This window comes from Brevibacillus fulvus (assembly GCF_016908525.1).
Lineage (GTDB): Bacteria > Bacillota > Bacilli > Brevibacillales > Brevibacillaceae > Brevibacillus_G > Brevibacillus_G fulvus.
The window spans coordinates 57,672-115,342 of sequence record NZ_JAFBEB010000011.1; the positions used below are offsets into that span (position 1 = coordinate 57,672).

General features: G+C 49.0%; 53 protein-coding genes and 1 pseudogene (2 of these 54 cut by a window edge). 41 read left to right on the plus strand and 13 right to left on the minus strand.

Annotated elements, in window-relative coordinates:
- The 6 genes from arsC to JOD01_RS14740 form a co-directional block, all read left to right on the plus strand.
- Positions 1 to 398, plus strand: the 3' portion of a protein-coding gene (gene arsC / locus JOD01_RS14715) for an arsenate reductase (thioredoxin) (protein WP_204519071.1). It extends 28 nt beyond the left edge of the window; 398 of the gene's 426 nt are visible here — the last part of the coding sequence; its start codon lies beyond the left edge, outside the window; its stop codon occupies positions 396 to 398.
- 123 nt (positions 399 to 521) lie between these two features.
- Positions 522 to 1,496: an MFS transporter gene (locus JOD01_RS14720; RefSeq protein WP_338028570.1), complete on the plus strand. Its 975-nt coding sequence runs from the start codon at positions 522 to 524 to the stop codon at positions 1,494 to 1,496.
- Between the two features lie 94 nt (positions 1,497 to 1,590).
- The gene (treR, locus tag JOD01_RS14725; protein WP_204519073.1) at positions 1,591 to 2,301 is read left to right on the plus strand and encodes a trehalose operon repressor; all 711 of its coding nucleotides are present in this window, start codon (positions 1,591 to 1,593) and stop codon (positions 2,299 to 2,301) included.
- Positions 2,302 to 2,526: 225 nt separating this feature from the next.
- Positions 2,527 to 3,972 carry a PTS system trehalose-specific EIIBC component gene (gene treP, locus JOD01_RS14730; RefSeq protein ID WP_204519074.1) on the plus strand — a complete coding sequence of 482 codons (1,446 nt, stop codon included), beginning with the start codon at positions 2,527 to 2,529 and terminating at the stop codon, positions 3,970 to 3,972.
- A gap of 1 nt (position 3,973) precedes the next feature.
- Positions 3,974 to 5,662, plus strand: a complete 1,689-nt coding sequence (gene treC, locus JOD01_RS14735) for an alpha,alpha-phosphotrehalase (protein ID WP_204519075.1) — start codon at positions 3,974 to 3,976, stop codon at positions 5,660 to 5,662.
- 177 nt (positions 5,663 to 5,839) lie between these two features.
- On the plus strand, positions 5,840 to 6,772 hold the full coding sequence (locus JOD01_RS14740; RefSeq protein ID WP_204519076.1) for a DMT family transporter: 933 nt from the start codon (positions 5,840 to 5,842) through the stop codon (positions 6,770 to 6,772).
- Between the two features lie 155 nt (positions 6,773 to 6,927).
- Here JOD01_RS14740 and JOD01_RS14745 read toward each other — a convergent pair whose 3' ends face one another.
- Positions 6,928 to 8,889 carry a methyl-accepting chemotaxis protein gene (locus tag JOD01_RS14745; RefSeq protein ID WP_204519077.1) on the minus strand — a complete coding sequence of 654 codons (1,962 nt, stop codon included), beginning with the start codon at positions 8,887 to 8,889 and terminating at the stop codon, positions 6,928 to 6,930.
- A gap of 215 nt (positions 8,890 to 9,104) precedes the next feature.
- On the opposite strand from JOD01_RS14745, the gene JOD01_RS14750 reads away from it, so the two are divergent.
- The gene (locus JOD01_RS14750; RefSeq protein WP_204519078.1) at positions 9,105 to 9,407 is read left to right on the plus strand and encodes a spore coat protein; all 303 of its coding nucleotides are present in this window, start codon (positions 9,105 to 9,107) and stop codon (positions 9,405 to 9,407) included.
- A gap of 143 nt (positions 9,408 to 9,550) precedes the next feature.
- On the opposite strand, the gene JOD01_RS14755 is transcribed toward JOD01_RS14750, so the two are convergent.
- The 4 genes from JOD01_RS14755 to pepT all read right to left on the minus strand — a co-directional run bounded on the left by JOD01_RS14755 (position 9,551) and on the right by pepT (position 12,649).
- On the minus strand, positions 9,551 to 10,687 hold the full coding sequence (locus JOD01_RS14755; protein WP_204519079.1) for a zinc-dependent alcohol dehydrogenase: 1,137 nt from the start codon (positions 10,685 to 10,687) through the stop codon (positions 9,551 to 9,553).
- A gap of 24 nt (positions 10,688 to 10,711) precedes the next feature.
- Positions 10,712 to 11,074, minus strand: coding sequence for a spore coat protein (locus tag JOD01_RS14760; protein WP_204519080.1), 363 nt, complete (start codon positions 11,072 to 11,074; stop codon positions 10,712 to 10,714).
- The gene (locus JOD01_RS14765) at positions 11,064 to 11,297 is read right to left on the minus strand and encodes a spore coat protein (protein WP_204519081.1); all 234 of its coding nucleotides are present in this window, start codon (positions 11,295 to 11,297) and stop codon (positions 11,064 to 11,066) included. Before JOD01_RS14765 ends, JOD01_RS14760 begins: the two co-directional genes overlap by 11 nt.
- Positions 11,298 to 11,416: 119 nt before the next feature.
- Positions 11,417 to 12,649, minus strand: coding sequence for a peptidase T (gene pepT / locus JOD01_RS14770; RefSeq protein WP_204519082.1), 1,233 nt, complete (start codon positions 12,647 to 12,649; stop codon positions 11,417 to 11,419).
- 156 nt (positions 12,650 to 12,805) lie between these two features.
- On the opposite strand from pepT, the gene JOD01_RS14775 reads away from it, so the two are divergent.
- A complete protein-coding gene (locus JOD01_RS14775; RefSeq protein ID WP_204519083.1) occupies positions 12,806 to 14,356 on the plus strand; it encodes a multicopper oxidase family protein in 1,551 nt (516 codons plus the stop codon).
- Between the two features lie 148 nt (positions 14,357 to 14,504).
- On the plus strand, positions 14,505 to 15,479 hold the full coding sequence (locus JOD01_RS14780; protein ID WP_204519136.1) for a quinone oxidoreductase family protein: 975 nt from the start codon (positions 14,505 to 14,507) through the stop codon (positions 15,477 to 15,479).
- Positions 15,480 to 15,525: 46 nt separating this feature from the next.
- On the opposite strand, the gene JOD01_RS14785 is transcribed toward JOD01_RS14780, so the two are convergent.
- On the minus strand, positions 15,526 to 16,233 hold the full coding sequence (locus tag JOD01_RS14785; RefSeq protein ID WP_420829092.1) for a Crp/Fnr family transcriptional regulator: 708 nt from the start codon (positions 16,231 to 16,233) through the stop codon (positions 15,526 to 15,528).
- 231 nt (positions 16,234 to 16,464) lie between these two features.
- Between JOD01_RS14785 and JOD01_RS14790 the strand changes: the two genes are divergently transcribed.
- From JOD01_RS14790 to JOD01_RS14805, 4 genes are read left to right on the plus strand one after another with little or no spacing between them, the layout of a single operon-like run.
- The gene (locus JOD01_RS14790) at positions 16,465 to 16,707 is read left to right on the plus strand and encodes a hypothetical protein (protein WP_204519084.1); all 243 of its coding nucleotides are present in this window, start codon (positions 16,465 to 16,467) and stop codon (positions 16,705 to 16,707) included.
- Positions 16,704 to 16,826: a cytochrome C oxidase subunit II gene (locus JOD01_RS14795; protein WP_204519085.1), complete on the plus strand. Its 123-nt coding sequence runs from the start codon at positions 16,704 to 16,706 to the stop codon at positions 16,824 to 16,826. Before JOD01_RS14790 ends, JOD01_RS14795 begins: the two co-directional genes overlap by 4 nt.
- A gap of 19 nt (positions 16,827 to 16,845) precedes the next feature.
- Positions 16,846 to 17,331 (plus strand): cytochrome c oxidase subunit II, encoded by a 486-nt coding sequence (locus JOD01_RS14800; RefSeq protein ID WP_204519086.1) that lies wholly within the window; start codon positions 16,846 to 16,848, stop codon positions 17,329 to 17,331.
- A complete protein-coding gene (locus JOD01_RS14805) occupies positions 17,315 to 18,973 on the plus strand; it encodes a b(o/a)3-type cytochrome-c oxidase subunit 1 (protein ID WP_204519087.1) in 1,659 nt (552 codons plus the stop codon). The genes JOD01_RS14800 and JOD01_RS14805 overlap by 17 nt, the downstream gene beginning before the upstream one ends.
- 80 nt (positions 18,974 to 19,053) lie before the next feature.
- Here JOD01_RS14805 and JOD01_RS14810 read toward each other — a convergent pair whose 3' ends face one another.
- The gene (locus JOD01_RS14810) at positions 19,054 to 19,320 is read right to left on the minus strand and encodes a DUF1292 domain-containing protein (RefSeq protein WP_204519088.1); all 267 of its coding nucleotides are present in this window, start codon (positions 19,318 to 19,320) and stop codon (positions 19,054 to 19,056) included.
- 99 nt (positions 19,321 to 19,419) lie between these two features.
- Positions 19,420 to 19,764, minus strand: a complete 345-nt coding sequence (locus tag JOD01_RS14815) for a hypothetical protein (RefSeq protein ID WP_420829093.1) — start codon at positions 19,762 to 19,764, stop codon at positions 19,420 to 19,422.
- A gap of 292 nt (positions 19,765 to 20,056) precedes the next feature.
- Here JOD01_RS14815 and JOD01_RS14820 point away from each other — a divergent pair, with 292 nt between their 5' ends.
- The 8 genes from JOD01_RS14820 to JOD01_RS14855 all read left to right on the plus strand — a co-directional run bounded on the left by JOD01_RS14820 (position 20,057) and on the right by JOD01_RS14855 (position 29,163).
- Positions 20,057 to 21,010, plus strand: a complete 954-nt coding sequence (locus JOD01_RS14820) for an ABC transporter permease (protein ID WP_204519090.1) — start codon at positions 20,057 to 20,059, stop codon at positions 21,008 to 21,010.
- A complete protein-coding gene (locus JOD01_RS14825) occupies positions 21,007 to 21,951 on the plus strand; it encodes an iron chelate uptake ABC transporter family permease subunit (RefSeq protein ID WP_204519091.1) in 945 nt (314 codons plus the stop codon). The genes JOD01_RS14820 and JOD01_RS14825 overlap by 4 nt, the downstream gene beginning before the upstream one ends.
- Positions 21,945 to 22,703, plus strand: coding sequence for an ATP-binding cassette domain-containing protein (locus JOD01_RS14830; RefSeq protein ID WP_204519092.1), 759 nt, complete (start codon positions 21,945 to 21,947; stop codon positions 22,701 to 22,703). The genes JOD01_RS14825 and JOD01_RS14830 overlap by 7 nt, the downstream gene beginning before the upstream one ends.
- Positions 22,704 to 22,732: 29 nt before the next feature.
- Positions 22,733 to 23,701: a siderophore ABC transporter substrate-binding protein gene (locus tag JOD01_RS14835; RefSeq protein WP_204519093.1), complete on the plus strand. Its 969-nt coding sequence runs from the start codon at positions 22,733 to 22,735 to the stop codon at positions 23,699 to 23,701.
- 227 nt (positions 23,702 to 23,928) lie between these two features.
- Positions 23,929 to 25,344 (plus strand): PTS mannitol transporter subunit IIBC, encoded by a 1,416-nt coding sequence (locus JOD01_RS14840; protein WP_204519094.1) that lies wholly within the window; start codon positions 23,929 to 23,931, stop codon positions 25,342 to 25,344.
- A gap of 133 nt (positions 25,345 to 25,477) precedes the next feature.
- Entirely contained in the window at positions 25,478 to 27,574 is a 2,097-nt protein-coding gene (locus JOD01_RS14845; protein ID WP_204519095.1) for a BglG family transcription antiterminator, read from the plus strand.
- Between the two features lie 3 nt (positions 27,575 to 27,577).
- On the plus strand, positions 27,578 to 28,012 hold the full coding sequence (locus tag JOD01_RS14850; protein WP_204519096.1) for a PTS mannitol transporter subunit IIA: 435 nt from the start codon (positions 27,578 to 27,580) through the stop codon (positions 28,010 to 28,012).
- 2 nt (positions 28,013 to 28,014) lie between these two features.
- Positions 28,015 to 29,163, plus strand: a complete 1,149-nt coding sequence (locus JOD01_RS14855; protein WP_204519097.1) for a mannitol-1-phosphate 5-dehydrogenase — start codon at positions 28,015 to 28,017, stop codon at positions 29,161 to 29,163.
- A 163-nt stretch (positions 29,164 to 29,326) separates the two neighbouring features.
- On the opposite strand, the pseudogene JOD01_RS14860 reads toward JOD01_RS14855, so the two are convergent.
- Positions 29,327 to 30,246 (minus strand): annotated as a pseudogene (locus JOD01_RS14860) (transposase).
- 508 nt (positions 30,247 to 30,754) lie between these two features.
- Between JOD01_RS14860 and JOD01_RS14865 the strand changes: the two are divergent.
- The 4 genes from JOD01_RS14865 to JOD01_RS14880 all read left to right on the plus strand — a co-directional run bounded on the left by JOD01_RS14865 (position 30,755) and on the right by JOD01_RS14880 (position 33,230).
- The gene (locus JOD01_RS14865; RefSeq protein ID WP_204519098.1) at positions 30,755 to 31,171 is read left to right on the plus strand and encodes a BlaI/MecI/CopY family transcriptional regulator; all 417 of its coding nucleotides are present in this window, start codon (positions 30,755 to 30,757) and stop codon (positions 31,169 to 31,171) included.
- Positions 31,172 to 31,173: 2 nt separating this feature from the next.
- Positions 31,174 to 32,022, plus strand: coding sequence for a M56 family metallopeptidase (locus JOD01_RS14870; protein WP_204519099.1), 849 nt, complete (start codon positions 31,174 to 31,176; stop codon positions 32,020 to 32,022).
- Between the two features lie 66 nt (positions 32,023 to 32,088).
- Positions 32,089 to 32,775, plus strand: a complete 687-nt coding sequence (locus JOD01_RS14875; protein ID WP_204519100.1) for a DsbA family protein — start codon at positions 32,089 to 32,091, stop codon at positions 32,773 to 32,775.
- The gene (locus JOD01_RS14880; protein ID WP_204519101.1) at positions 32,772 to 33,230 is read left to right on the plus strand and encodes a disulfide oxidoreductase; all 459 of its coding nucleotides are present in this window, start codon (positions 32,772 to 32,774) and stop codon (positions 33,228 to 33,230) included. Before JOD01_RS14875 ends, JOD01_RS14880 begins: the two co-directional genes overlap by 4 nt.
- Positions 33,231 to 33,297: 67 nt before the next feature.
- On the opposite strand, the gene JOD01_RS14885 is transcribed toward JOD01_RS14880, so the two are convergent.
- On the minus strand, positions 33,298 to 33,618 hold the full coding sequence (locus JOD01_RS14885) for a winged helix-turn-helix transcriptional regulator (RefSeq protein WP_204519102.1): 321 nt from the start codon (positions 33,616 to 33,618) through the stop codon (positions 33,298 to 33,300).
- Positions 33,619 to 33,772: 154 nt separating this feature from the next.
- Between JOD01_RS14885 and JOD01_RS14890 the strand changes: the two genes are divergently transcribed.
- The 12 genes from JOD01_RS14890 to JOD01_RS14940 all read left to right on the plus strand — a co-directional run bounded on the left by JOD01_RS14890 (position 33,773) and on the right by JOD01_RS14940 (position 49,401).
- Positions 33,773 to 34,555 carry a DODA-type extradiol aromatic ring-opening family dioxygenase gene (locus JOD01_RS14890; protein ID WP_204519138.1) on the plus strand — a complete coding sequence of 261 codons (783 nt, stop codon included), beginning with the start codon at positions 33,773 to 33,775 and terminating at the stop codon, positions 34,553 to 34,555.
- Position 34,556: 1 nt separating this feature from the next.
- Positions 34,557 to 34,979: a DoxX family protein gene (locus JOD01_RS14895; protein ID WP_204519103.1), complete on the plus strand. Its 423-nt coding sequence runs from the start codon at positions 34,557 to 34,559 to the stop codon at positions 34,977 to 34,979.
- A gap of 32 nt (positions 34,980 to 35,011) precedes the next feature.
- The gene (locus tag JOD01_RS14900) at positions 35,012 to 35,209 is read left to right on the plus strand and encodes a CDGSH iron-sulfur domain-containing protein (RefSeq protein WP_204519104.1); all 198 of its coding nucleotides are present in this window, start codon (positions 35,012 to 35,014) and stop codon (positions 35,207 to 35,209) included.
- Positions 35,210 to 35,412: 203 nt separating this feature from the next.
- On the plus strand, positions 35,413 to 38,529 hold the full coding sequence (locus tag JOD01_RS14905) for a hybrid sensor histidine kinase/response regulator (RefSeq protein WP_239565476.1): 3,117 nt from the start codon (positions 35,413 to 35,415) through the stop codon (positions 38,527 to 38,529).
- Between the two features lie 33 nt (positions 38,530 to 38,562).
- Entirely contained in the window at positions 38,563 to 39,696 is a 1,134-nt protein-coding gene (locus tag JOD01_RS14910) for a response regulator (RefSeq protein WP_204519105.1), read from the plus strand.
- Positions 39,697 to 40,099: 403 nt separating this feature from the next.
- On the plus strand, positions 40,100 to 41,740 hold the full coding sequence (locus tag JOD01_RS14915) for a bifunctional diguanylate cyclase/phosphodiesterase (protein ID WP_338028566.1): 1,641 nt from the start codon (positions 40,100 to 40,102) through the stop codon (positions 41,738 to 41,740).
- On the plus strand, positions 41,721 to 42,116 hold the full coding sequence (locus tag JOD01_RS20005; protein ID WP_338028567.1) for an EAL domain-containing protein: 396 nt from the start codon (positions 41,721 to 41,723) through the stop codon (positions 42,114 to 42,116). The genes JOD01_RS14915 and JOD01_RS20005 overlap by 20 nt, the downstream gene beginning before the upstream one ends.
- 106 nt (positions 42,117 to 42,222) lie before the next feature.
- Positions 42,223 to 43,371 carry a glycosyl hydrolase family 8 gene (locus JOD01_RS14920; protein ID WP_204519106.1) on the plus strand — a complete coding sequence of 383 codons (1,149 nt, stop codon included), beginning with the start codon at positions 42,223 to 42,225 and terminating at the stop codon, positions 43,369 to 43,371.
- Entirely contained in the window at positions 43,352 to 44,206 is an 855-nt protein-coding gene (locus JOD01_RS14925) for a GGDEF domain-containing protein (RefSeq protein WP_204519107.1), read from the plus strand. Before JOD01_RS14920 ends, JOD01_RS14925 begins: the two co-directional genes overlap by 20 nt.
- Positions 44,196 to 45,890, plus strand: coding sequence for a DUF2334 domain-containing protein (locus JOD01_RS14930; protein ID WP_204519108.1), 1,695 nt, complete (start codon positions 44,196 to 44,198; stop codon positions 45,888 to 45,890). Before JOD01_RS14925 ends, JOD01_RS14930 begins: the two co-directional genes overlap by 11 nt.
- Complete coding sequence (locus JOD01_RS14935) at positions 45,883 to 47,160, plus strand: glycosyltransferase family 2 protein (RefSeq protein ID WP_204519109.1); 1,278 nt, start codon at positions 45,883 to 45,885, stop codon at positions 47,158 to 47,160. Before JOD01_RS14930 ends, JOD01_RS14935 begins: the two co-directional genes overlap by 8 nt.
- Positions 47,161 to 47,181: 21 nt before the next feature.
- Positions 47,182 to 49,401: a cellulose biosynthesis cyclic di-GMP-binding regulatory protein BcsB gene (locus JOD01_RS14940; RefSeq protein WP_204519110.1), complete on the plus strand. Its 2,220-nt coding sequence runs from the start codon at positions 47,182 to 47,184 to the stop codon at positions 49,399 to 49,401.
- A gap of 55 nt (positions 49,402 to 49,456) precedes the next feature.
- On the opposite strand, the gene JOD01_RS14945 is transcribed toward JOD01_RS14940, so the two are convergent.
- The 3 genes from JOD01_RS14945 to JOD01_RS14955 form a co-directional block, all read right to left on the minus strand.
- Positions 49,457 to 50,668 (minus strand): MFS transporter, encoded by a 1,212-nt coding sequence (locus JOD01_RS14945; RefSeq protein ID WP_204519111.1) that lies wholly within the window; start codon positions 50,666 to 50,668, stop codon positions 49,457 to 49,459.
- A 47-nt stretch (positions 50,669 to 50,715) separates the two neighbouring features.
- Positions 50,716 to 51,141, minus strand: a complete 426-nt coding sequence (locus JOD01_RS14950; RefSeq protein WP_239565477.1) for a MarR family winged helix-turn-helix transcriptional regulator — start codon at positions 51,139 to 51,141, stop codon at positions 50,716 to 50,718.
- A gap of 94 nt (positions 51,142 to 51,235) precedes the next feature.
- Entirely contained in the window at positions 51,236 to 51,583 is a 348-nt protein-coding gene (locus tag JOD01_RS14955) for a DUF2512 family protein (RefSeq protein WP_204519112.1), read from the minus strand.
- A 223-nt stretch (positions 51,584 to 51,806) separates the two neighbouring features.
- Between JOD01_RS14955 and JOD01_RS14960 the strand changes: the two genes are divergently transcribed.
- The 4 genes from JOD01_RS14960 to JOD01_RS14975 form a co-directional block, all read left to right on the plus strand.
- Positions 51,807 to 53,252 (plus strand): SulP family inorganic anion transporter, encoded by a 1,446-nt coding sequence (locus JOD01_RS14960; RefSeq protein WP_204519113.1) that lies wholly within the window; start codon positions 51,807 to 51,809, stop codon positions 53,250 to 53,252.
- Between the two features lie 287 nt (positions 53,253 to 53,539).
- Positions 53,540 to 54,664, plus strand: a complete 1,125-nt coding sequence (locus tag JOD01_RS14965; RefSeq protein WP_204519114.1) for an NADH-dependent flavin oxidoreductase — start codon at positions 53,540 to 53,542, stop codon at positions 54,662 to 54,664.
- Positions 54,665 to 54,968: 304 nt separating this feature from the next.
- Positions 54,969 to 56,438, plus strand: coding sequence for an aldehyde dehydrogenase family protein (locus JOD01_RS14970; protein WP_204519115.1), 1,470 nt, complete (start codon positions 54,969 to 54,971; stop codon positions 56,436 to 56,438).
- A gap of 228 nt (positions 56,439 to 56,666) precedes the next feature.
- A protein-coding gene (locus JOD01_RS14975) for a methyl-accepting chemotaxis protein (RefSeq protein WP_204519116.1) crosses the window boundary here: on the plus strand, positions 56,667 to 57,671 show its 5' portion. The gene runs 990 nt beyond the window's last position; the window shows 1,005 of its 1,995 coding nt (coding positions 1-1,005); it begins with the start codon at positions 56,667 to 56,669; the stop codon falls past the right edge of the window.

The window sequence follows — 57,671 nt, forward strand, 5'->3', positions numbered from 1 at the left end:
TCTGCACGGGCAATTCCTGCCGCAGCCAAATGGCGGAAGGATTTTTGCGAGCCATGGGCGGTGACCGCTATGAAGTGAAGAGCGCTGGTCTGGAAGCGCATGGTGTCAATCCGCGTGCGATGCAAGTCATGAAGGAGGCGGGGATTGATCTCGGCGGGCACAGTTCTGATGTTATTGATCCGCAGCTGCTGGAACAGGCCGACTATGTCATTACGCTTTGCGGACACGCAGACGAGCATTGTCCGGTTATACCCAATCCCGATGTGGTCAAATGGCACTGGGGTTTTGACGACCCGGCGAAAGCGACGGGAACCGAGGAAGAGATTCAAGACCGTTTTCGGCAAGTGCGCGACTCGATTCAAGCCAGGATCGAACAGTTTTTGCTAACAGGAAAATAAGTGTAATGTTTGCTCCTTCCATACAAGCATGGAGGGAGTTTTTTCTTCTATTTATTTCCAACCGCAATTATAATGGAAAAATAGCAATTTTCTAATCAAGAGAGCGGGGGATCGGCCGTTTCAATTATTGGTAAGTGTTGCTTGGTGCTGGCCCTGCTCACTGGGCAAAGCTGGCTGTTTTATCTATACAATGTTTTGTGGGCGATGTCCGTGACCTTTTTTTCCGGGGCGGAAGAAGCATTAATTTATGATTCGCTCAAGCAAAGCAACGAAGAAGGAAAAATGGACGTGGCCATGGGGAAACTGCAAACGGCTGCGCTCTTGCCGACCGCAATCACGTTTTTGCTCGGGTCATTGCTGGCCAAAGATTTAAGCAAGGAGCAGTTTCTTTTGTTGACCGGTTTAGGCTTGCTCGCTCAACTCGGGCAGCTTGCGTTTTTGTTTCGCGTCCGCAATCCGGCTTCTTTTCATAAATTTCGGGACAATCCTTTTAACCATGTCAAGCAAGGCTGGCGCCTGATTCGCCAGACGCCCGACTTGCTCAAGCTGTTTGTCAACTTTACCTTGATTTTTGTCGTCACCGTGAATATCTTTGGCGTGATGGAACAACCATTGCTGCTGGATGCCGGCTTCCCCGTCGAGTGGCTCGGCTTGCTCTATGCGGCGATTGCCCTGATCGGGGTTGCGATCTCGGAAAATATCCAATGGTTGACCAGCCGGTTTTCTCGCGTCCGTCTCTTGTATTTGACGCAAACAATGATTTTGCTGGTATTTGTCGCCGCTGCCTTGTGGATGAATCAGCTCAGTTTTGCGATTCTCGCTTTCGCCTTGATCGGACTGACCCGAATGATCCGCAATCCAATCTACTCCCATTTGCAAAATGAATATATTCCTTCCGAGAGCAGGGCCACAACGCTTTCCCTGCTTTCCATCGGCGATTCGTTCTTTGATGTCGTGCTGCTGATTTCGTTTGCCAATCTGTCGACAGCCGGAAAATTGCCGATTTTTATCGGCTGCGCCTTGGCGGTGCTGGTTGCCTTCCTGTTTCCCGTGCGTCAGGCTGCAGAAAGGTCGATGAACACGATCCAACGCTCATGAGCGTGATGAAAAAAAATAAACCGTACCCACTCCGCCAGCTGTCGCCAAAAGTTGTTGTATAATGGAAAGAAAACAGCTGACATTCGAGGATTCTATGACGAAACGATATAGGGAAATCTATGAAGATTTAAAAAACAGCATATTGGAGGGGACCGTCTCCCCAGGCGAAAAGCTGCCGTCGGAAACGGATTTGTGCAAGCGCTACGGCGCCAGCCGGGGAACGGTGCGCCGGGCTTTGGAGCTGCTGGCCAAGGAAGGGTTCGTCTACAGTTTGCACGGAAAGGGCGTTTTTGTCCTGGAGAACGATCTGATTTCCTTTTCTGTAGGCGGGCTGGTCAGTTTCAAGGAAGCGGCGCAAGCGAGCGGAAAGGCGTTTTCAACCGTTGTCTCCCGGTTTGCGGAGGTAACCATCGATGAACCGCTGCAGAAAAAAACGAATCTTCCTTTGGGGAAAACGGCTTATCAGCTGTTTCGCGTCCGTAAACTGGAAGGCGAAAATATTATTCTCGATATCAACTATTTTTTGAAGGAGCTTGTCCCTGGTTTGACGGAAGAAATAGCCGCCGCTTCCATCTATGAATATATCGAGGAAACGCTTAACCAAAAAATCGGGTTTGCCAAACGCGTCATCCAGGTGGAAAAAGCGACCCGCACTGACAAAGAGCAGTTGGATGTAAAGCAATATAACCTGATGGCGGTCGTTAAAAATTTTGTCTACTTGTATGATGGAACCCAGTTTGAATATACGGAATCCCGCCATCGCCCCGACCGGTTCATTTTTACCGATTTTGCCCGTCGCCGCTAAAGCGGTTCAGATTTGCAGACATCGTCAATCTGTGTGATAAACGACCGTTTTGCCACACAGGTGAGTCCACAAACTGCGCCGCTCGGCGGCTTTTTTATTTTGGGGAAAGTGAACGAAAAACGGTTTTTGCCGAACTTGTATAAACAAGTATTGACTTAACTTGTATAGACAAGTTAAGCTATAAACAGAAGTCTGAAAGCGGTTGCAAAAAGGAGGATGGCCAGAATGAGCGTAAAAAGGGAATCGGTTGAACAGATTGTCCGTGCGCTTGGGGGCAGTGAAAATATCACAGCGGCAACGCATTGCGTGACCCGCTTGCGCCTGGCACTGAAGGACGAAAGCAAGGTTGATAAAGCTACTCTTGAAAGCGTTGACATTGTGAAAGGCTCCTTTATGGCGAACGGACAGTTTCAAGTTGTCATTGGACCTGGACTGGTGGAAAAAGCTTATGAATATTTTCTTGACCTGACCGGTATGGAGCAGACGACCAAAGAGAAAGTGAAAAGTGCGGCGGAAGAGAAATTGAATCCGTTGCAGCGTGCCGTTAAAACGCTGGGAGACATTTTTATCCCGCTGCTGCCCGCAATCGTGACGGCCGGTTTGCTGATGGGGATTAACAACATCTTGTCGGGAAAAGGAATTTTTTATGCCGATCAAGCATTCATCGATGTTTATCCAGCCTGGAAGGATTTTGCCGGAATGATCAATCTTATTGCCAATACCTCGTTTACTTTCCTTCCGGGATTGATAGGCTGGTCGGCGGTAAAACGCTTCGGCGGCAGTGAACTGTTGGGGATCGTGCTTGGCTTGATGTTGATACACCCCGATTTGTTGAACGCATGGGGCTATGGTGAAGCGGTCGCCAAGGGAACGGTCCCATATTGGAATTTGTTTGGCTTAAGCATCGAAAAAATTGGGTATCAAGGGCAAGTGTTGCCGGTACTTGTTTCTGCATATGTGTTGAGCAAGATTGAACAGTTTTTAAACAAGCGTGTGGCCGATGGGTTCAAGCTGCTGGTGGTTGCGCCTGTCGCTTTGCTGGTTACCGGATTTCTGTCTTTTATTGTGATCGGTCCGTTGACTTTTGCGATTGGCAATGCGATTACTTCTGCATTCGTTTATGTGTTTGACACGCTGCCGGTGATTGGCGGACTGATATACGGCGGACTGTATGCCGTGTTGGTGGTTACGGGGATGCACCATACGTTCCTGGCGGTAGACCTGCAGTTGATCGCCAGTACGGGAACGACGTTTCTCTGGCCGATTCTCGCCTTGTCCAACATTTCGCAAGGTTCTGCCGCGTTGGCCATGATGCTGATCTCCAAGGATGAAAAAGTGAAAGGGATGTCGGTCACCTCCGCTGTCTCCGCCTACCTGGGGATTACCGAACCGGCGATGTTTGGGATCAATATCCGCTTCCGCTATCCGTTCTTTTCCGCGATGATCGGTTCGGCCATCGGTGCCGTGGTGATTACTTTAAGCCATGTCAAAGCGTCCTCTGTCGGGGTCGGCGGCTTGCCGGGCTTCCTGTCCATTTTGCCGCAGCAGTGGGGTGTCTTTTTCATCGGTATGATCATTGCCTTAGTTGTGCCGTTTGTGCTAACCTACTTCTTTGGAAAAATGAAAAAGCAACAACAAAGCAGCCAGATCGAAACAAAGAAGGTGTCTTAATATGAATCAGCCTTGGTGGAAAAAGGCAGTGGTGTATCAGATCTATCTCAAAAGTTTTAAAGATACAGATGGCGATGGCATCGGCGATTTGCAGGGGGTCATCGAGAAGCTGGATTATCTGAAGGAATTGGGCGTCGATGTGATTTGGCTGACGCCGATTTACGAATCGCCGCAAAATGACAATGGCTATGATATTAGCGATTATTACCGCATCTATCACCAATACGGAACGATGGAGACGTTCGACAGCCTGCTGGAGACAGCTCATCAAAAAGGAATTAAAGTGATGCTAGACATTGTTGTCAACCATACTTCGACGGAGCATCCATGGTTTCAGGAAGCCGCCCGCGACCAAGCCAGCCCGTACCGCAACTTTTATATCTGGAGGAACGGAAAGGACGGAGGACCGCCAAACAACTGGCGGTCCAAGTTTGGCGGAAGCGCCTGGCAGTACGATGAACAAACCGGGCAATACTACTTGCACCTGTACGATGTGACTCAGGCCGATCTCAATTGGGAGAATCCGGTCTTGCGTGAAAAAATTTATGAAATGATGAATTTTTGGCTGAACAAGGGCGTGGATGGTTTCCGTCTCGATGTGATCAATGTGATCTCGAAGGACCAAAGCTTTCCCGATGACACGCTTGCTTCGCCGACCGCGGACGGCCGCAAGTATTATACCGACGGCCCGCGTATCCACGAGTACCTCAAGGAAATGAACCAGCACGTATTTTCCCGCAACGATCAGTTTTTGACCGTCGGCGAAATGTCTTCGACGTCAATTGAAAACTGTATCAAGTACAGCAATCCTGCGGAGAACGAACTCAGCATGACGTTTAACTTTCATCATTTGAAAGTAGACTATCCGAACGGAGAGAAATGGATCAAAGCGGACTTTGACTTCCTGCAGCTCAAGAAAATCTTGGGGGAATGGCAAACCGGCATGCAGCAAGGCGGCGGCTGGAACGCCCTGTTTTGGTGCAATCACGATCAGCCGCGCGCCATCTCCCGCTTCGGCGACGATCAGAGCTATTGGCAGGAATCAGCCAAAATGCTGGCGACGGCCTTACATTTGATGCAGGGAACCCCTTACATTTACCAGGGAGAAGAAATCGGCATGACCAATCCCCGGTTTGCCGACATTGCCGACTATCGCGATGTGGAATCGGTCAACGCGTATCATTTGCTGCAAGCCCAGGGGATACCGCGGGAGGAAGTCATGGCGATTTTGCAGCAGAAGTCGCGGGATAATTCGCGTACGCCGATGCAATGGAACGGGGACAAGCATGCCGGCTTTACGGACGGCACCCCTTGGATCAAGGTGGCGGACAACTTTGGGAAAATCAATGTGGAGCAAGCGCTGCAGGACAAACGATCAATCTTTTATCATTATCAAAAACTGATTCGCTTGCGAAAGCAGTATGACGTCATTGCCTATGGCGAGTTTGAATTGATTCTTGCCGACGATCCGCAAATTTTCGCCTATGTACGCCGCTACGCAAAGGAAGCCTTGCTGGTTGTGAACAATTTCTATGGTCAGCCGGCCGTATTTACCTTGCCCCAAGGGATCGGCCTGACGGGAAAAGCGGAAATTCTCATCAGCAATTTTGCCGATACGCCCAATCATTTTGAGCGGCTGGAACTGCGCCCTTACGAATCGGCCGCTTTTCATTTTCAATTTCAAGGCTGAAGACGGTTGTGGCAAAGAGCTGGCGCCTGACAGAAACGGGCGTCAGCTTTTTTATGTCGGCTTTACGGCAGATGTGATAAAACGGAAATTGACAAAATAGTCGGTACATAATAAGATACTTGCATTCATGGTTGGCATAGCCCCCGCTGCGAGCGGGAAAATGAGCGAGGAGAAAGTATGGATACTGTAAAAAGCGTTACGTCCTATCCGAGAATGAGCGGGATTGTTCTGGTCCTGACTGCCGCTGTGTTGTGGGGAGTATCCGGCACGGTCGCCCAATATTTGTTTCAGCAGCACGGATTTAGCCCCGAGTGGCTGGTGGTCATTCGGTTATTGTTTTCTGGTCTCCTCTTATTGGGAATTGCTTATCGGAAAGAAAGACAGCGGATTTGGCAAATTTGGAAGGTGAAACATAACTGGACACATCTGTTGCTGTTCAGTTTTTTGGGAATGCTGGCTGTGCAGTATACATTTTTCAACGCGATTCATTATGGAAATGCAGCCACAGCGACGATTTTGCAATATTTGGCACCGGTGCTGATCACCTGTTTTATCGCGGTGCGCGCTAAACGGCTTCCCACTGCTAAGGAAGTGCTGGCCGTCGGTTTAGCTCTGGTCGGCACCTTTTTGCTGGTCACGCAGGGGAGCTTTCACAGCCTTTCGATTTCTGGCGGAGCCTTGGTGTGGGGACTGAGCTCTGCTGTTGCCCTGGCTTTTTATACGATCCATCCCCGCAGTCTGCTGGCGGAGTGGGGATCGACAATCGTCGTCGGATGGGGGATGTTCATCGGCGGGGTCGGTTTCAGCTTGATTCATCCCCCTTGGGAGTTTGCCGGTCAGTGGTCGGTCTCGTCATTTTCTGCCGTTGTTTTCGTTGTTATCTTTGGAACACTGGTCGCCTTTTACTGTTATATGGAAAGTCTTCGTTATTTGAGTGCATCGGAGACGAGCTTGCTCGCCTGTGTGGAACCATTGTCGGCGGCCATTTTGACCGTCATTTGGCTGCAAGTGCCCTTTGGCTTGGCGGAATGGCTCGGGACGGCATGTATTTTGAGCACCATTATCATCCTAACCGTCGTCAAAGAGAAGGATCAATCGGCAGATGGATGAGCATGCTTGCAGCAACAAGACTTTCATTTCAACAACGCAGCGTCTGGTTAAACGTAGCGGACGATTACGCAAAACGCAGCGAACCTTTTTCCGGGCTCGCTGCGCAGTTATAGAGAAGCGGTTTTCCTGGCGGGCACCTTTGCTCGCTTTTTGTTTTATGATAGTCGAAATTTGCTGAGCATCCGCTGCAGATCTTCGGCCATTTTCGCAAGCGCCTGCGAGGAAGCGGAGACTTCCTCCATGGACGCCAGTTGTTCTTCCGTAGAGGCAGACATGTTTTGCATTCCTTGGGAGATCTCGTCGGCAATCGAGGAGAGCTGTTGCATGATCTGCAACAATTGTTCAGCCCCGTCCGTTACTTCGGTAACCGCATCGGAGACATCGTTCACTTTTCCGCCCACGTCGTCAACAGATTGTTGAATGTGGGCAAACAACGCTCCGGCATCGGTTACGAGTTCCATCCCGGTTGAAACTTCGTCGGTCGTGGAGCGCATGGAAACGACCGCCTCGGATGTATCCGCTTGAATCACCGCGATCAGATGAGCGATTTGCTGGGCAGATTGGGAGGATTGTTCTGCCAGTTTGCGCACTTCGTCAGCGACGACGGCAAAGCCCTTGCCGTGTTCACCCGCTCGCGCTGCTTCAATCGCGGCGTTGAGCGCCAACAAATTGGTTTGTTCGGCAATCCCAGTAATCACCTGGATGATGTTGCCGATTTGCTGGGAGTGGTCACCAAGACTTTTCACGGCGTGCGCAGAAGCTTCCACTGTCGTTTTGATCCGATTCATTTGTGCCACGACACTTTGGATCGAATCGTTTCCTTGCGTTGCTTTTTGCGAAGCTTCCCGCGAAGTGGCGGCGACCAAATCGGCATTTGCGCCAATTTGTCCAATCCGATTCACCACGGCATCGACTAAAGATGAAGCTGATCGTATGCTCCTCGCTTGCTGATCGGTTCCGGCGGCAATCTGTTGGATCGTGCCGACAATCGCTTCTGTTGCTTTTCCGGTTTGTTCTGCACTGGCAAAAAGTTCTTCAGCAGAGGAGGCCACCTCTTCGGAATTTCCGCGCACGTGGAGGATCATGGAGCGCAGCTTTTCGATCATGCGCTGGAAGTTGCCGGCCAAGTCGCCAATTTCATCGTTTTGTGAAAAATTGATTTGTTCCCGCAGATCGCCTTCACTGATTTTGCCTGTCGAGACCATCAAGGTGCGAAGCGGGATTAAAATGGAACGCAAAACCAGGAAAATAGCGGTGGCGGCAACTGCTAATGAGATGACGACCACCCAGACGGTGCTAAGGAAAATACCGTGCGTTGCCTCGTCCACTTCGCTGAGAAACAGAGTGCCGGCTACTTTCCAGCCCGTCAGTTCGTTGGTCAGAAAAATCATTTCTTTTTCTTTCCCTTGATACTCATAGACAAATTGTCCGCTCGGCTGCTGATACAAAGAATCATAAAAGGACTCTTTCGCCTCTGTTCCCAAATTTTGTTCGGGGTGGGCCAAAAAGAGTCGATTTTGATCCAGCACCAGCGGGTATCCTTGCTTGCCGACTTTGGTGTCAGCTGCCATGTTGCTGATGCTTTCCAATGTGATGGTATAGCTGAATACGCCCGAACCATCGGGTAAAGCTTTGGCAATCCCGGCGACCAGTTTGCCGTTGCTGGAAGAGACATATGGGTCGAGGATGACTGTTTTGCCTTTCTGCTCCATCGCTTTTTTATACCAGTCACGTTGGCGAGGATCATAGCCGTCCGGTTGTTCCGCCCGCGGTTCCTGAATCATCAGACCGTCCGTTGTCCCTACGAAGACGGTATCCGTTCCCGGATGCAAATGTAAATATTGGACGAGCTTGGCTCGCAGCAGAGGACTGTCAGCGCCGTCGATCAACGATCGGTCGATCGTCTCGGCCAGATAGTCGGCGTCTGCCACCTTGCTGGAAAAGAAATCTTGCAATTGGAAGTCGATTTGCTTGATGCTGGATTGCGCGCTGAGCAGCAGCTGGTTTTCTACTTCCTGCTTGGCCTTGTTGTATGAAACAAAGCCGACGACCAGACAGGGAAGCAAAACAAAAATGCCACAAAGCAGGATGAGGCGCTGTTTGATACTGAATCGCAAATGATTCACCCCTATTTACATGGTTACTTCATACCGTCGCGTAATCCGGATAGACAGTAATGAGAAGTCCGCCTTTTCCTTACCTATTCCTTTTTTGGCGGCGCGATAAACGTCCTTTTTCTGAAGGCCAACTGATCCGGCGGGTTTTCGGTCTGTTGACTGGCTGGATGGATTGGCCGGAAGGGGGAAAACTATGCGGGAGGGGGTGAACGGTAATGAACAGTATTCTGGAGAATATAACCGGACTGAATGTGATGAGTGACCAGGTTATCTCGATGGATTTGTTAAACTCGGTCAAGGCTGATATTCGCAATTATGCGGTGGCGATCACGGAAACAGCCACACCCGAACTGAAAACGGTTCTTCGTCAGCATCTGCGAGAAGGGATCGCCTTACATAGAGAACTGACCGCTTACCTGATGGATAAAGGCTGGTATCAGCCTTATGATCCGGCCGAACAAATCCAGTTGGTGCTCAAGTCGGGGCGTACAGCGATCGAGACAGCGCAAAATGGCTAACGGAGGCGGGGAGTTGGCAGATGGAACCACGATCGCTGGGTGGGCTGCGCTAACCGCTTGTTTGGGTGAAACCGCTATTTTGCCGAACAAATAGGTTGGTCGACACACGGAAACCCTCTAAAATTAGAGGGTTTCTTTGCGCCTCAAGGCTTGAGAATGACTTTAATGCAATTGTCTGTTTTGGTGTCGAAAATCTCATAGCCGTGTTTCGCTTGGTCCAAGGGGATCACATGGGTTATGATATCGCCGGGATCAACCTTGCCTTCGGAGATGAGCTTGTAAAGATGCGGCATGTAATGAATTACCGGGGCTTGGCCGGTTTTAATCGTAATGTTTCGATTGAACAAATCTCCGAGCGGGAAGGCATTGTAGCGCATACCGTAAGCGCCGGTGATTTGGATCGTTCCGCCTTTTCTTACCGCCTGGGAAGCCGTGACAATCGCTCCCATCGCGCCGCCTTGGAGCTTTAAACCGGTAGCCAAAAACTCCATGGGGGTCATCTTGCCATCCATGCCGACACAATCAATGACGACGTCAGCGCCGCCTTTCGTGATCTCCTTCAGGTGATTGCCGATGTTTTGTTCCTGCTCAAAATTGATAATTTCCACCTGATTATGCTGCTTGGCATGTTGCAGGCGGTAGTCCACATAGTCGACGGCAATCACTCGGCTGGCTCCCTTCAGCCAGGCGAATTTTTGCGCCAGCAGCCCGATCGGTCCGCAACCGAGAATAATTACGGTGTCTCCTTCTTTCACACCGGCGTTGTCAACACTCCAGTAAGCAGTCGACATCGCGTCGGCCAATAACACCAGCTTCTCATCCTCAACCTCGCAGTCATCAGGAAGCCGAAACGAAGTGAAATTGGCAAAGGGAACCCGCAAATATTCAGCCTGTCCGCCGGCATAACCGCCGGCCGTTTCGGAATAGCCGAAATATCCGCCCATGTCCCCGTGTGGGTTGGAATTATCGCATTGGCTTTCCAAATGATTTTTGCAGTAAAAGCATTCGCCGCAGCTGACGGTAAACGGGATAATGACCCGGTCTCCTTTTTTCAGTTTGGTTACCTCGGGTCCGACTTCCTCGACAATCCCTATCGGTTCATGGCCGATAATATAGTCTTCCGGGAAATTGGGCACCATTCCGTGAATGAGGTGGAGATCGGAACCGCAGATCGCCGTGCTGGTAATCCGGACAATCATGTCATCGGCTTTTTCGATCTTCGGATCAAGCACCTCTTTGACCTGAACGTTCTTGATCCCTTGATAGGTAACAGCTTTCATACAAATGTCGGCCTCCTGCCTGGTTTATTGGTTAGGGGTGGCAAACGTTCCCCGTCGGTCAGTGTCCGCAGGAAAGAGCGGCCAGCCGGCAATTTTGGCTGCCGTCTGTGCAGAGGTAAAATCCAGCGTAAACTGTTTGCTCAAATCGATCGGATGCAGCCATCCTTTGTTAATCATCAGCTGGGTCAATTCATCATGCAGATCGATCGCTTTTTCCAGCTGCGCTTCCAGTACGGTTCTGACTTCGGCGGTTGCGGTCTCTGTCAAGGCAAACGCACAGGTTCTCACGCTGTTTTTGACCGCCAGCAAGAAATCAAGGGCAACGGCGGAATCGATCAACTTCGGCATGCCGATTGCATTGGAGACGTCCAAATAGTCATTGTTCATTCATTTCCGCCCCTTCTTTATCGGTTCGCGTGCTGGCTAACAGACGCTGCAAATCCTGAATATCGATCAGCGATTGCTGCACATCTTTTTCCAATAACTGTTTCAAATCTTGATCAAAAACGACGCCTTGCATCAATTTCGACTTGAGCAGATTGACAGTTTTCAGATTAAGCAGCTCATGGGTTTCCATCGTTTCGTGCAGGGCAAACCTTTGCATAGTCATGTCGGGCACCTCCGCTGGTAGTTTCCCCCTGACAAAATGGCACTATGCAGGCAGGCGAAGGGAACCGGACATAAAAAAACCCTTCTCCCGTATAGAGAGAAGGGCGCATGAAAAGGGGCTCATGCTCGTTGCTCATACAGCTTGACAATCTCAATGATGACCTCGGTCGCCTTGAGCATGGTGTCGGCAGAAACAAATTCATATTTTCCGTGAAAATTTTCCCCGCCAGCGAAAATATTGGGAGTCGGCAAACCCATGTAGGAAAGCTGCGAACCGTCCGTTCCGCCGCGAATCGGAGAAATTTTTGGCTGAATGCCCAAATTGATCATCGCTTGATAGGCGATATCAACCACTTCTTTGACCGGCTCGATTTTTTCCCGCATGTTGTAATATTGATCTTTCAGTTCGAGAGCGATTGCTTCCTTGCCGTATTTTTGCTGCAACTCTTCGACAATGCGGGTGATCGTCGCTTTTCTTGCTTCAAATTGGCTTCGGTCAAAGTCGCGGATAATGTAGCTGAGCGACGTCTGCTCAACATTACCGGTGAAGGACAGAAGATGATAAAATCCTTCGTATCCCTCGGTCAATTCGGGCGTTTCCGCAGCGGGAAGCTTTCCGTGCAGCTCCATGCCAATTTTCATGGAGTTGATCATTTTGCCTTTTGCCGAGCCCGGATGAATGTTGTTGCCTTTGATTGTAATTTTTGCGGAAGCGGCGTTAAAGCTTTCGTATTCCAGCTCGCCGAGCGGTCCGCCGTCCATCGTATAGGCATATTTGGCGTTAAAGGCCGCCACATCAAAGCGGTGCGGTCCGCGGCCGATCTCTTCATCAGGAGTAAAAGCCACCCGTACCTTTCCGTGCTTGATTTCCGGATGGGCAATCAGGTAGGCCATTGCTGTCATAATTTCGGCAACACCGGCCTTGTCGTCGGCGCCAAGCAAGGTGGTGCCGTCCGTTGTGATCATGGTTTGCCCTTTGTATTGAGCCAGTTGGGGGAAATCTTTTGGCGACAAGACGATCTGTAAAGATTCGTTCAGGACAATGTCGCCACCGTCGTATTGCTCAATCACTTGCGGCTTGACGTTCGTTCCGCTGAATTCCGGAGCTGTATCGACATGGGCCAAAAAGCCGATCGTCGGCACGTCTTTGTCCGTATTGGCGGGCAGCGTCGCCATCACATAGCCGTTTTCGTCAAGGGTTACTTCCTGCATCCCGATCCGCTGCAACTCGTCGACGAGCATGCGCGCCAACGTCCATTGCCCGGATGTAGAAGGACATGTCTCGCTCTCTTCACTGGACTGCGTGTCCACTTTCACATAGGAGACAAATCTCTCAATCAGTTCCTCTTTCAATTGCTTCCATCTCCTTTACGAGTAGTCTGATATTTATATTATCATCCCGGATCACATAGCACACTTTTTTCCTTCTCTGTCCGGTGTAGCAAAACAACCTCCAGTCACATCTACTGGTAGAAAGTAGGCTACAGCCGATTACAGAAAGGTGAGAGCATGAAAAGCAATCTCCCGAAATCAAAGCTCAAGCTGAATAAATTTGCCGATCCTCTGCCGATCCCGCCCCTTCTCCAACCTGTCAGCAAGACAAGAAAAAGCACCTATTATGAAGTGACCATGCGAGCGTTTAAACAAAAGCTGCACCGCGATCTTCCGCCTACGCGCCTTTGGGGCTACGAAGGAATGTTCCCGGGTCCGACGATTGAGGCGAGAAGAGGGGAGCTGGTGCGGGTCAAATGGAGCAATCAGTTGCCGACGAAACATTTCCTGCCTGTCGATTCGAGCATTCACGGTGTGGCCCATTATCCGGAGGTAAGAACGGTTGTACATTTGCACGGGGTTAACAGTCGGCCGGATAGTGACGGTTATCCGGAAGCGTGGTACACCCAAGATTTTACGGAAGTCGGGCCGCTGTTTAGCCGGGAAGTGTACGAATACGACAATCAGTTGAATGCGGCAGCGTTCTGGTATCACGATCACGCCTTGGGGATTACCCGCCTGAATGTGTACGCCGGTCTGGCCGGATTTTACTTATTGCGCGACCAGCACGAAGCTTCGCTGAACTTGCCCAAAGGAAAGTATGAAATTCCGCTAATGATTCAAGACCGCTCCTTTAAGCCGGATGGCTCTTTGGCCTACCCGGAAACCCCTGATCCGCAGGATAAAACATTGCCCAAACCGTCGATTGTCCCCGGCTTCTGTGGGGAGACGATCCTGGTCAACGGCAAAGTGTGGCCTTTCCTGGAGGTGGAACCGCGCAAATACAGATTTCGGATTCTCAATGCTTCCAACACACGATCGTATACGCTTTTTCTCGATAATCAAATGCCGATCACGCAAATTGGCACAGACAGCGGTTTTTTGCGCAATCCGGTTTCCGTCTCGGAATTGACGCTTGCTCCCGCGGAACGGGTGGATATTATTCTCGACTTCAGTCAACATGCCAATGAAAAAATAGCGCTCAAGAACAGCAGTCCATGCGGGGGTGAGGCGCCCAATCCCAAAACAACCGCTTACGTCATGCAATTTCGGGTCAGTCTGCCGCTTGCCGATAAAGATACAAGCGAGATTCCCCGCGTTTTGGCAAGGCAAACGGCGCCCAATCCTTTGAAAGCAGAGCGAACACGGAATTTGACCCTGTCCGGAAGCGCCGATCATTATGGCCGGCCCTTGTTGTTATTAGACAACAAATCGTGGATGAACCGCATATCGGAAACGCCGGGCGTCGGCGATACGGAAGTCTGGCAGTTGATCAATTTGACAGCGAATATGCATCCCATCCATATCCACTTGATTCATTTCTATGTGCTGGAGCGCATTCCGTTTGATGTGGACTTGTATAACCGGACCGGAGAGCTGGTGTTTACCGGACCGCCGCGGCAACCTGAGCCCTATGAACGCGGACCCAAAGATACCGTGCAGGCTACCCCCGGTGAAGTGACGCGGATTGTCATGCAGTTCGGCCCCCATACCGGACGTTATGTGTGGCACTGTCATATTTTGGAACACGAAGATCATGACATGATGCGGCCGTTTGAAGTCCGCTGATTGAAAAATGGCTTCCAGCAATCAAGCTGCGAAGCTGTTTTTTGTGCGATGGAAGAGCAACTGGCAAAGGAAAAGAGCGAGGCGAGAGCGAATCGTTTCAATTGAAATTAAATCAAGCACGAACAGGCGGGAGGGAATAAGGATGAAAATGAAGGCAGTATTGGTAACCGAACTTGGCGGAACGGAGGGGATGATCTACACCGATGTTGATCTGCCGAGCATCAATGCCAATGAAGTATTGATTCGTGTGGAAAAGACGAGCGTTAATTTTGCGGATATCAAAGCGAGATACGGAAATAAAGGAACCAAGCTGCCGTTTATTCCCGGATTGGATGCGATGGGGATCATTGAGCAGGTCGGTTCGGCGGTGCGGGATTTGCAGGCTGGCCAGCGCGTGATTGCCTTTCCGGCGGGCGGTTCCTATGCGGAGTATGCAGTTGCCAGCGAACAGCTGACGTTCCCGCTGCCTGACGGCATTGACCAGATGACGGCGGCAGCCTGTCCCATCGTTGCGTTTACCGCTTACAAGCTGTTGGCTGATGTCGCCAGACTGCAAGCGGGCGAGACGGTGTTGATCCATGCCGCCGCCGGAGGAGTAGGGACAACAGCGATTCAGTTGGCAAAACTGCTGGGAGCCAGTCAGGTGATCGGAACGGTGGGCAGCAAGCAGAAGGTGGATTCTGCGCTTGAAGCAGGAGCCGATCAGGTCGTTGTCTATACAGAGGGCGATTTTGCGCAATCTGTCAACGACTGGACAAGCGGTGCGGGAGTGGATGTCATTCTCGATTCGATTGCCGGGGCCGTCACCCAAAAGAGTCTGGAATGTCTCGCCTACTACGGACGGTTGGTTCAGTTTGGCAATTCCAGCGGAGCAAGCGGAACGGTTCAAACTGCCGACCTGCATTCCAGCTGCCGCTCGGTGCTGGGGTTTAGTCTGGGAACGACTCGCGCGCGGCGTCCGGAACTTTTGCGGGAGACGGCGAGTAAAGTGTTTTCCTATCTGGCTGCGGGGCAATTGCAAATCAAGATCGGCAGAGAATTTTCTTTGTCCGAAGCAGCCCAAGCGCATCAATGGGTGGAAAGCCGGCAAAGCACGGGAAAAGTGATGCTGCATGTCAAGTAGCAAAGCAGCCCGCTCGCCGCAGGAAAGCCGCAACGGCTGGCAGCAGTTACAGTTGGCAGATCTCCGGCTGACATTGATCACAGTGAATCGTTTCTTTTAAATAAGCCAAATCTTTGACCAGAATGTAACCCTGCGGCAGCAGGTCGATCACATTCTGGTTTTTTAATTCCGCCAGCATCCGATTGACGCTTTCGCGGGTCAGGCCAATAAATTGCGCCAATTCCCGGTTGGTCATCGGCAAGTTGATGCAGATGCCGTCTTCATTCGGTACTCCATACGTGTTGCACATCCGAATCAAGGTGGAGTACAGCGCCCCTTGCTTGCCGTGCAACAGCAGATCGCGAAATTTTGACTGCATTCTCCGATTCATCATGCCCATCCACCGCAAAAACTCGGCCAAAAACAAGCTGTTTTGCAGCAGAAACTTCTCCAGATTGTCGCGGGCAATGACAAATACCGGGCCGGAAGAGAGCATGACCGCTGTGGATGTGTAATGCAGTTCCGGTTCAAACAATCCGCAGACCCCGACCAAATCGCCTTCTCCGCAAACCTCCAAAGTCAATTCTTTTCCATCCAAAGTGGTTTTGGTCAGCTTGACCCGGCTCTCCGCCAACAAATAAATGTATCTGGCTGTGTCTCCGTCGAGAAAGAGCACATCATGTTTGCAGTACGTCACATTGGTGCCGAGTGCATGAAGCTCTTGCAAAAAGACGGGGGAAATTTGCCGGGCAAAAGTGGCAGCTTTTTCAATCACAGATCTCAGCTCCTCAGGCAGCTCGTTTGTACGGCTATCCGTGTTCAGTTTCACTGTAAAAGCTCGGTTTCGCCAAGTAAAGTGACAGTTCTCGGAAACTTGCCTTTTTCCATCCGGAACCGTCCGTTTGTTCACGAAATGGCAAAAAAAATTGTGAGGAACATCACAGGGGCGTTTTGTAAACTGCGTTATTCTACGAACGAGGTGAAAACAAACCGAGGTGAGGTTCTGATGGTAATCGAAGGTCTTTTGCTCGCTTGCTCAGCACTGATATTCATTTGGTTTTTTTACGCGATTGGCAAGCCGTTTACAATCTTGCGCTTGGCGCTTGTTTTAGCTGCCTTAGGCTGGATTCCCAGTCTCATTTATTCCAGCATGCTGATCCACTACGCGGGGTACTTCCTGCTGCCGGCGCTGGTCGGCTGGATCGCAGCGGAAATCCTCAAGCGGGAACGGAGGGAGAGTTCGCAATGAAACAAAGCAAAAAGGATGGGAGCAATCTGAAAGGGACGTTGGTATCCGTCTTTGCCCTCGGGCTGTTGATTGTCGCGAGCTGGTTGGCCATGTTCGCCCTTTATTGGTCCAGACAATAGAGAGAAAGGAAGCTGAGTCATGCATATTCACCGCTATGAAAAATATTGGCTGGGATTTGGATTTTGTGCACTTGTCGCATTTATCATTTTTATGTTCATCACCGCTTTTGTGAACGGACATCATCCTTCCGGCGGCAGCGAAGTGATTGATCCGACCCATGTAGAGAAGACACCGCCTTTTGACAACCCGGGGTTGCACCAAACCGGCGAGAATGAGTACGAGGCCGACATCGTCGCGATGGCGTTCGGTTACAAACCGAACAAACTGGAAATTCCGCTGGGAGCGAAAGTGAAGTTTGTGATTACCAGCCAGGATGTCGTCCACAGCTTTACCATCCCCCAAACAACGGTCAATATGGAGCTTGTTCCCGGGCATATCGGCACGAAGGAATATACATTCAAGAAACCGGGCCATTATCTGGTCCTGTGCAATGAATACTGCGGGGCCGGACATCAGATGATGAAAATGGAAATCGAGGTGCTGGATCATGCTAGCAAAAAGTAAAGATAACAGGCTCGCCTTCGCGTTTATTGCCACAGCCTTTCTCTTTTTCTTCATTGGGACGATTTGCGGGTTGTTGCAGGGCCTGGTTCGCGGCGGAGTGATCAAGCAGCTGCCTTACTGGCTTGATTATTATAAAGTGTTGACCACACACGGTGTTTCGCTTGCGCTGTTGTTTACGACCAATTTTATTTACGGGTTCTTTTTTGCCGGTGTGCACAAGACGATGGGCAATTTGTCCGCGAAAGTGCGGGCGGCAGGCTGGGGCGGCTTTTGGCTGATGATCATCGGTACGATCATGGCAGTCGTCACCGTTCTTGCCGGCGATGCTTCGGTTCTGTATACATTCTACGCGCCGTTGAAAGCTTCTCCTTTCTTTTATATCGGGCTGGCGCTATGGGTGATCGGCTCCTGGGTGAGCGGGATCGCCATGATGGCACATTATTTCCAATGGAAAAAACAGCACCCGCAAGAAACGACGCCGCTGTTCGGCTATATGGTCGTCGGCACCAATTTGCTGTGGATCACCGCTTGTTTGGGAGTCGCGGCGACCGTCGTGCTGCAGATGATCCCATGGTCTTTGGGCATGACGGATAAAATCAACATTTTGCTTAGCCGCACATTATTCTGGTATTTTGGTCATCCATTAGTTTACTTTTGGCTTTTGCCTGCGTACGCTTACTGGTATGTGTCCATTCCCAAGTTGATCGGCGGGAAAATTTTCAGCGACAGCCTGGCTCGCCTCTCATTTATCTTGTTTTTGATTTTCTCCATCCCGGTCGGCTTTCACCATCAATTGATGGAGCCGGGGATCGGCGAAGGCTGGAAGTTTATCCAGGTTTCGCTAACGTTGATGGTCGTCATACCGTCGTTGATGACTGCTTTTTCCATGTTTGCTTCGTTTGAATCGGCCGGCAGACGAAAAGGGGCAACGGGATTATTCGGCTGGTGGAAAAAGCTGCCGTATGGAGATGTTCGCTTCCTGTCGCCGTTCCTCGGGATGCTGTTCTTTATTCCGGCAGGGATTGGCGGGATTATTAATACGAGCTATCAGTTGGATGAAATTGTCCATAACACGCTGTGGGTCGTCGGCCATTTCCATATTACGGTCGGGGCAGCCGTGGTCATGAGCTTTTTCGGCATCACTTATTGGCTCGTCCCGCATCTGACCGGAAGAACGTTCAGCAAAAGCATGAATCGTCTGGGGATTTTGCAAGTCGTCTTGTGGGCTGTCGGGATGTTCATCATGTCTACGGCGATGCACGTTCTCGGCTTGTACGGGGCACCGAGAAGAACCGCGTACAGTACGTATGGCAACGATCCGGTAGCGCTTGACTGGTTCCACGGGCTAGTGGCCAATCAACTTTACTTGCCGATTGGCGCCTTCCTGCTGTTCCTTTCTTCGATGCTGATGGTATATCTGTTTATTCATCTCGCCTTTTTGGCGCCGAAAGCGACCGCGGACGAACGAGTGGACTTTCCGATCTCCGAGGCGGAACATCCGGAGGAAAAACCGCCGGTTATTTTGGACAAGTGGAAGCTGTGGGTAGGAATATGCGTCGTTTTGATTTTGTTGGCTTATTCTGTCCCGGTCATGGATATGCTCCATCATTCGCCTGCTTCGCCTGGATACAGAACATGGTAATCTGAAAAAATCGTACAGGATGCCGCTTATACCGGCAGCCAATTTTTAAAGGAGCAGGGAATCCTGCTCCTTTTCGGTGATCAGCCGTTATGATCGTGCGGAGGTTCTGCTTCCACAGCCAGTTCATAGGCATCGAGAATGGCAGCGGCTTCATCGGGATCTTCGATACCTTCCAAATACTGCTCGTCTCCATCATTGACGACACGCATCAAAATCATGTCATCCTCGGAACGAAGCAGCGCGTACCAATGCTCATTCATATCGAAGAGCGCTTCCACTTCGTAATCCCTGGCTTGTCCATGCTCGTCGTGAACCGTAATCTGTTCCGTTGCCTGAATGTTGTCCATGTTTACTGACGCCCCCTTTACGGCTCATCGACTGTTAGTATCTCCAAACAGTTCGCCTGCCCGCCTGTCATTTTCCGGATATGGCGTACCATCTTCCACTTAGCGCTGGATGTATTCCGCCTGGTAAGAGTTGGCGCCGGCGTGTACGGAGAGCAGCGTGTCCGCGTAGCCGACCAGACGGTTGACCAGTTCCTCGGAAATTTCGTAAACGAGCGGATGCAGTTCAGGAGCAAACAGGGCGGGGTCATCGTAAATAATCGTTGTGTTGATGAACACGTCGCGATTGCCGTATAAGTCGTAGTGAATGATCGCTTTCCCGGCCGCCCCTTTTGTTTGCGGGTCGCGAAAGCCGGGTAAAAATACATACCATTCTTCGGCCGTCGCCGAGCGGAAGTTTTTGGTGAAACTCAGACCGCTCAGTTCCCGTTGGATCTTTTCCTTCATGCTGGGAGAAAGAATTTCTGTTACTTTTGCCATAGCATCCCTCGAGACAAAGCTTACTTTACCGATAGTATACCTGTCCAACTGCCCCTGTACTCGTTTGCATCTTCCTGTAAAAAAAATTCGATATACATTAAAAACAGAACCGGTTTTACAGGTAAAGCAGATTGACAAATCAGTATAAAACGGTATAATCATAACTGTCAAATTAATTGATAATGAATATCATTATTGCTCAATTCACTCCAATAATACATATTTCGCACTGCTGCAGTGCCGGGTGAAAGGAGGACATATGAAAATAAGATATTTGCTTCCAGCATTGATCGTACTCGCATTTGCCTCCTTGTTTATTGGAGTAAAAGATATATCGCCATTGGATTTGTTCGATTTGTCCGATGACAAAGCGCGGGTCTTGCTGATCAGCCGGGTGCCGCGTTTGATCAGTATCCTCATAGCAGGGATCAGCATGAGCATTATCGGCCTGATCATGCAGCAGCTGAGCAGAAACAAATTCGTGTCGCCGACCACCGCTGGGACAATGGATTCGGCCCGTTTTGGCGTATTGGTATCGCTGATGGTGTTTACGAATGCCTCGCCGTTGGAAAAAATGCTGGTCGCTTTTGTATTTTCTCTGTTGGGCACCTTGATCTTTATGAAAATTTTGGACAAAGTGAAGTATAAAGATACGGTGTTTATTCCTTTGGTCGGATTGATGTTTGGCAATATTGTCAGTTCGATTACCACTTTCTTTGCCTATAAGTACGATCTGATTCAAAATGTGTCTTCCTGGCTGCATGGCGATTTTTCGATGATCATCAAAGGCCAGTACGAACTTCTCTATATCAGCATTCCGTTGGTGTTGATCGCTTATCTGTTTGCCAACAAGTTTACGATCGCCGGGATGGGTGAGGAATTTTCCGTGAACCTCGGCTTGAATTACAAGCGTATCGTCAATCTTGGTTTGATCATTGTAGCCTTGATCTCATCTGTCGTCATTCTCACGGTCGGAACAATCCCGTTTTTGGGCTTGATCATTCCCAATATCGTCAGCCTGTATCACGGCGACAACTTGAAAAAAATCTTGCCTCACACCGCTTTGCTGGGTGCGGTTTTTGTCCTGTTTTGCGACATACTTGGCCGCGTCATCATTTATCCATATGAGATCTCCATCGGTCTGACGGTTGGAGTCATCGGAAGTGGCATTTTTCTGTATTTACTATTAAGAAGAAAGGCATATGGGTTATGAAAGCCAAGTTTACTGTGCTGATCGTATTGGCGATCGTGTTGATTCTGGCATTTTTATTTGTTGATGCGGGCGGAAATTGGGATTATATCATACCGCGAAGGCTGAAAAAGATATTGGCCATCGTGTTGACCGGTGGTGCGATTGCTTATTCGACCATGGTGTTTCAAACGATCACCAACAACCGCATTTTAACGCCGAGCATATTGGGGCTCGATTCCCTCTATATGTTCATCCAAACTTTGGTCATTTTTTTCTTTGGTTCGACCAATTTGACGATGGCCAACAAAAATATCAATTTTTTGATCTCGGTTGGCTTGATGGTCGTTTTTTCCGCGATTCTTTACAAGCTGCTGTTTAAGCGGGAAGGGCAAAACATTTATTTCCTGCTGTTAATTGGCCTGATCTTTGGTACGTTGTTTCAAAGCATGTCCTCCTTTATGGAGGTGTTGATCGATCCGAATGAGTTCCTGACGATCCAAGACCGGATGTTTGCCAGCTTTAACAATGTCAATTCAGAGATTTTGCTGATTTCTGTCATTGCCATGCTGATTTTGGCGTTGTATTCCGCGAGATTCGCCAAATATTTGGACGTCTTGTCGTTGGGCAAAGATCATGCGGTCAATCTTGGCCTTGATTATGACTATGTGGTGAAAAGGATGCTGGTTGTCGTCGCCATCCTCGTCTCCATCGCCACCGCGTTGGTTGGCCCGATTACGTTCCTTGGGTTGCTGGTGGCCAATGTTACGCAGCAAATGTTTAAAACGTATTCGCATAAAGTGTTGCTGAGCGGCTCGATCTTGATCAGTATTGTGGCCTTGATCGGGGGACAACTGGTTGTCGAACGAGTGTTTACCTTCTCCACCACGATCAGCGTGATCATCAATTTCATCGGTGGAGTGTACTTCATCTACCTTCTGTTAAAGGAGAATAAGTCGTGGTAGAAGTAAAAAATGTCTCCAAGAAATACGGAAACAAACACGTTGTCGAGAACGTTTCGATTCAGATCGCCAAGGGAAAAATCACTTCTTTTATCGGGCCGAACGGAGCGGGCAAAAGCACGCTGCTGTCGATGATCAGCCGCTTGATTTCCAAGGATAGCGGCCAGATTGTGATCGATGGCCACGATATCACACAGACGAAAAGCAATGATTTGGCGAAAAAAATATCGATTCTGAAGCAGTCCAATGACATCAGCGTGCGTTTGACGATTCGCGAGTTGGTCTCGTTTGGCCGGTTTCCGTATTCCCAGGGACGGTTGACCAAGGAAGACTGGAAGTATGTCGATGAAGCGATCGCCTATATGAGATTGGAGGATATCCAGGACAAATATTTGGACCAGCTGAGCGGCGGACAGCGGCAGCGGGCGTACATCGCCATGGTTTTGGCGCAGGATACGGAATACATCCTGCTGGATGAGCCGTTGAACAATCTCGATATGAAACATTCGGTGCAAATTATGAAAGTGCTGCGGAAAATGGTCGATGAGTTGGGCAAAACGATCATTATCGTCATCCACGATATCAATTTTGCCTCTTGCTACTCCGACTTTATCGTTGCCTTGAAAGACGGCAAGGTCGTGAAGGAAGGGACGATTGACGAGATTATCAATACGCCCACCCTGCAAGAGATTTACGATATGGAAATTCAGGTTGAGACCATCAATCAAAACAAGATTTGCATTTATTTCAACTAGCAAAAAAATACAGCACAAAGGTGGTTCCTATGAAAAAATGGCTTTTGCTCTTGTTTACTGCGATGCTGGCAATTTTTACGGCAGCGTGCGGCTCCAACGGTTCAGCTCCTGCGGCGGCGACAGCGGAAACGCAAACTACTCAGGCAAGCACGGAAGAAGTAACAATCAAGCATCAACTGGGTGAAACCAAAGTGAAGAAAAATCCGCAAAAAGTGGTCGTTTTTGACTTTGGCGTTTTGGATACGCTGGACAAATTAGGGGTGGAAGTGGCCGGCGTGCCGCAGAATAACCTGCCTTCTTACCTGTCCAAATATAAAGACAGCAAATATGCAAACATCGGCGGAGTGAAGGAACCGGATTTTGAAAAAGTCAATGAAATCGCTCCGGACCTGATTATCATTTCCGGCAGACAGCAGGATTCGTATGAAGAGTTCAGCAAGATTGCCCCGACTTTGTATATGGAAGTTGATACAAGCAAATATATCGAGTCATTTACCAGCAACATGAAGACATTGGGCGAAATTTTTGGCAAAGAGTCGGCGATCGAGGAAGAGCTGGCGAAATTGAACGAAACGATCAAAGCGGTCCACGAGAAAGTTACCGCCAGCGGCAAAAATGCGCTGATTGTTCTCGCCAATGAAGGCAAAGTGAGCGCTTATGGAGCCGGTTCGCGCTTTGGGCTGATCCACGATGTGCTTGGCTTTACCCCGGCAGACCCGAATATTGAGGCTTCGACACACGGCCAAAGCATTTCCTTTGAGTATATCGCGGAAAAAGATCCGGACTATCTGTTTGTGATCGACAGGGGAGCCGTCGTTACAACCGGTAACGGAGGATCTTCAGCCAAACAGGTGATCGAAAACGACCTGGTGAAACAGACAAAAGCCTATAAAAACGGAAATATCGTTTACCTGGATCCGAACTACTGGTATTTGGCCGGCGGCGGATTGGTCTCCGTGCAAGGCATGATTGATGAAGTGGCCAAGAGCGTAAAATAACAGATGCAGAAAAAGCGACCCTCTCAGGACGGTCGCTTTTTTGTTTTTCAATCACCATGTATATAACAAACCGGATGCAAGCCATTCTATTAAATGATGGCAACATCTGTTGCGACGAAATCCGATTTTCAATTTATTGAAACAATAATGTAAACGCTTTATATTTGTAGCTAGAAAAGCAAAATAAAACTTTGGCAACAAATCACACAGAATAGGGGGGAAATATTATGGCAAATGCCGTCAATCAAGCGGAATCCGCTGGGGCGCGCGTCCGAATTCAGAAGTTCGGAAGATTTCTTAGCGGAATGGTGATGCCCAACATTGGGGCGTTTATTGCTTGGGGCTTTATTACTGCATTATTTATTCCTACCGGTTGGATACCGAATGAACATCTGGCCAAGCTGGTTGACCCGATGATCAAATACCTCCTCCCGCTGCTGATTGGTTATACAGGCGGGAAGATGGTCCACGATACGAGAGGCGGAGTTGTCGGGGCTGTTGCGACGATGGGGATTGTTGTCGGTTCCGATATTCCTATGTTCCTCGGAGCCATGTTAATGGGGCCGCTCGGCGGCTGGGTGATGAAGAAGGTAGACAAGCTGTTTGAAGGAAAAATCAAATCCGGATTCGAGATGTTGGTCAACAACTTCTCCGCTGGTATCGTGGCAGCGATTTTGGCACTGATCGCCTATAATGCCATTGGTCCGGTAGTGGCTGGTCTCAGCCAAGCACTTGCTGCGGGAGTAGGCGTGATCGTAAATGCAGGTTTGTTGCCGTTGGCCAATATTTTCATTGAACCGGCTAAAGTGCTCTTCCTGAACAATGCGATCAACCACGGAATTTTAAGTCCGATCGGATTGGATGAAGCAGCAAAAACAGGGCAATCCGTTTTCTTCCTGCTTGAACCAAATCCGGGTCCTGGTTTGGGTATTCTGTTGGCCTACTGGCTGGTTGGCCGCGGCAGTGCCAAACAATCTGCACCCGGTGCAGCGATTATCCACTTCCTCGGAGGGATTCACGAGATTTACTTCCCTTACATCCTGATGAACCCACGGCTGATTTTGGCGGTAATCGGCGGCGGCGTGACCGGGACGTTAACCTTCCAGCTCCTTCACGCCGGATTGGTTGCCGTACCTTCGCCGGGCAGTATTTTTGCCTTGATGGCCATGGCGCCAAAAGGCGGGCTGCTTCCGGTATTGGCTGGTGTAGCGGTGGCAACGATCGTATCGTTTTTGATCGCTTCCGCCTTGCTGAAATTGAGCAATAAGAACGAGGAAGAAGAGGACTTGCAAAAAGCCACAGAGAAAATGCAACAATTGAAAGGGAAACCGGCAGCTGTTCAAACAGCAGCGCCTGCGGCTGCCAAAGCAGTCAACAAAGTTGTCTTTGCTTGTGATGCCGGTATGGGTTCCAGTGCAATGGGCGCCTCGATTCTGCGGAAAAAATTCAAGGATGCCGGACTCGATCGGATTACGGTGACTAACACCGCGATCAATGAACTCCCGGCTGATGCAGATATCGTCATTACGCAGCGGACGTTGACCGAGCGGGCACAAGCCAAACTGCCGGAAGCCGAGCATATTTCCATTGAGAACTTCCTGAGCAGCCCAGAGTATGATCAATTGGTTGAACGTTTAAAATAACGAAGGTCACGCTAGTTATGGCTATGCCGACTAGCGTGAACTCTTTTTTCATTTTCGGGGCCGAAAAGCCAGGGCAAGCTCTCCGGGCTTCCCGATTCGTTTGCTGCCCAGGACGGGGTAAAGGGGGATGAAAATGACGGTTACCTCCAGACAGCGTTTGATTTTAAATGTATTGTTAGCAGAACCGCAGGGCGTCACTGTTCGGGAGATCGCCGAGCAGGTGGAAGTCAGCACCCGGACGGTTCATCGGGAACTTGGCGAGCTGGAACATCTGCTGGCCGACTATGACTTGCGTTTAACAAAAAAAGCGGGCATCGGCATTTTTCTGGAAGGTGACCTGGAGAAAAAAGAACAACTGCAGGCTTCCTTATACAACCAAACCAGCATCGAGTATACGCCGGAGGAGCGAAAGCTGCTGATCCGCTGCCAACTGTTGGAAGCGACCGAACCCGTTAAACTGGTTGCCTTGTCCTACGATTTGAAAGTGACCACGGCTACGATCAGTTATGATTTGGACGAACTGGAAGACTGGTTTGCGAAATATGAACTGACTTTGATTCGCAGAAGAGGCTATGGCGTCGAGCTGCACGGAGCGGAATCGGCCAAACGCAAGGCAATGAGCGACTTGATTGCCGAGCATCTGGATGAGTTTGAACTGTTGGGCGTTTTGAAAGAGAATATTCAGTCCAAATCGTTTCGACATATTAACACGGTCTCCGAGCGCCTGCTGGGATTGATTGAAAAAGAGAAGCTGTTCGTCATTGAAGATACATTAAACAAAATGGCTGGCGAACTGCCTTATCCGTTGGCCGACAGCTCGTTTATCGGCTTGGTCATTCACCTGGCGCTGGCGATCGAACGAATCGAGAAAGGCGTACAAATCAATTTTGATGAAGAAGCGCTCGCCGAATTGCGAAATACGCCAGAGTACGGAATAGCCGAACAAATCATTCACCATTTGCGCAATGTGTTTCAACTGGACATCCCCGAAGCGGAAATCGGCTACATTACCATGCATTTGCGCGGTGCCAAATTGCGCAGTACATATGAGCAGCATGCGGAGCATCGGAACATGGAACTGGCGGCAAAAGTGGCGCAACTGATCCATCATTGTGAACAAAAGCTGGGTGTGTCGTTCCACGAGGATCGAACGTTGCTGGAAGGGTTGCTCATCCATCTGGAACCGGCCATTTATCGGGTGCAAAAAAATATGAAGATAAGAAACCCGCTGCTGGGAGAAATTAAAGACAGGTACAGCGAGTTGTTTCGGGTCGTGAAAGAAGCAGTTGCGCTTGTGTTTTCGGAATGGACGGTTCCCGATGAGGAAATCGGCTATCTGGTGATGCATTTCGGCTCTTCGCTGGAACGGATGGCGCAGTCCGGCCAGCGCCATCGCGCCTTGATCGTCTGTTCGAGCGGAATCGGTTCCTCCAAGATTTTGGCAAGCCGCATCCGGAAGGAATTGCCGCATATCCAGCCGATCCAAAATGTTTCCTTGTTTGAAATCGATCGGGTGCCGACCAGCCAATACGATTTCATCATTTCGACGATTCCTTTGCCAAAAGACAAAGCAGACTACATATTAGTGAGTCCTTTGCTGACAAAAGAGGATATTCAAAATATCGATCAGTTTCTTCGGCAAAAAAGTTATCGTCCCGTTCACAATGGATTGTCGATGATCGAAGAAGAGCAGCAGTTGCTGGCAGAACTGAAAGAGTGGCGGGATTCGCTGCATTATGCGATTGAAATCATCGAGAGCATTCGCTGTGAAGAACTGGGCAACGCCGGGCTGGCTTTAAACCAGGTGGTTGCGGAGATCTGCGAACGGCTGGAAGCGCAGCAAGTGCTGACCGATCAGGAAGCAGTCGCCCGCAAGTTGTTGGAACGAGAAAAGCTGGGCGGATTGGGCATCCCCGGGCCAAAACTGGCGCTGTTTCACAGCCGCAGTGCAGAGATTGCCAAACCATCTTTGACGCTCTATTATTTATCACATCCTTTGACACTCCAGTCCATGGAAGAAAAGAAGATGGAAGTCGATAAACTGCTCTTTTTGCTGGGCCCGCAGAGCATGCCAAGGGAAGGATTGGAGATTTTGAGCGAGATCAGCGCGCTGTTGATTGAAGAGGAGATTGTGCCAATTTTGACGGAGCGCAGTCAACAGCGGGTGCGCGCTTATTTTTTAAAACAGATATACAAATTTATAGGAGAAAAGCGAAACAAGGAGAGATAACCCATGAGTCAAATAATGTCCACTGATAAAATCAAATTAGACGCAAACGTTGCCAGCAAGCAGGAAGCCATCCGTTTGGCCGGGCAATTGCTCGTTGACGGACAGCATGTGACCGCCGATTATATCGACAAAATGCTGGAGCGCGAAGAACTCACGACCACTTATATTGGAAATGGCGTGGCCATTCCGCATGGCACAAGCGAGTCGAAACCATTTATCAAATCGTCGGGAATTTCCATCGTGCAAGTTCCGGGCGGAGTGGATTTTGGCGGCGGGAATACCGCTTATTTGGTCATCGGAATTGCCGGAGTCGGCGACGAACATTTGGAGTTGTTGTCCAATATCGCGATCGTATGCTCAGAAGCGGAAAATGTGGACAAATTGGTAAAAGCGTCGTCGGCCGCTGACATCATCGACATCTTCGAGAGGGGGATGTAAGCATGTTAGCGATTCATTTTGGCGCCGGTAATATCGGCAGAGGTTTTATCGGCCAACTGCTGAATCAGGCGGGCTATGAGGTTTGTTTTGTCGATGTAAATCAGGAGCTGGTTGATGAAATCAATCGCCGCAAAGCCTATACAGTAAAGCTGGCCAACCAGGAACAAACTGCGTATTCCATCGAGGGCGTGCGCGCGCTGCAAAGTCAAAACGAGGAAGAGGTCGCCCGGGCGATTGCCGGGGCAGACCTGGTGACGACGGCTGTCGGACCGAATATCCTGAAGCTGGTCGCACCCGTTATCGCCAAAGGGATTTCGCGAAGATTGGCGGAAAACAAACATCCGCTCAATGTGATCGCCTGTGAAAACATGATTGGCGGCAGCAGCGCCTTGCGTTCCTTTGTTGAGCAACACTTGACCGCTGCGGAGCAAGAGCTGGCCAAGCAGCAAATCGGATTCCCGGATGCTGCCGTTGACCGGATTGTCCCGCTGCAAAAACATGAAGACAAATTGTTGGTTACGGTGGAACCTTTCTTTGAATGGGTAGTGAACGAGTCGCAGGTAAAAGGCGAGCTTCCAAAGGTGGAGGGGATTACCTTTGTCCCTGATCTCGAACCATATATCGAACGTAAACTGTATACGGTGAATACCGGGCATGCTGCGGTGGCCTATCTGGGCTATGTGCGGCAAATCGAAACGGTAAACAAGGCGATTCTGCAGGAAGATATTGTGAACCGGACGCGTCAGGTGCTGGAGGAAACGGGAGCTTTGCTCGTAGCCAAGTATCAGTTTGATCGCGCACAGCATGCCGCCTATATCGAGAAAATAATCGGACGGTTTCAAAATCCATTTATCTCCGATGAGGTAACTCGTGTCGGAAGGTCGCCTATCCGCAAGCTGTCTCCCCAGGATCGTTTGACCGGACCTGCCCTGCAAGCTTTGCAGTATGGCATTCGTCCCGTTGGGTTGACCGGCGTGATCGCGGCTGCTCTGCTGTTCGACTACCCGGAAGATCCGGAGGCGCTGCAGCTCCAGCGAGATTTGCAGGAAACCGGGTTGGCCGCTACGGTGGAAAAGTACACCGGCATCACTCCCGATCACGAGTTGTATCCGTTAATTGAAAGCCAATACGAAAGTTTGCGAATGAAATAGAAATAAACGCCAAACAAGCCCCTGTCTGCAAAAGCGACGACGTAAAAAATCGCTGGCAGCAGGAGAGTCCTGCAAAATACCTCTGTTGAGGTTTGCGGATCGGGTAACCCACACTATTTTTTTACAAAAAAGGACTTTAACGAAAAATGCAGTCCATTCTCCTTTAAGAGACGGGCTGCATTTTTTCTGCCAATTTTATCATCCGTTTTACATTTACGACGAAAGTCGTAAGTATTGCCTGTATTCGCATACGAAAGAGACCACGGTACTTGGCCTTGGTCATCCCATGATACCTTTTTAATTCAGCATTTTTGTGCTCAATAATCGGTCTGCGACGAATACGTTCTTTGAACGTATCGCTGTTTTCAAACTCGATTTACGCCTTGTAGGGTTCCGCCACGATCCGGATGGAGTAGGTCTTGCTCTTCGCTCCTGGTTTGAAACAGCCTTTCCCAAGTGGGCATGTCTTACATTTCTCCGTATCGAAGTAAAAAACGAGAGAACGACTTTTGCCACTCTGCTTGCTTCCTTGGACAGCCTTTCGGATACTATGTTGTCCTGCCGGACAAATAACAAAGTCTGCATCAGTTATCTTTACCCGAATATGCGGTGTCAGCAATCACTTCTTGTACTTCTATTCCCACGTCAAGCGATTGGTTCAAAAGTTCTTTGAATTGGTTTCCGTCATCCGTACTTCCTCCGGTAACCTCGGGAGTTTCTTTTCAAGTTTTGGATGCTTTTTCACCACAATACGGAATAAGCGCTTCGCCGCATCTCGCAGTACTTCAAGAGGCTTTTGTTTTGGCGAAGCTGCCAGTGTATAAGTGGAATCCACGATGATCGTCTTTGATTTCACAAGTCCTTTTTCGATGCACTGACGTACAACCGATTTGAGTACCTCGTCTACGGCTCCGGCTCGTTAGCTGGTCTTCCGTAATGCTCACAATAAGAAGAACGAACCAATTCATGAATGAACGTGAAATCGACGATTTCATTGATTTTACGTAATGGGTGATCCACGGGAATCAGTTTATATAATTCGGCATGGAAGGATGCCGTGATTTGTTTAGAGGGCTGTAGCAATGGTTCCAACTCTTTCGTTTTCTTTTTATTGTACATCAAAACCCGGTGTCGAAGCGGCACTGGGTTTCAGCCTGTTGAAAACCTACTGTTTCGGAGGAGAAGCATGTTTCCAGGCCGAGCGACTAGCGGAGTCCAGCCGAGCGGAACAGCGAAGCCCGGGGAGACAGAAGCGCAATCCATGAGTAACCTTCGGAGCTGCGCGCCGTTTTGCGCTTCCCCCGGGATCGCTGTGGAGCGGACAGTTTCACATCCTTGCAGGACGTAGACCGGAGCGCAGATCGGAAACATGCTTCTCCCCACTACAGCTACATTCTCGATAATTGAAATCCCAGTACCTAAGGGCACTAGGGTTACGGTTTACAGATATTAGGTGGACTTTTGCAGGGCTCTCCAGCAGGGGCGTTTTTTTTAAAACGCTTGCCGAACTTCTGCGGAGAGTTTGGCCGAGAGAAAATCTTGACGCTTTGTCCAACTATCACTACAATCAGTAGTGTGAGGTGCAAAAAGGATGAAGATACAGAAATTTAAATATAATGAAAGCGGCCTGAATCGGTTTTTCGGACCGCTGGAAGCCAAGGTGATGGAGATTCTCTGGAACCAACCGGGGGAAATGACGATTCGCGAGGTTCAGCAGCAGTTGGAGGCGGAAAAGCCGATCAATTTCAATACCGTCATGACCGTGATGAATCGGCTGGTCGATAAAGGCTGTTTGCGAAAGAGAGCGGATGGTCGCGTCACGATGTATCGCCCGGTCTTGACAAAACAGGCGTTTCTCGAGCAGCAATCAAGGGAACTGACGCATGATTTGCTTGAGGAATTCGGCTCACTGGTCGTCAACCATATGCTCGATGCGCTGGAAGAAGCAGACGAACAGCTGTTGGAGAAACTTGAGAAACGAATAAAAGAATTAAAAAAGGAACAATAAAGATGGGAAAAATGCGCTCAAAGCTTGTTTTTGCGATTGCCATCAGCATCGCCGGGATGTTGATTGCCCAGATGGTGTTGTACACGTTGCACATGGTTTTCCACTGGGATACGCGGTTCAATCTGATTCAGGTTTGCCACAGTTTCTTGCGGAAGTGGGGAATGGTCTCGCTGAGCTATGCGTTGAATGCCTTGGTTCTCTATACGCTGCTGCTTGCCGTATTGCTGGTGGGCCGACAAATTTATTTGACCGTTCGTTTTACCCGTCAGTTTCAACGGCTGGCGGATTGGAGCGTCACAGGACGGCTTTGCCAGAGATACAAGCTGCGGGACAACTCGCTGCTGGTGATTGCCTATCCGACACCGCTTGCGTTTACGATGGGGTTTCTATATCCCAAAATCGTGCTGTCCGATGCTTTGCTTCAGCTGTTGGATGACAATGAGCTTGATGCCGTTGTTTTTCACGAACGGTTCCATCAGAAACATCGCGATCCGCTGAAAACATTTCTGCTGACCGTTTGCGCGGCGGTTTTATGGTATGTGCCCATCTTAAGCTGGCTGCGCAGCCATTATCAAATGCTGCGGGAAGTTTTGGCTGACCGGGAAGCGATCAACCGGATCGGAACAGCCGCTGATCTGGGCAGCGCTTTGTTAAAGCTATGGAAAAAAAGCAGACAGGCAGCGTTGCCGTTTGTTCACGTCTCGTTTGCCGATTCGATCATTAATTATCGGATTCGCCACATTTTGAATCCGTCTGCCGAATTGTCGTTTCCGCTGCCGGTTCGGCAATTGCTCATATCGTTTCAGGTGTTTGTCTTGTTATGCTTCTTGTTTTGTATGGCCCGGTTGTAACGGGACAGGGCCGAAGTCAGGAGAGGAGAGATAAAATTGAAGAATAGCGCTGCCAGGAAAAATTATATGGAACAAAAAAACCAGGTGCGAAAGAAACAGCAAGCGGCAAGGAAATGGTTGATCGCGGGTACTGCCGTTGTGGCGCTTGCGGTCATCCTGCTGGTGATTTTCTCCAAACCGAGCGCGGGCGAGCCTGCCAATTTTGCTTATGATCAGCTGCCGATGCAAGGGGATGCCAATGCGCCTGTCAAAATTGTCGAATTCGGCGATTACAAATGCCCCTCTTGCCAATATTTTGCGCAACAGATTAAGCCGCAGCTGATAAAAGACTATGTCGATAAAGGGCAAGTATCGTTTTATTTTATGAATATGCCAATCATTGGTCCGGATTCATATACCGCTGCGCTGGCTGCGCAATCGGTTTACCACCAAAACGAAGAGGCGTTCTGGAAATATTACGAGGCCCTTTACAACAACCAAGGCAACGAGCAGACGGAATGGGCAACGCCTGATTTTCTCGCGTTGCTGGCAAAAGAATTAAAGCTGCCGATCGATCATGAAAAATTGCAGCAAGATATTGCCCAGCAGACATATATGGACGAAATTCAGCAACAGAGCCAACAAGCGGATCAGCTTCATGTGAACGGCACGCCGGCGCTGTTTATCAACGGGCGCCCGTTCGCCAATGTGTTTGACTATGATGCATTGAAAGCGGAAATTGAGAACACGTTAAAGGATGTAAAGACGAAATGATAATCGGGCGATTTCTTCAGCGAAATGCGCTGTACCTGGCTTGGCTCGTCTCCTTGGTGGCAATGGGGGGCAGCTTGTATTTCAGCGAAGGATTGGGCTTTATTCCCTGCAAGCTTTGCTGGTTTCAGCGTATTTTTATGTATCCGCAAGCGATCTTGTTAGGAATCGCCAGCTATCGAAACGATCGCGGTGTGATTCCCTATCTGCTGCCGCTCAGTATGGTCGGGGGATTGATTTCCCTGTATCACTACGCGGAGCAAAAAGTCCCCGGGCTAGCGGAGTGGATGCCCTGTACAGCAGGGGTACCTTGCAATCAAAGCTATATCAATTGGTTCGGCTTCATCACGATTCCTTTTTTGGCGTTGCTTGCCTTTCTGTTCATCAGTTGTCTCTTGTGGTTGGGAAGAGAAAAGAATCGTGCAGCCGGAGAAAATCAGAATGAAAACGCAGCCTGAACCAGTTGCCGCAAGAAACCGCTTGTTCGCCGAGGATGGAAGCAAGCGGTTTTTCCTTATCCAGCCGTTAGTCGGTTTCCTCATCCAGTTCGATCCATTCAGAAGACCATTTTTCAATTTCGTGTATTACCGTTTGTAAGGCAAGACCTTTTGCCGTGAGAGAATATTCGATTCGCACTGGTGTGTCGGGATATACGTCCCGTCTGACGATGTTTTCCTGTTCCAGCTCTTTTAACCGTTCTGACAACAGTTTGGCGCTGATCGGCAAAGCGGATTCAATCGTACAGAAGCGTTGCGGACCGGGCAATAGCTGATGAATGATCAAACCCGTCCAACGTCTGCCGAGCAATTGCATCCCTTTTTCAAATCTGGGGCACAAGCTGTTCATGTTCTGTTCACCTCGCTACGGCTTTATTATATATTAATATATTTTAATAAGGAAATAACTTAAATATAATTAATAACTTGACTAACGTACATATTAAAATTAAACTAACTTACATAAAGTAACCTTATTGCTATTTCGAAGGATGTGAGTGAGTATGCTGCCCTCCCTGTTTTTGGCACACGGGTCGCCTATGCTGGCTTTGGAAGATACCGCGTATACCCGATTTTTGCGTGACCTTGGGCAAACCTTCTCCCCGAAAGCCATCGTCATTTTCACCGCCCATTGGGAAAGCGAGCGATTGACGATTTCTTCTCGGGATGATGAATATGAGACGATTTATGATTTCTATGGGTTTCCAGAAGAGCTGTACCGAATTGAGTATCCAGCCAAAGGTTCGAGCCAGCTGGCAGCCAGATTGCAACAGATGTTTGCGGCGGCAGGAATCGCAGCCGATCTGGATAAAACGAGAGGTCTGGATCATGGCGCTTGGACGTTGTTGTACCGAATGTATCCAACAGCGCAGATTCCAGTGGTACAACTCTCCGTCAATCCGTATTTGTCAGCAGAAGCGCAGTATCAAATTGGCCAAGCGCTGCGAAGTCTTGGCGAAGAAGATATTTTGGTCATCGGCAGCGGAGTGACGGTTCATAACTTGCGGCTGGTCCAATGGGGACAATCAACCGCGGAACCATGGGCGGTCGAGTTCGATGACTGGCTCTTGGCCACGCTGGGCAACAGGGATCTGGCGACATTGTTTGACTATGCGCGTCAAGCGCCGCATGCCCACAAGGCGGTGCCGCGGCCAGAGCATTTTGTTCCATTCCTGATTGCGTTGGGCAGCGGAGGAAACGAAGCAACCGTACTCCACCGAAGTTATGACTTGGGCAGTTTAAGTTATTTGTCGATCGAGTTTTCGTCTGAAGGAGGAATCAGTTAAGATGAATCGAAAACAGGATGTAGGGATCTTGATTTTGCGTTTGGCGGTCGGACTAACGTTTTTTATCCACGGACTGATCAAATTTCAAAGCGGGCTTGGCAATATCGGGGGCTTTTTTGAAAGTGTCGGCCTGCCCAGCTTTCTCGCTTACATCGTCGCCATCATCGAAACATTTGGCGGGCTGGCAGTCGTTCTCGGCTTGGCTACGCGTTTCGTTGCCGTGCTGTTCTCCATCGTGATGATTGGCGCCATCATTACTGTCAAGCTGCCCGGCGGTTTCACCGGGAACGGCCAAGGAGCCGGCTACGAGCTGGATCTGTTGTTGCTGGCCGGGTCCATTTGTCTGGTGTTGACTGGTGCAAACGGGCTTTCCCTGGACAGGGTGTTCTTTCAAACAAGCGATGCGGAAAGCATATCGGACTGAGGAATATCTGCCGATGAGAGGGGGTGACCGTAGTGTCGGAGATCAGAATCAAAGTGAATGATAATGGACCCTTGCTCGTAACCGGCAACATTGAATTGCTGGATGGAGAAGGCAACCGCATCGAAACCAAACGGGCGACGTACTTGTGCCGCTGTGGACTTTCTCAAAACAAACCGTTTTGCGATGGCTCGCATACCGGAAAATTCGAGAGTCTGGTTCGAGCAAAATAAAATAGCTAGCGTAGCCGTATTGCAGCTGCAGGAAAAGTTCTTTGGGAGCTTTTCCTGCAGTTTTTTTATGGACTCGTTTTTATCCGGTGTTTATTGTTCGTGGTGGAAAAATTTCAAATTGACACAAAATGCTTAAGTAAAAAGTTACCATCTCCACGGGAAAGGGGTATAATTTTCAAATGGGAGAGGAGAGACTTGGGCTTATGGTGAAGAAGGAACAGATGATGACGAAAAAGAAAATCTTTCTCCTTATTAGTCTGTTCGTCATTTTACTTTTTTCAATTCGAACCGCTTGGTATAGTCTGCTCGCGAAGCCGAATTTTTCAGGTGCTGTTCACGGTGTGCTGGATTTGCGGAATTTCGACTTTGCTGCGGACAATATCCTGACATTGAATGGGCAATGGGAATTTTATCCCTACCAATTTCTCTATCCGGACAATCAGTTGGGGAAGGATCGTCACAACAATCGGACTTTTATTCAAGTTCCCCAAAACTGGGCAGCTACCTTGAATCCGGAGACGAATTCCAAGCTTGGCTATGGAACCTATCGTCTGCGCATATTGGTCAACCCCGATCCCCATCGCGTATACAGCATCAAGCTTTCTTACATCGTATCGGCATCCGCTGTTTATGTAAACGGGCGTTTGGTTGGCGGTTCTGGCAAGCCGGGGGAAAGTCCCGAGCAAAATTTTGCCCGCAATGTACCGTATACGGTTTCTTTTACCTCGGACAAAAGCGAGTTGGATCTCGTCGTTCAAGTGGCCAATTACGACCATGACAGGCGGGGAGGAATAACCACTTCGCTCAAAATGGGAACAGCGGAAGCGATCGAGCAGGATAGATGGTTCTCGATTTGTATGCAGGTGATCGTTTGCGCCGTCTTGGTGCTCCATGCGATTTACGTTTGCATACTGTTTATCATCGGCATCCGCGAGAAGTCTCTGATTTCATTTTTGCTCCTTATCTTGTTTACATTGATGATGACCCTCATAGATGATGACCGATTGCTGCTGGACTGGTTGCCAATCGATTATGCGTGGTCCATTAAACTTTCATACATAGCCATTATCGGAGCAGCGGCATTCCTGATGCTTTTTGCCAAAAGTCTTTTGGCGACCTCCGGGAAAGCTTTGGTTTTTCGCAGTTTTTTTTGGATTTGTTCGATTTCCGTGTTGCTCATAGCGCTTACGCCCGCCTATGTGACGACCGATCTGGCCGGTTTTTATTTTGGACTTTCCCTGATCGCCAGTATCATCTTGCTTTGTTTGTCTATTAAAACTGCGCTTACCAAAGACGAAGATGCGATCTTTATCGCTTTGGGGATTTCGAGTATCCTGACCAACGTCCTTGGCGGCTATCTGAAAGCGTATAAGTGGCCGGATATTGGCTACTATCCGGTCGATCTGATCGTCGCTTTTCTGATGTTCGCCTCCTACTGGTTTAAGCGGTATTTTCGAACTTCGCTCCGCACCAGCGAACTCGCCGTTCAGTTGCAAGCGGCAGACAAGATGAAAGATATTTTTCTGGCGAATACATCCCATGAATTGCGAAATCCGTTACACGGTATGATCAATATTGCTCAATCTTTACTGGAAAACTGGGATAACCCGCGCGGTGAAAAAGGAAAAGAAACCTTGCAGATGATCATTAAGGTTGGCAAGCGAATGTCCTTTTTATTGAATGATTTGTTGGATATAACGCGTTTGCAAGAAAATCGGATCAGTTTGCATGTACGCCCTATACGGATTCAAGCGCTCGCGGCTGGTGTCATCGATATGGTACAGTTCATGCTTGAGGGCAAACCGATCCGACTGATTAATGCCATACCAGACGATTTTCCTGCTGTCGTCGCAGATGAAAACAGGCTTATGCAAATCATGTTCAACTTGCTGCATAACGCTGTGAAGTATACGCAAGAAGGAAGTATCACTCTCCAGGCAACCATGGACGGGGAACTGGCAACCATCAGCGTTATCGATACGGGCATTGGCATGGACGAACAGACGAAACAGCGGATTTTTCTGCCGTATGAACAGGGCAACGAGGCCACAACCGCGATGAACGGCGGTATGGGTTTAGGGCTGAGTATTACAAAGCAACTGGTGGAATTGCACGGAGGGACAATTGTGGTCTCCGCCGTTCCCGGACAAGGATCGCATTTTCGCTTTACGCTTCCGCTTGCGGCCGAAGACGTTCCGCTGCCAGAAGATCGACCGATCATCCAGCCGGGAACGATGGGGCAGCAAGAAACGGCGGCTGCCGCTCCGCTCGTCGCAAATGAAGGAACAGACAGTGAGGATGCGGACGTTTCCGCGGATCGGCCAAACATTCTGGCCGTTGACGACGATCCGGTTAATTTGAATGTGCTAAAAAGCATTCTTCCCTCGGACAATTATGAAATTATTACAGCGACCAGCGGGGAAGAAGCGCTTTCCCTGCTGGAGTTGCGGGAATGGGATTTGGTTATCGCCGATGTGATGATGCCGAATATATCCGGGTATCAACTCTCTCGCTTGATTCGCAAAAGGTTTCCTTTATCGGAATTGCCGATTTTGCTGCTGACTGCACGCGGTCAGCCGGAAGATATCCATACAGGATTTCTGGCAGGTGCCAACGATTATGTAACAAAGCCGGTGGATGCACAAGTATTGCGGTCTCGTGTACAAGCCTTGACGGACATGAAGCAGTCGGTACGGGAAAGGCTTCGGATGGAAGCTGCCTGGCTCCAGGCACAGATTAAACCGCATTTTTTGTTCAACACATTGAATACAGTAGCTGCCTTCCATTTGAAGGACCCCGATCGGATGAGTGAGCTCTTGGAGGCTTTTGGCAACTACTTGAGAGCAAGCTTTGACTTTCGCAATTCGCAGCGTTTGGTTTCGCTTGAACATGAATTAGACTTGTTGCGCTCCTACTTATATTTGGAGCAGGAGCGTTTTGGGGACAGGTTGAACATTCAGTGGGAGATCGATGAAAAACTGAATGTGCAGATTCCGCCGCTGTCCATCCAGCCGCTTGTCGAAAATGCGATCCGCCACGGCGTCTTGAAGCGGGTTCGGGGAGGAACGGTATGGCTCCGGATTACTGCTGTAAAGGATCATGTACAAATCACTGTGACCGATGACGGGGTAGGAATGGACGAACATACCTTGCGCACCCTGTTCGATGGGAACCATCCAAAAAGGTCAGGGATTGGCCTGCTAAACACAGATCGACGTCTGAAGCAAATGTACGGGAAAGGTTTGCAGATGGAAAGCAGGCCCGGGCTGGGAACTACGGTGTCCTTCAGCGTACCCAAGCAACTGGCGAGCGAAATTTGATATAAACTCGGCAATAAATATGGGGAGTAATCGATGAGAACGATCCTTATTGATGATGAACACCATGCGCTGGATATTCTTCAACGACAACTGCAAAAAGTCGCTGATATCAAGGTAGTAGGAACATATACAAACCCGTTGGCTGGTAAAGAACACATCTTGAATGACGAGGTTGACCTGGTGTTCCTGGACATCCATCTACCCGAAATAAATGGCATTGAATTGGCAGAGCAGATCGCGGAAAAAAGGCCCAATTTGCCCATTGTTTTTGTGACAGCTTATGATGACTATGCGATCAAAGCATTCGAATTAAATGCACTGGACTATCTGCTGAAACCGGTAAAAGCAGAAAGACTCGCGAAAACCGTTCAGCGGGTCAGAGAGCAGCTGGCGGGGAAACCGTCGATTGATTCGGTATCGGCCAAGCATGGACTGCGAATTAACATGTTTCAAAACTTGTCGATCTTATCTGGGGATGGGCAAACGGTACCGGTGCGCTGGCGTACGGCCAAAACGCAAGAACTGTTTCTCTATTTGCTGCAACATCGGGGACAACTTGTCCGGAAAACGGCGTTGACCGATTTGCTTTGGCCCGAGTATGAGATAGATAAAGCTTTTTCGCAATTGTACACAGCGATTTATCATATCCGGAAAACAATGGAGCCGTTTGCTGCCTGCGTCCAAATTGCCAATATGATGGATGGTTATGTTCTGAATCTCGAAAATGTCAGGTTGGATGTGGAACAGTGGGAAAAACACATGCAAGCGGAGCAGCCGGTCACCGCCGAAACGATTCAGGACTATGAAAAACATATGGCCCTCTATGCGGGGGATTATTTGCAGGAACATGACTATTGGTGGGCAGAAAGCGAACGCCAAAGGTTGAAGCTGGTCTGGTCACGAATTACTTTTGAGCTGGCTGAATGGTATGTGTCTTGTCAACAGTACGAAAAAGCCGTGGAGAAGTATCTGGAGATTTGCAATCGGCTGCCGCTTGCGGAAGAGGCGCATTTTGCCCTCATGAAAATATATGCCGCGATGAACAACCGCGTCTCTGTGCATTTCCAGTACCGTCAGCTTTCGACATTATTAATGGAAGAATTAAACGAACTGCCCAGTCCAGCGATCAATGATTGGTATCTGGAATGGAAGGAAACGAAGGAATGAACAGCAGCCCGTTCATTCCTTTCTTAATTTTTAACCGATGAACCGGGCTGTATCCATGTTTGTATAAGATTGTCGAGAATTTGTAAAGGACATTCAAAGAGAATATAGGTAGAGTTATGGTAAACGATTCAGAGAAAGAACCGTGGCGGCGAGTCCCGGCCTTCTATCCGCAAACTTTGCGGTTTTTCCAAGAAGTTACCTCTTGAGGAGTTTCATAGTGAAGTTATAATGAGACAAGCTTGCATGATTTTGTAGCCTCCCGCCATTCATCATGTTCCACTATCCCTTGATTCAAGCGGAGCCTTTTTTAAGGATGCAATGTTTTATCTCTGCATATTTGGCGGATTTTTAAGCTGCATTCCTGTACGGATGTTGATTAGATAGTGATAGGAGAGGGATCGGTTTGTATATAGAAGGAGGCTACAATTATTATATCGTTGCGCTTTCGATTCTGATTGCGATCTTGGCATCGTATTCCGGACTGAACATTGCGGCTAAAATCTCACAGGCTGGCGGAAAAACGAGATTTTTTTGGCTGCTGGCAGGTTCTGTGGTGATGGGCAACGGGGTCTGGTCGATGCATTTTGTCGGAATGATGGCGTTTCATCTGCATGTGACGGTGAACTATGATGTTACGCTCACATTGTTATCCATGTTGGCCAGCATCTTTTCCTCATTTGTCGCCTTTTACATCACCATGCCGAAAAACGTACACTGGCCCTCCATTGTGCTCGGTGGATGTATGATGGGCGGCGGAATTGTCTTGATGCACTATATCGGCATGGAAGCGATGATTATGTCAGTCGATTTGACATATGACAAAACGTTCTGGGGATTATCTGTCGTTATCGCGCTTGTCGCTTCATACGCCGCCTTATTTTTATTCCTGCGTTTTCGCAACCATTCGTCCAGAAGTTGGTTAAAGTCGGTGTGTGCCATTGTGATGGGGTTTGCCGTTTGCGGAATGCACTATACGGGGATGGCAGCGGCGCGATTTCATCAACATGCCGGAAGTGTAACCGGCAGCGCCGAATCATCGATGAACCTCTTTTTGCTGTACGGTGTGACGGTGACCATCTTTGTTATCCTGCTGGTGTCTTGGGGAGCGATGTTTCTCGACCGTCATGTGCTGGAAAAAATGGCCTATCGGGATGCGATCACAGGCTTGCCAAACCGCAACGAAATGAATCGTTTCTTTGATACGCACATCGGCAAGGAACAGATCGCGGTATTATTTCTCGATCTTGACCAGTTTAAAGCGATTAACGACACATTGGGGCATCATATCGGGGATTTGCTTGTTCGGGAAGTGGGCGGGCGATTGCGGACGTTTATTTCCAATGATCAGCAAGCGTTTCGCATTGGCGGAGATGAGTTTCTCATTATCGTGAAACAATCTGATCAGGAAAGAGCCGAACAGTTGGCTGAACAAATTTTGCAGAGCATTAAGAAGGTTTATTACATAGACGGGAATGAAATGTATGTTACCGGCAGTATTGGCATAAGCATTGGATCGATTCAGGATTCTGATCGCTCCATGCTGCTCAAAGCGGCCGATACAGCGATGTATGTGGCAAAAGGTCTCGGCAAAAACCAGTATTGTGTGTACAATCAGGAAATGGGCATACAAGAAGTGCGTAAAATGGAATTGGAAAAAGATTTGCGGCGAGCGCTTGAAGTGAAGCAATTTTTTATTGTCTATCAGCCGAAATGGAATGTCAAAACAAACAAGCTGGTTGGATTTGAGGCGTTGCTTCGCTGGAAACATCTCCGGCTGGGAATCGTTTCTCCGGCTGAGTTTATTCCCATTGCCGAAGAGACGGGGCTCATTGTGCCAATGACGAGATGGACGCTTGAGGAAGCCTGCCGTCAGTGCAAAGAATGGCAGTCGCAAGGGATCGATCAACCGGTGTCGGTAAATCTCTCAGTCAGTCTGTTCAAATCCAATATTTTAGCCGAAATGGTTCAATCGGTATTGGAGAAGGTAGAACTTCGTCCAGACAAGTTGGAGTTGGAAAGAATCGATGGTGCTGTACGATATTAACGACATCGTTCGGCAGCTTAACGAAATTCGCAAACTTGGTGTACGGATTTCGATAGATGATTTTGGAACAGGTTATTCGTCGATCGGATTGCTCGACCGGCTTCCGATTGACGCGCTAAAGCTCGACCGATTGTTTACCAATGATCTTGAGACACCCAGCAAACGCGCCATCATTCACGCCATCATGCTGATGGCAGAAAATCTGGACCTGGATGTCATTGCCGAAGGTGTGGAAAATCAGGAGCACATTGAATTCCTCACACAGTTGGGCTGCTATGTTATGCAAGGATATTTTTACGGAAAACCGATGGGCAACGAGGAAATCGCACAATGGGTCAAAGGCAACAATCCGGTTGCAGGCCAGCCATCTCCATAAAAAGAGAGGGCATAGACGGCGTTGCTCTTCTCGTGAAACATTTTCGGATCACGCGATGCGAACAGAACGGATTGAATAAATTTGGGGAGTTGGAGGAGATGACAGCATGACAATCAAAATAACTCCTGTCAAGGTGATTCGGTGGTGCATGGCAATCGCCATTGTTTATGGGGGAACGATCGGAATCAACCATCTTTTTAGCCAGTCAGAAAAGGTGGTGACCTCCCAACAGAATACGGTAAACCGTTTGCCTGGAGAAGCTTTCATTCGCCAGCATTTGCTGAATCCGGATGGAACGATTCGGACGACACTGGCCGCACAGCACACAGAAAATCCCGAACTGGCACAGGGAGCGGAGTCGTTGTCAGAATCGCTTGGCTTATGGATGCTGTATGCCGTGGAAAAAAACGATCAACAGCTGTTCAAGGAAAGTGCGGATGTGGTCAAGCATTCTTTCCGCATGAACAATGGCCTGTTTTATTGGAAGGTCGGGGCAGGGGCCGAGCCTGTATCTACCGATGCGCTGATTGATGATCTGCGCATTATGCAAGCCCTGTATCAAGCTGGGCAAAAATGGCATGAGCCGGAGTATCAATCTTGGGCAGATGAAATTGCCAAGAGTTTGTTGAAGTATCATCGCGTAGAGCAGGGACTCGGTGACTTTTATGATGAAAAAAGCAAATGGACCAGTCCGCAATTGACCCTTTCCTATCTGGACAGCAAAGCGCTTGGGTACATGTACGAGCAGCAAAACCTGGACGAAAAAAGCTATCAATTTCTTCGGGATTTTTTGAAAAATTTGCCTGTCCAGAACGGTTTTTTTCCATTTTCCTATGACTGGAAGCAGGGAACTTATACTTATCAGGAAGAAATTAATTTAATCGACCAGTTGTTTATCGTGTATCATCGGGCGCAAATGGGTGAATCCTCGCCAGCTTTTTGGCAGTTTTTAAAAGACTCGTTTTACCAGGATGGAAAATTGTACGGCATCTATCAGCAGAAAACGAAACAAAATCTTGTTGATTATGAGTCTCCCGCTGTGTACGGGTTAGCGATTTTGGTAGCAATCGAATTGAAAGAACCTGATTTTGCGAGCGATCTGTATTATCGCATGATCCGCCTGCAGACTCTGCATCCGGACAGTGAGCTGTTTGGCGGCTTCATTGACTATCATACAAAGGATACGCATAGTTTTGACAATCTGGTACCGTTGCTTGCAGAAAGGAAGCTCTACAATGAAGGGATTCTTCATTAAAAATCGGATCTATCTGTATTATCAACTCGGCCTGTTTTTCTTTACGGTTGTCGTTTGTCTGAGCCTTGTGCCCGTCGAGTCCATCTCGTCCGTCAACTTGATTCTGCTGGTCACGACACTGGTTCTGTGCATAATCGGAATGCTCTGCGGGCTATTGGTCGGCTTGGGCAGCGCACTTTTGGCACTGTTTTTGTTTGGCAGCCTGCTCGTGTTTTCGGATTTTTTCTCGTTGCCGTTTCAGTTGTCCGTGAAAGAAATCATCTTGTGGATGATGGCGTTCATTGCTGCTGCTTCGCTGACTGGCCTGCTTCACCGCGTGCTGACGGGCATTCTCGAAGAAAACCGCGAGATGAAGCAGAAATTTGCAGATTTTGTGACGATCGATGAATGGACGGGGTTCGATAATGAAAAACGCTTTTATTACGATATGGAGGAGGAATTCAACCGGTCCCGGCGTACCGGTGTGCCCTTCTCACTGTTGATCGTAGAGATTTTGTATTATGACCAGTATTTGGTGCTGTACGGTGAAAAGGAAACGGCCCATCTGATGAAAGAAATGGCTGAGAAACTGCGCAGCAAGACCCGGATTACCGATCGCAAATTTCGGATTGGCGATGGAAGCTTTGCCATCCTGCTTTGTAATTGCAACGCAGAAAACGGAGAGCTGGTCATCCGCAAGGTAGAACAGCTGTTGAAACGGCATACGTTGGAAACAAAGCGCAAACAAGTAGAGTTAACGATCTCGTTTGGATTGGCAGAATATCGGGAAGAGTACAGCGAGTACATGGAGATGGTTGAGCATGCACGGAAAGAGTTGAATGACTATGTGCAATAAAAACGGTCGCCGTCTGTTGCTATTCGTCGGTTGTCTGCTTCTGCTGCTTGCTGCGCCGAGTTCCTTTCTTCCGTCAGCAACGGCTAAAGCAAACCAAAAGGTGCTGGTCGTGTACGCGACAAACAGCGATTCACTGGATGAAAATGTAAAATTGCTGGATTTGTTGCTTGGTCATTTTTCAGCTGAATTTTCTTTTGTCGGGCAGGATCAGTTCACGCCGTCAGACCTGAAGGGGATTACGCACATTGTGTATTACGGTGAACAAGCCAAGCAAGTGCCCGACAGCTTGCGTACAAGCCTTGAGCAATTCCCGGGTATGGTGTTGGCCATCGGCAAGAATGTGCAGGGGTTGGGCAAACGATTTTCATTTTTGACAGTTGCCGATCAGGTTGGCATCCATATGATCGACAAAGGAGCGGGCACACAACAGCTGTGGCTGGACAAAAATGTGAGCATTGAAAAGATCGTTCGCTTGCAGGGAGAGACTCTGCAGCGAGGCTGGAAGGGCAGTTATTCGTATCCTCTTTCGGCAAGAAATACTCATACGTTCTATTTTGCCAGCAGCACTTTGTTCGATCCGTTTCATTTCGCTTTGGGCGATGTGTTGCATGTATTTTTTGAACAGGGCGGGCAACCGCATGAACAAAAGCATTCCGCCTACATTCGATTAGAAGATGTACACCCGCTTTCCGATCCCCGTTTGCTGCGCGAAGTTGGTGATTATTTGGCAGATCAGCAAATTCCTTTTATGATTACGGTGATTCCGGTATTTAATAATCCGCTTACGCATGAGTCGACTCATCTCGCCGACTCCCCGGAACTGGTTCAAGTATTGCGACACTTGCAATCAAGAGGGGGAAGCATCGTCTTGCACGGGTATACCCATCAGTATCGTTACAGCGAGACGGGAGAAGGCTTCGAGTTTTGGGATGTGAAGCATAATGCCCCGATCTCCGCGCCCCCTGACGAGGAGGAAACGTTGCCGCGCTTTGCTTCGGAACAGGAGTATGAGCAGTATCAAAAGCAGCGAGCTCAATTTGAAGAGAACTATATTACGGAGCGGTTGGAAAAGGGAATACAAGATTTGGCGGATCTGGGGCTGCAGCCGCTCGCTTTTGAAGCCCCGCATTATACGATCAGCCAGAAAGGGTACCAGATTGTCAGCCGGTATTTTACCTACATTCTCGGACAGGCTCAGTTAGGCGATCAAAATTGGCAAATCATGAGCGCTCCTCCTTATCAGACGAAGCCCGCTTTTCTGAACGGAATGACGCTTTTGCCTGAGACAATCGGCTTTTACGATCCGGCCTCTTCCAGTCCGGCGGAAGATATGATCACAACAGTCGAGAAGGCGCGGTTTGTGGATGACAGTATGTTTGGCATGTTCTATCATCCCTACCTGGGTGTGGAAGGGATAAAACCAGTGATTCGCTACATGCAAACGATCCCGAATTTAAACTGGATTGATCTGCAACAGATGACAACTTTCACATATTCGTCCGGGAAACACACACCGCAAGCAGCCGGGGAACAGATGCCGGAAGAGATGGATATGCTGGAGCTGATTTTATGGGGAGTGGCAGCGATTGTCACCCTCATGGTTATCCTGTTTGTCGTTTACACGCTGCGCAATCGGATGAATTTACGAAAAGAATTGTTCAAGGAGCAGAATATCCATGGCTAACGTTTTGTTTTATCTGGCACTGTCCCTGATTTGGTTGATGCTTCTTTATCACATGTTTTTGATGCAGGGCGGATATTTGCATTATTTGCGCTATGAAAAACCTATCAAAGAGTGGGAAAAGGCAAACAAGCCTCTTCCGATGGTGTCGATCCTCATTCCCGCCCATAATGAAGAAGTCGTTATCGAACGCACATTAAAGGCGATGGTTCGTTTGCAGTATCCCAAAGATAAGCTGGAGGTTATTGTCATTAACGACAATTCCAGCGACCGTACGGCGGAGATTGCCGGTTCGTTTGCATCCAAATATCCTTTTGTCAAAGTGATTACCACCCAGCCGCCCTATGCGGGAAAAGGAAAATCTACGGCGCTTAATCAGGGATTGCTGCACGCTTCCGGTGAAGTGATCGTTGTTTACGACGCGGATAATACTCCGGAACGAATGGCTGTCTATTATTTGGTGCTGGCTCTGCAAAATGATGAGCGGGCAGGGGTAGTGGTCGGGAAGTTTCGCGTCAATAACGCTGCGAGCAATTTACTGACTCGCTGTATCAACATCGAAACCATTTGTTTTCAATGGATGGCCCAAGCGGGGAGGCACCATTGGTTTCGGATTACCACGATTCCGGGAACCAATTTTGCCATACGCCGTCAGATCCTCGAGCAGCTTGGCGGTTGGGACGAAAAGGCGCTGGCGGAAGACACAGAGCTGACGATCCGTGTATACAATTTGGGCTATTATATCCGGTTTTTTCCCGCAGCAATCACCTGGGAACAGGAGCCGGAAACCTGGCGCGTGTGGTGGAAACAGCGCACCCGCTGGGCAAGAGGGAACCAGTATGTAGTTTTGAAATTTTTGAAGAAGTTATTTTCCTTGAAGCGCAAGTCGATCATGTTTGATTTGATTTATTTCTTTTTTACCTACTTCCTGTTTTTTCTAGGGGTCATTACCTCCGATTTATTGTTATTGGCGAACCTCTTGTTCGATCTCCATCTCGGTGTCGGAATCGTTTCGACGATTTTATGGATTTTGGCCTTTTTCCTTTATGTAACCGAAGTCTTGATTGCGTTGAGCGTGGAAAAAACGGAACTCAACCTGAAAAATATCGCGCTCGTTCTGTTGATGTATTTTACATACTCACAGATTTGGATCGTCCTGGTCGTCTACGCCTTTTGCCTGGAAATGAAACGATCGCTGTTCAAGCAGGAGGTCACCTGGTACAAAACGGAGCGGTTTCAAAAAGATAATGCCGTTCACCCCCCATCCAAATAAACGAATGAATAGGTGTGGAGCATGAGAAAAGTGAGGAATACCGTTGCTATTTTGTTAACGATGGCTCTGTTTTGCAATATGGGGCCAAGCGCAAGCTATGCTGCTAGTGCCTATAGTCTGACGCCGGTGAAAGACAACAGTCCTTTGACGTTAAGCGATAACGTGTCAGGCAACGCTTTGGGATACTCTGTTCGTTTTATAACCGAAAAGCAGCTTTTTCAAGGCGTAGATGATGCGAGAGACTATTATTATGAAGTACCTCGAGCAGATCTGGGAACGAACAATTATGTAGAACTGCATTACAGTCATTCCGAGCTGCTTGATCCAAGCATATCGACATTGACCGTATTCATCGACGACAAGCCGCTGGCCAGCTCATTTCTGGACAAAACCAACAGCAAAAGCGGGCGATTGCGCATCGTGCTGAGCAGCGATCAACTTACGCCTGGTTATCACAAAATCACCATCGCCAAACACGGCACCGTCAGCGACGACTTGTGCGAGGATGAGAGCAACCCGGCAAACTGGCTGCGGGTTGAACCGACTTCCTTTCTGTTTCTGGATACGAAAAACATCTATACGGTGCGCGATCCTTTGAAAGTTTATCCTTATCCGTTTGTGGAAGCCGGCACGCCGGAAGAAGCTTTTGGCACTGTCGTCGTACCGGATCAGACCAGTTCAGAAGTTATTGCCGCAGCATTGCAGATTACGTCTTCTCTGGCGAAAATGACTTCGACGAAGAAAACAATTCCGATCATCAAGGAATCAACCTGGGAACAGTATGAAAAGCGGTCACACGCAATCATGGTCGGTCCTGCAAATGAATGGAAAGGCCCGATTAAACAGCAGATCGGCCAGCTCAAACTGGATGCCGCCAATACGCCTTTTTCGCTGGATAGTTTTGTCCTGAAAAGCAATACGTCGCCGAAGAGCAAACTGGTGCTGCTGGTTACCGGAAGTACAGCGCAGGAGATAGAGAAGCATGTGTCCATCCTGACAGATCCAGCTTTGCGCAAGCAGTTGGCCGGTAGTCATTTGCAAGTCGCCGAGTCGCCAAGTGTGCTTTCCGATAAAAGCGTAGATCCTGCAAAACAGATCACGCTTGCTGCCGCTGGTTACGATCACATGCTGCTTACTCCGACCAAGAGGGAAACAGGGACATTTTCGCTGCAACTGCCGGCCCATTGGAAAATCACCGGTGATGGAACGCTCGATTTGACCGTAAAACTCTCACCGCTGTTTTGGTCGAAGGAGCTGGTTGCCGCGGAAAAGGACAAAGAGGTGCTGGATAAGAGAGGTTTGACCATTACGATCAATGGTCAGCCCGCCACTTTTTCGGCTGCGCAACTTGGGGAGTTGGCCGGGGAGAAGGACAGTTTTTCCTTGAAAGTCCCGGTGGCCAAAGAGCTATTGGACAAAACGAGCACACTGGAAGTCTCATTTACCGGACATTTTGGCACGGTCAAAAACGCTTGCTCGCCCGATCATGGTGAAGGCCAGTGGATTTTCATCGACAAGCAGAGCCGTTTGTCAGCTCCGCATGAGTTGTCGGCGGATAATTCATTTGCCTATTGGCCAGCTCCGTTCGTGACAGACTCGGGGCTCGACGAGACGGCTTTTCTGGTTCCGGAACATTTGGATGATACCGCATATCAACAGCTGTCGTACCTTGTAAACCAACTTGCCAAAAATACGCTGCAGCCGGAACACATTACGGTTTATCAGGAGCCGCTTACGGAGAATCAGCAAAAAGAATTGGCCGGCTACAACGTGATTGCGCTAGGCGGTGCGAAAGCATTGAAGACACTGCAAGCGGCACAGGATAAACTGCTGTTGAAGGAAAAAAATCAGCAGCTTTCCTTGCAACCGTACGGTATTATCAATGAAACGACCCGTTATATCGCGTGGATCCAGCCTTCTCCCTGGGATGCGGAGCATAGCCTGGCGGTTTTCCAATCCGTCCAGCCGCAAGCAAAAGCAGCGGGCTTTCTCGGCGCCACACTGCTCACATACTTGGAAGGGGCGCGAGAAGCCGGACAGATAGCCGTCATGAGTATGTCAGACGCAACGTTCATGGTCAATCTGCAGCAGGAACAGCAGGCAACACCCGCGCAAGCTGCACCTCAGCTTGTAAAACAGGTACCGATATGGCTGATCGCCGTATTTGTCGGAGTGGGGGTATTGCTGCTGATCGTGATAGCACGATTAAGACGCAAGGACAAAAGAAGGAAAAGGAATTAAGGCAAAATAAACAAGAGGCGACCTATCCCCAGGTCGCCTCTTGTATTTATAAGTATTAATGAACCGATTGCTGTCCCTTGACTTGAACATGGCTAGGCGGCTGCCGGTGTTTGCGGTGATGCAAAATAAAATAAGCAGGCGCGGTAAACGCGACAACGATGGCTGAGGTGAAAAACATCGTATGATAATTGGAATGGGTGGCGATGACCCCGAGGACATACGAGCCGATCCCGAATCCAAGGTCGTACAACGAGAAGTAAGTGCTTGTCGCTACACCTTTGCGATTGTCTGGCGATAACTTGATGGCCAGCGTTTGAAAGCAAGGAATCAAAGCGCCGTACCCAAGGCCGATGATCGCTCCAGACAACAAAAAGATGGTGGCTGTATGCGCGCTGCTGAGCATGACCATCCCGACGGCAAACAGGGCAATTCCCGGATAAACCAGTACATGTTCATTGTAACGGTCCAACACTCTTCCAACCAGCGGCCGAGGAAGGACGACCAGCAAAGCAAAGAAAATAAAGAAATAGCTGGCGATTTTGCCAAGGCCAAGTTCATTGGCATAAATCGAGATGAACGTTGTGATCCCGCTGTAAGCAATGGCCAGAATCAAGCCTGTCAGCGAGATCGGAACAGCTTTCGGCTCAACGAAGTTCCGCCAATTGAGCCGTTTTGCATGCATGCTCTCCTGTTCGCGGCTTGTCGGCGGAAATTTGGCTGTACCTCCGCTGAGCAGCGCAAGCAAGGAGAAGACGGCGCAGAGGGCAAACAATACGGTAAAGTTAAACTGATCGATGACGGTCAAACCGATAAATGGTCCGAGGACCATCGCCAAACTCATAAACAAACTGAAATAGCTGATGCCTTCCCCTTTTCTTTCCACGGGAATCAATTCTGCCGCAACCGCTCCGGTTGTTGTCGAGCTGGCGCCAAAGGCGGCTCCGTGAAAAACCCGCAATAACAAAAGAAGTAGGAAACTGCTCGTCCCGAGATAGGCAACGCTGGCAATGAAGAAAAAAAGCAAGGCGATGAGGACGACTTTTCTTTTTGACAGTCGGTCAACCCATTGTCCGGCAAGCGGACGCAAGATAACACCGGCAATGATAAACGCGGTCATGAGCAGACCGACCTGAGATTGATTGCCGTGCAAATCGGTGATGGTATAGACAGGCAGGGTGGTCGCTAACGTATAAAAGGTCATAAAAATAAAAAAGTTGCTAAAACACATTTTTAAAAAATCTTTGTTCCATAAAGCTGGTTTCTCCAAAATGACTACTCTCCTATTCCGTTTGAAAACTGCCGTTACGTATTGTATTATTCGTTCTCAATATTGTGATTGATTTGGGACAAGATGATCTGGAATTTTTCAATTTCCGCCTCTGACAAATCCTTTAACACTTTTTCGATTACCTCTGTTTCGATTGGCGTTAATTTCTCGTTCAAGCTCCGTCCGGCTTCCGTGATATAGGTAAGAAACGAACGTCTGTCCCCCGGATTCATTTCCCGTCGCACCAGTCCCTTGCGCTCCAACTGGTCCAATATTCGGGTAACGTTGGTCGGGTCCTTTTCCGCTCGGACGGACAGCTCTTTCTGACTGATCCCGTCTTGCTCTGCCAAACGATTCAGAACGGTAAACTGTTCCGAAGTCACATCAAATGGCTGGAACCGGACCGTCAAGTATTGGCTTATTTTTCTCCCGGTCGTGCTCAGCATAAAACCGATGGTGCGTCTATCTGCCAAATAGGTTCCTCCTTTATAAAGAAAAAGTAAATATGACAATTATAATCATAGCAATTAAATTGGTCAATAAAAATACTCCTGCCAAGGACAGGAGTTAGGGGTGTTGCTTCATATCTTTGTCCAGCACTCCCAAATAACGGTGGAAAACGAACTCCACAACACCCAGTACGATTACGGTGAAGAGCAGTTCGCCAAAGGACAGCGACCAATCCATGTACGCGGCAACAACCCATAAATAGACGGCAGCCAAGACGGCATCGGCGATGGTCGCAACGACATTGTTCGTTTTGCGCAAGATCAGCTGGTCGCCAATCAAATACGCGATGATCGACAGTCCGATTGAGGTGACAATACTGCTTAACCATCCGGCTTCGGTAAACCAGATTAAAAATGGCACGAGGATGATCCCGTTAAAAAGCACCTTGATCAAAAATTTACTCATTTCCTTTTCCACTCCTTTTGTCGCTGGGCAACAATAGTATGATTCATTTGCCGCGTTTTCATCCTGTGACTAAACAAGATCGGAACAGTTGACGAATTTCGTTTTCGTTCAACGCTGGCTAGATATTTCTAGGCATGGCAAACAAATTGCGATATAATAATTCTTTCTGTAAAAACAGCCTGGTTTGATGGGGAAAGTGATGGTTTATTAGGAAGGAGAATGTATGAACAGTTTTCGAAACAGCTGGTTTTTCAATGTCAGGGCAGATGTGCTGGCGGGGATAACAGTTGCACTCGCCCTGATCCCGGAAGCCATTTCATTTGCCATTATCGCTGGAGTTGACCCGATGGTCGGTCTCTATGCATCTTTCTGTATTGCCGTTGTCATCGCATTTGTCGGGGGAAGGCCGGGGATGATTTCCGCCGCTACCGGTGCGATGGCCTTGCTCATGGTCGATCTTGTAAAACAATACGGTCTGGACTATTTATTGGCTGCGACCATCTTAACGGGAATCATTCAGTTCTTGTTCGGCATTTTGAAGATCGGCAGATTTATCACGTTTGTGCCGCAATCTGTTGTAACCGGTTTTGTCAATGCTTTGGCCATCATGATTTTTATGGCGCAATTGCCCCATTTTGTCGGGGCGACCTGGCAGATGTATGCGCTGGTGGCAGGGACGTTGGCTATTATTTACATTTTGCCGCGCTTTACCAAGAGCGTTCCGTCGCCGTTGATTGCCATTATCGTAATGACGATCATTACCGTCGCGGCGGGTATTGATGTGAAGACGGTGGGGGACATGGGCGAGATTACCCGTTCATTGCCTTTTTTTCACATTCCGCAAATTGAGTGGTCATTTTCTACCTTGCTGATTTTGCTGCCGTATTCGCTACCGTTAGCGTTGGTCGGAATTATGGAATCGTTGATGACCGCTACGATCATTGATGAATTTACGGATACAAAGAGCGATAAAAATCAGGAAGTCAGAGGACAAGGAATCGCCAATTTCGTTACCGGATTTTTTGGAGGAATGGCTGGTTGCGCCATGATTGGCCAGTCGGTTATTAACGTAAAATCGGGTGGAAGAGGCAGGTTGTCTACCTTCGTTGCCGGGGTCTTTCTGCTCTTTTTGATCATTGTGCTGGGCGGAGTCGTTCAACGCATTCCGATGGCGGCCTTGGTCGGGGTGATGATGATGGTGTCGATCGGCACATTTGATTGGAGGTCGATCAAGGAACTGCCGAAAACACCGCTCGGCGATGGGCTGATCATGATTGTGACCGTTGCCGTAGTAGTCGCAACCGATAATTTGGCGATCGGCGTCATTCTCGGCGTCATCCTCAGTGCCCTGCGCTTCGGTTGGAAAATGGCCAAGCTGAAAACAAGCACGCGCGAGGAAGACGGGGTAAAAATCTATACCGTCTCGGGACAGCTATTCTTTGGTTCCGCTTCCCATTTTCTCGAATGCTTTGATTATCCCGCAGATCCCGAACAGGTGATCATTGATTTTGCTCATTCGCATATTTGGGACCATTCGGCGGTGACCGCTATTGAAAAAGTAGTCGAGAAATATAAGGAACAGGCGAAAACGGTCTCCATCGCAGGTTTGAACGAAGAAAGCAAGGCGCTGCTTAATCGGGTGGGCTTGTCCGTCTCCTCAGAACGTTAAAACAAAAACCTTGGTCGCAAACGGCCAAGGTTTTTTGCATGGTTCGGTTTATCGATGCAAAAAATGAAGGAATCGGACCAGCAGCAATGTCAACCAAGAGTGATTATTGCTGGCAGAGGGAGGTTTCGGAGATCGCATAACCAGACAATCATGCGGGCTGCACTTGAAAGCAGATCGCTGCATTGACGGATGTTTCAGCTGTCACTTAGAGTAAAAATACAGGCATTGGCAATTGGCGCAGCGTTAGGGAAACCACAACTTGCCTATCCATGAAGGAGGAATTATAAATGAACACGATTTACGCACCGCTGTTTGAACCGTTGCGACTGCGAAGCGGCATTCAACTGAAAAATCGCATCGTAATGGCTCCGATGACCAATGGAGCATCCCATGCGGACGGCACCGTTTCTGATCAAGAAGTGGCCTATTACGCTCGCCGGTCCGGCGGGGTAAGCATGGTGATAACTGCTTGTACCTATGTGACCGCAAACGGGATCGGCTTTGAGGGGGAATTTGCCGGGGACCGCGATGAGATGATCCCCAGCTTGGGTCGTGTAGCCACAGCGATTAAAGAGAAGGGAGCAAAAGCGGTTCTGCAAATTTTCCATGCGGGACGAATGGCGCCGCCGGACTTGGTGCCGAACGGCGATGTTGTCAGCGCCAGCGCTGTTGCGGCAGAGCGCAACGGTGCTGTTGTTCCGCGGGAGTTGTCGGATCAGGAAGTGGAAGAAATCGTTCGTGCTTTTGGCGAGACGACCCGGCGGGCGATTGAAGCCGGGTACGATGGAGTAGAAATTCACGGTGCGAACGGCTATTTGCTCCAACAGTTTTTTTCGCCTCATACCAATCGGCGGGAGGATCGTTGGGGCGGCAGCCTGGAGAAGCGGCTCGCTTTTCCGTTGGCTGTGGTCGATGAGATCAAAAGAGTGGTGAAAGAGCATGCCGCCGAGCCGTTTTTAATCGGTTACCGCTTTTCGCCGGAAGAAGCGGAAACGCCGGGAATTACCATGACCGAAACGTTCGCCCTGGTTGATGCGTTAGTGGAAAAAGAGCTGGACTACCTGCACGTCTCGATCAATGATTTTTGGTCAACGCCACGCCGCGGTGCCGAGCCGTCCCGTTCCCGCATCGAGTGGATCAACGAGCGTGTTGGAGGAAAAGTGCCGGTGATTGGAGTCGGTTCGATCCTGACAGCAGACGACGCCTTGAAAGCTATGCAAACGGGAGTAGCGCTTCTGGCTATCGGTCGCGAATTGATTATGGAACCGGATTGGGTCGAAAAGATCGAGCAAGGCAAAGAAGCGGAAATTGTCACGACCTTGAGTAAAAAGGATCAGAAACGGTTGGTGATCCCGGATTCGCTTTGGCGGCTGATCATGGGAGCGCCTGGCTGGTTCCCGGTAGTAGATTGAGTGAAAAGGATGCCCCCGACGTTGTGGGGGGTTTTTGGTTTCCGGAAAAAATTGCACTTTGCACAGTTGGTGAAATTGACAGATCAGAACGCAAGGTTTACAATTTATTTAAAGTTAATTTTATATAATAATAACTTTAAACAATATCCCTGTTTTTGACGATTTAGCCCCACTTGGTCAAGCGAGAGCTGAACCTGTGGGGTTTTTGTCTTCTGCATAAATCCTGCCTGGAAGATAAACTCTAGTTTGTGAAAGACAGGGATTTCATCACAAGAAAACTCACCGCGGAAAGGAATTATGAACCATGACAACACAGACAAAATCGAAACTTGCCAACTGGAACAAACAATTTATCGGCGGAGAATGGCGTGAAGGGAAAGGCAAAACTTACGTTGACCAAAATCCGTTTAATGATGAACTGCTGACGGAAATCAGGCTGGCCAGTGTAGAAGATATTGATGCGGCTTACCGTGCTGCCAAGGAAGCGCAAAAAATCTGGGGCAAGGTCAATGCGTACGAACGCTCCCGAGTGATGGAAAAAGCAGCAGAATTGCTGGAACAAAGGAGAAAGGAAATCGCTGAAATATTGGTCGTGGAGTCAGGCAGTTCCTACACAAAAGCGAATGTGGAGATTGACTTCGCGATCGCCATTATCAAGGAATCGGCGTCCTTCCCGCTGCGAATGACAGGGACAATTATGCCATCCATGGTACCTGGCAAGGAAAACCGGATTTACCGCAATCCGGCGGGCGTTGTTGGGGTAATTGGACCGTTCAACTTCCCGTTCTACTTGACGATGCGTTCGGTTGCGCCGGCATTGGCAACGGGGAACGGTGTTGTGTTGAAACCGGACAAACAAACGATGATTTCCGGCGGATTGTTCCTGGGCAAGCTGTTTGAAGATGCCGGGGTACCAAAAGGGATACTGAACGTAACGGTAGCGGATTCTCGGGAAATTGGCGATTCATTTGTCGAGCATCCCGTTCCCCGCGTGATCTCCTTCACCGGATCGACGCCCGTAGGACGCCATATCGGTGAGTTGTGCGGCAAACATTTGAAAAAAGTTGCTTTGGAGTTGGGCGGAAACAACGCGATGATCGTTCTGGCCGATGCTGATGTGGAAAAAGCCGCCGAAGCAGCCGCCTTTGGCAAGTTTATGCACCAGGGACAAATCTGCATGGCCATCAACCGGATCATTGTTGATCGGAAAATTTATGAACCGTTCCTGAAAGCTTTTGTGGAGAAAGCGTCCAAAATTAAAACCGGCAATCCGCAAGATCCTGATGTCATCGTCGGACCATTGATCAATCGCAAACAAGTCGAGCGGATCATCGATCTGGTCGAACGGACGAAAAAACAAGGCGCACGAGTGGTTTTGGAAGGAAAAGCGGAAGGAAATGTGCTGACACCGTACATTCTTGCTGACGTGACCAATGACATGGCGATCGCACAAGAAGAAGTGTTCGGCCCTGCTTGTGGCGTCATCGCTGTTGACTCCGAAGAAGAAGCGATTCGCGTGGCAAACGACAGTGAATTTGGCTTAAGCGGAGCGGTTTATGCCGGCAGCTATGAACGCGGTGTAGAAGTGGCGAAACAAATTGAAACCGGCATGATTCACGTGAACGACCAAAGTGTCAACGACGAACCGATCATTGCCTTTGGCGGCGAGAAAGCATCCGGTTTGGGACGTTACGGCGGTCAATGGGCGCTTGATGAATTTACGACCGTCAAATGGATTTCGGTACAGATGGAAACACGTCAGTATCCTTTCTGATTCGGAAAATCCGAGTCGTAAGGCGCTTTCCCGTTTCGGGGCTGACCTTCAGTCACACAAAAATGGCTGAGGTTAGCCCTTTTGTCTTTTTTGCCCATTACAAGAAGACGTTGTAGTTTAAACAAGATGAAATACGGGTAAATAACGCAAGAAAAAGTTTGCTAATCAACCCAAATTGGCGACGACATCGCGCTTTAAATGAGGTTAAATATCGACTGGGGGCTGGATATGAAAAGCATAAAAACCAAATTGATTGTTTATTTCTCCGTACTGATTTTACTTTCATCAATTGCCATTGGAGCGATTGCGATCTCCAAATTTGTTCAAGCACTGACAGACGTATCGGAGACGACGCTTGCTTCCTCGGTAGAAGACACGGCCAAATTGACGCAAAGCCGCATGGAAACGCATAGAGCGGCTTTGGAAATGCTCGCTTCGCAGGAGAAAATCAAAACGATGGATTGGGCAACACAACAAGCGGTTCTGCAGGAACAACTGGAAGCCGGCAGAATGGGGTTTCTGCAATTTGGCATCGTTTATCCGGATGGAGTGGCCCATTATCCGGATGGAAGCACACTGGATGTAGGGCAGCATGAGTACATCAAAGAAACACTTAATGGCGACAAGGGCGCGTATGAGTTGCTGTTCAGCCGTGCGACCAACAGCTTGGTGATCATGTATGGCGTGCCGATTGAAAGGGATGGTAAAGTAGTCGGCGTATTGATCGGCAGAACCGACGGAAATTCGTTGAGTGAGATCGTCAAAGACAGCGGTTACGGCCAACAAGGATACGCTTATATGATTGACAGCAAAGGCACAGTGATTGCCCATCCTGATCAGGAAATGGTTAAAACGCAATATAATCCGATCGAACAAGCGAAGAAAGATAAAACCTTGGAACCGTTGGCAGCAATCAGCCAAAAAATATTGAACGAGAAAACCGGAGTCAGCAAGTATTCTTTTGACGGGGAGGATGTTTATGCCGCCTATGCGCCGGTTGGCGGAACCGATTGGGAAGTCGTGATTGCGGCCAATGAAGAGGAATTGTTGGCGACAGTACCCGCTTTGCAAAGCTATTTGCTGATGCTGATCGGAATCGTCTTGGCCGTAAGCATCATCATTGTTAATTTGATCGGTCATTCGTATACCAAGCCGATTATTGCTGCCGTAAAACGTTCTGAAAAAATTGCCGGATTGGACATTCAGGGAGACATCCCCGCAATCTTTTTAAAA

Coding starts and splice junctions, on each gene's coding strand:
- JOD01_RS14815 (WP_420829093.1), bottom strand. CDS start 19,764: ATGAAGGAAAAGATCCAACGGGAACTGAGCGGTCTGAGTTTCACCAAA.
- JOD01_RS14870 (WP_204519099.1), top strand. CDS start 31,174: ATGGGAAAAATGCGCTCAAAGCTTGTTTTTGCGATTGCCATCAGCATC.
- JOD01_RS14755 (WP_204519079.1), bottom strand. CDS start 10,687: ATGAAAGCTGTTACCTATCAAGGGATCAAGAACGTTCAGGTCAAAGAG.
- JOD01_RS14850 (WP_204519096.1), top strand. CDS start 27,578: ATGAGTCAAATAATGTCCACTGATAAAATCAAATTAGACGCAAACGTT.
- JOD01_RS14795 (WP_204519085.1), top strand. CDS start 16,704: ATGAAACAAAGCAAAAAGGATGGGAGCAATCTGAAAGGGACGTTGGTA.
- JOD01_RS14895 (WP_204519103.1), top strand. CDS start 34,557: ATGAATCGAAAACAGGATGTAGGGATCTTGATTTTGCGTTTGGCGGTC.
- JOD01_RS14800 (WP_204519086.1), top strand. CDS start 16,846: ATGCATATTCACCGCTATGAAAAATATTGGCTGGGATTTGGATTTTGT.
- JOD01_RS14925 (WP_204519107.1), top strand. CDS start 43,352: ATGAAGGGATTCTTCATTAAAAATCGGATCTATCTGTATTATCAACTC.
- JOD01_RS14780 (WP_204519136.1), top strand. CDS start 14,505: ATGAAGGCAGTATTGGTAACCGAACTTGGCGGAACGGAGGGGATGATC.
- JOD01_RS14835 (WP_204519093.1), top strand. CDS start 22,733: ATGAAAAAATGGCTTTTGCTCTTGTTTACTGCGATGCTGGCAATTTTT.
- JOD01_RS14845 (WP_204519095.1), top strand. CDS start 25,478: ATGACGGTTACCTCCAGACAGCGTTTGATTTTAAATGTATTGTTAGCA.
- JOD01_RS14855 (WP_204519097.1), top strand. CDS start 28,015: ATGTTAGCGATTCATTTTGGCGCCGGTAATATCGGCAGAGGTTTTATC.
- JOD01_RS14965 (WP_204519114.1), top strand. CDS start 53,540: ATGAACACGATTTACGCACCGCTGTTTGAACCGTTGCGACTGCGAAGC.
- JOD01_RS14905 (WP_239565476.1), top strand. CDS start 35,413: ATGGTGAAGAAGGAACAGATGATGACGAAAAAGAAAATCTTTCTCCTT.
- JOD01_RS14740 (WP_204519076.1), top strand. CDS start 5,840: ATGGATACTGTAAAAAGCGTTACGTCCTATCCGAGAATGAGCGGGATT.
- JOD01_RS14935 (WP_204519109.1), top strand. CDS start 45,883: ATGGCTAACGTTTTGTTTTATCTGGCACTGTCCCTGATTTGGTTGATG.
- JOD01_RS14885 (WP_204519102.1), bottom strand. CDS start 33,618: ATGAACAGCTTGTGCCCCAGATTTGAAAAAGGGATGCAATTGCTCGGC.
- JOD01_RS14790 (WP_204519084.1), top strand. CDS start 16,465: ATGGTAATCGAAGGTCTTTTGCTCGCTTGCTCAGCACTGATATTCATT.
- JOD01_RS14875 (WP_204519100.1), top strand. CDS start 32,089: ATGGAACAAAAAAACCAGGTGCGAAAGAAACAGCAAGCGGCAAGGAAA.
- JOD01_RS14775 (WP_204519083.1), top strand. CDS start 12,806: ATGAAAAGCAATCTCCCGAAATCAAAGCTCAAGCTGAATAAATTTGCC.
- JOD01_RS14820 (WP_204519090.1), top strand. CDS start 20,057: ATGAAAATAAGATATTTGCTTCCAGCATTGATCGTACTCGCATTTGCC.
- JOD01_RS14825 (WP_204519091.1), top strand. CDS start 21,007: ATGAAAGCCAAGTTTACTGTGCTGATCGTATTGGCGATCGTGTTGATT.
- JOD01_RS14920 (WP_204519106.1), top strand. CDS start 42,223: ATGACAATCAAAATAACTCCTGTCAAGGTGATTCGGTGGTGCATGGCA.
- JOD01_RS20005 (WP_338028567.1), top strand. CDS start 41,721: ATGGTGCTGTACGATATTAACGACATCGTTCGGCAGCTTAACGAAATT.
- JOD01_RS14765 (WP_204519081.1), bottom strand. CDS start 11,297: ATGACTATGCAAAGGTTTGCCCTGCACGAAACGATGGAAACCCATGAG.
- JOD01_RS14840 (WP_204519094.1), top strand. CDS start 23,929: ATGGCAAATGCCGTCAATCAAGCGGAATCCGCTGGGGCGCGCGTCCGA.
- JOD01_RS14970 (WP_204519115.1), top strand. CDS start 54,969: ATGACAACACAGACAAAATCGAAACTTGCCAACTGGAACAAACAATTT.
- JOD01_RS14750 (WP_204519078.1), top strand. CDS start 9,105: ATGAACAGTATTCTGGAGAATATAACCGGACTGAATGTGATGAGTGAC.
- JOD01_RS14940 (WP_204519110.1), top strand. CDS start 47,182: ATGAGAAAAGTGAGGAATACCGTTGCTATTTTGTTAACGATGGCTCTG.
- JOD01_RS14760 (WP_204519080.1), bottom strand. CDS start 11,074: ATGAACAATGACTATTTGGACGTCTCCAATGCAATCGGCATGCCGAAG.
- JOD01_RS14960 (WP_204519113.1), top strand. CDS start 51,807: ATGAACAGTTTTCGAAACAGCTGGTTTTTCAATGTCAGGGCAGATGTG.
- JOD01_RS14930 (WP_204519108.1), top strand. CDS start 44,196: ATGTGCAATAAAAACGGTCGCCGTCTGTTGCTATTCGTCGGTTGTCTG.
- JOD01_RS14910 (WP_204519105.1), top strand. CDS start 38,563: ATGAGAACGATCCTTATTGATGATGAACACCATGCGCTGGATATTCTT.
- JOD01_RS14810 (WP_204519088.1), bottom strand. CDS start 19,320: ATGGACAACATTCAGGCAACGGAACAGATTACGGTTCACGACGAGCAT.
- JOD01_RS14955 (WP_204519112.1), bottom strand. CDS start 51,583: ATGAGTAAATTTTTGATCAAGGTGCTTTTTAACGGGATCATCCTCGTG.
- treP (WP_204519074.1), top strand. CDS start 2,527: ATGAGCGTAAAAAGGGAATCGGTTGAACAGATTGTCCGTGCGCTTGGG.
- JOD01_RS14880 (WP_204519101.1), top strand. CDS start 32,772: ATGATAATCGGGCGATTTCTTCAGCGAAATGCGCTGTACCTGGCTTGG.
- JOD01_RS14805 (WP_204519087.1), top strand. CDS start 17,315: ATGCTAGCAAAAAGTAAAGATAACAGGCTCGCCTTCGCGTTTATTGCC.
- treR (WP_204519073.1), top strand. CDS start 1,591: ATGACGAAACGATATAGGGAAATCTATGAAGATTTAAAAAACAGCATA.
- JOD01_RS14865 (WP_204519098.1), top strand. CDS start 30,755: ATGAAGATACAGAAATTTAAATATAATGAAAGCGGCCTGAATCGGTTT.
- treC (WP_204519075.1), top strand. CDS start 3,974: ATGAATCAGCCTTGGTGGAAAAAGGCAGTGGTGTATCAGATCTATCTC.
- JOD01_RS14890 (WP_204519138.1), top strand. CDS start 33,773: ATGCTGCCCTCCCTGTTTTTGGCACACGGGTCGCCTATGCTGGCTTTG.